48 protein-coding genes (2 of these 48 cut by a window edge) are annotated in these 57,671 nt (G+C 38.5%); 25 read left to right on the top strand and 23 right to left on the bottom strand.

Features of this window, described 5'->3' with window-relative positions; translation table 11 throughout:
- A protein-coding gene (locus MHB45_RS10205; protein WP_235443556.1) for an IS3 family transposase occupies positions 1–830 on the bottom strand; the annotation gives its coding sequence in 2 pieces (ribosomal slippage) (positions 1–458 and positions 458–830; 1,332 coding nt in all) (it extends 501 nt beyond the left edge of the window).
- An 878-nt stretch (positions 831–1,708) separates the two neighbouring features.
- Here MHB45_RS10205 and MHB45_RS10200 point away from each other — a divergent pair.
- The 7 genes from MHB45_RS10200 (at position 1,709) to MHB45_RS10170 (ending at position 10,315) form a co-directional block, all read left to right on the top strand.
- Entirely contained in the window at positions 1,709–3,730 is a 2,022-nt protein-coding gene (locus MHB45_RS10200; RefSeq protein WP_309247791.1) for a transporter substrate-binding domain-containing protein, read from the top strand.
- Positions 3,731–3,754: 24 nt separating this feature from the next.
- Positions 3,755–5,131 (top strand): sigma-54-dependent transcriptional regulator, encoded by a 1,377-nt coding sequence (locus MHB45_RS10195; protein WP_226990466.1) that lies wholly within the window; start codon positions 3,755–3,757, stop codon positions 5,129–5,131.
- A gap of 162 nt (positions 5,132–5,293) precedes the next feature.
- On the top strand, positions 5,294–6,301 hold the full coding sequence (locus MHB45_RS10190; RefSeq protein WP_048684415.1) for a TAXI family TRAP transporter solute-binding subunit: 1,008 nt from the start codon (positions 5,294–5,296) through the stop codon (positions 6,299–6,301).
- Positions 6,302–6,320: 19 nt separating this feature from the next.
- Positions 6,321–7,421 (top strand): ABC transporter substrate-binding protein, encoded by a 1,101-nt coding sequence (locus MHB45_RS10185; RefSeq protein ID WP_048684418.1) that lies wholly within the window; start codon positions 6,321–6,323, stop codon positions 7,419–7,421.
- A 19-nt stretch (positions 7,422–7,440) separates the two neighbouring features.
- Positions 7,441–8,601, top strand: a complete 1,161-nt coding sequence (locus tag MHB45_RS10180; protein ID WP_053087404.1) for an ABC transporter ATP-binding protein — start codon at positions 7,441–7,443, stop codon at positions 8,599–8,601.
- Positions 8,565–9,509, top strand: coding sequence for an ABC transporter permease (locus MHB45_RS10175; protein ID WP_048684420.1), 945 nt, complete (start codon positions 8,565–8,567; stop codon positions 9,507–9,509). Before MHB45_RS10180 ends, MHB45_RS10175 begins: the two co-directional genes overlap by 37 nt.
- A complete protein-coding gene (locus MHB45_RS10170; protein ID WP_142953144.1) occupies positions 9,509–10,315 on the top strand; it encodes an ABC transporter permease in 807 nt (268 codons plus the stop codon). The genes MHB45_RS10175 and MHB45_RS10170 overlap by 1 nt, the downstream gene beginning before the upstream one ends.
- 64 nt (positions 10,316–10,379) lie before the next feature.
- Here MHB45_RS10170 and MHB45_RS10165 read toward each other — a convergent pair whose 3' ends face one another.
- On the bottom strand, positions 10,380–11,021 hold the full coding sequence (locus MHB45_RS10165) for a hypothetical protein (RefSeq protein ID WP_048684426.1): 642 nt from the start codon (positions 11,019–11,021) through the stop codon (positions 10,380–10,382).
- A gap of 111 nt (positions 11,022–11,132) precedes the next feature.
- Here MHB45_RS10165 and MHB45_RS10160 point away from each other — a divergent pair, with 111 nt between their 5' ends.
- Together MHB45_RS10160 and MHB45_RS10155 are read left to right on the top strand one after the other, a co-directional pair.
- Positions 11,133–12,539 (top strand): FAD-binding oxidoreductase, encoded by a 1,407-nt coding sequence (locus tag MHB45_RS10160; protein WP_072272999.1) that lies wholly within the window; start codon positions 11,133–11,135, stop codon positions 12,537–12,539.
- Positions 12,536–13,867 carry a (Fe-S)-binding protein gene (locus tag MHB45_RS10155; RefSeq protein ID WP_072272998.1) on the top strand — a complete coding sequence of 444 codons (1,332 nt, stop codon included), beginning with the start codon at positions 12,536–12,538 and terminating at the stop codon, positions 13,865–13,867. The genes MHB45_RS10160 and MHB45_RS10155 overlap by 4 nt, the downstream gene beginning before the upstream one ends.
- Positions 13,868–14,091: 224 nt before the next feature.
- On the opposite strand, the gene MHB45_RS10150 is transcribed toward MHB45_RS10155, so the two are convergent.
- On the bottom strand, positions 14,092–14,721 hold the full coding sequence (locus tag MHB45_RS10150; protein ID WP_048684432.1) for a homoserine/threonine efflux transporter: 630 nt from the start codon (positions 14,719–14,721) through the stop codon (positions 14,092–14,094).
- A 139-nt stretch (positions 14,722–14,860) separates the two neighbouring features.
- Between MHB45_RS10150 and MHB45_RS10145 the strand changes: the two genes are divergently transcribed.
- The 12 genes from MHB45_RS10145 (at position 14,861) to MHB45_RS10090 (ending at position 28,019) form a co-directional block, all read left to right on the top strand.
- Entirely contained in the window at positions 14,861–15,688 is an 828-nt protein-coding gene (locus MHB45_RS10145; RefSeq protein WP_048684436.1) for a TrmB family transcriptional regulator, read from the top strand.
- Positions 15,689–15,966: 278 nt separating this feature from the next.
- Positions 15,967–16,422 (top strand): HEAT repeat domain-containing protein, encoded by a 456-nt coding sequence (locus MHB45_RS10140; RefSeq protein ID WP_063594967.1) that lies wholly within the window; start codon positions 15,967–15,969, stop codon positions 16,420–16,422.
- A 173-nt stretch (positions 16,423–16,595) separates the two neighbouring features.
- Entirely contained in the window at positions 16,596–17,414 is an 819-nt protein-coding gene (locus MHB45_RS10135; protein WP_072272997.1) for a methyltransferase domain-containing protein, read from the top strand.
- 668 nt (positions 17,415–18,082) lie between these two features.
- Positions 18,083–18,778 (top strand): GntR family transcriptional regulator, encoded by a 696-nt coding sequence (locus MHB45_RS10130; protein ID WP_081088603.1) that lies wholly within the window; start codon positions 18,083–18,085, stop codon positions 18,776–18,778.
- Positions 18,771–19,688: a DMT family transporter gene (locus MHB45_RS10125; protein WP_048684439.1), complete on the top strand. Its 918-nt coding sequence runs from the start codon at positions 18,771–18,773 to the stop codon at positions 19,686–19,688. Before MHB45_RS10130 ends, MHB45_RS10125 begins: the two co-directional genes overlap by 8 nt.
- 838 nt (positions 19,689–20,526) lie before the next feature.
- Positions 20,527–21,288, top strand: a complete 762-nt coding sequence (locus tag MHB45_RS10120; RefSeq protein ID WP_048684440.1) for a sugar phosphate nucleotidyltransferase — start codon at positions 20,527–20,529, stop codon at positions 21,286–21,288.
- A 38-nt stretch (positions 21,289–21,326) separates the two neighbouring features.
- Entirely contained in the window at positions 21,327–22,301 is a 975-nt protein-coding gene (locus MHB45_RS10115; protein WP_048684506.1) for a GDP-mannose 4,6-dehydratase, read from the top strand.
- A 38-nt stretch (positions 22,302–22,339) separates the two neighbouring features.
- Positions 22,340–23,434 carry a CDP-glucose 4,6-dehydratase gene (gene rfbG, locus MHB45_RS10110; RefSeq protein ID WP_072272996.1) on the top strand — a complete coding sequence of 365 codons (1,095 nt, stop codon included), beginning with the start codon at positions 22,340–22,342 and terminating at the stop codon, positions 23,432–23,434.
- Between the two features lie 78 nt (positions 23,435–23,512).
- Positions 23,513–24,424, top strand: coding sequence for a hypothetical protein (locus MHB45_RS10105; RefSeq protein WP_048684443.1), 912 nt, complete (start codon positions 23,513–23,515; stop codon positions 24,422–24,424).
- Positions 24,425–24,504: 80 nt separating this feature from the next.
- Positions 24,505–25,716, top strand: coding sequence for a glycosyltransferase (locus tag MHB45_RS10100; protein ID WP_072272995.1), 1,212 nt, complete (start codon positions 24,505–24,507; stop codon positions 25,714–25,716).
- Positions 25,717–25,730: 14 nt separating this feature from the next.
- Positions 25,731–26,681 (top strand): phosphotransferase, encoded by a 951-nt coding sequence (locus MHB45_RS10095; protein WP_072272994.1) that lies wholly within the window; start codon positions 25,731–25,733, stop codon positions 26,679–26,681.
- A gap of 108 nt (positions 26,682–26,789) precedes the next feature.
- Positions 26,790–28,019 (top strand): glycosyltransferase family 2 protein, encoded by a 1,230-nt coding sequence (locus tag MHB45_RS10090; protein WP_340907821.1) that lies wholly within the window; start codon positions 26,790–26,792, stop codon positions 28,017–28,019.
- A 900-nt stretch (positions 28,020–28,919) separates the two neighbouring features.
- On the opposite strand, the gene MHB45_RS10085 is transcribed toward MHB45_RS10090, so the two are convergent.
- Positions 28,920–29,291: a cyclic-phosphate processing receiver domain-containing protein gene (locus MHB45_RS10085; RefSeq protein ID WP_048684454.1), complete on the bottom strand. Its 372-nt coding sequence runs from the start codon at positions 29,289–29,291 to the stop codon at positions 28,920–28,922.
- A gap of 318 nt (positions 29,292–29,609) precedes the next feature.
- Here MHB45_RS10085 and MHB45_RS10080 point away from each other — a divergent pair, with 318 nt between their 5' ends.
- Positions 29,610–29,789: a hypothetical protein gene (locus MHB45_RS10080; RefSeq protein ID WP_048684456.1), complete on the top strand. Its 180-nt coding sequence runs from the start codon at positions 29,610–29,612 to the stop codon at positions 29,787–29,789.
- Positions 29,790–29,975: 186 nt separating this feature from the next.
- On the opposite strand, the gene MHB45_RS10075 is transcribed toward MHB45_RS10080, so the two are convergent.
- Entirely contained in the window at positions 29,976–30,761 is a 786-nt protein-coding gene (locus MHB45_RS10075) for a FadR/GntR family transcriptional regulator (protein ID WP_072272992.1), read from the bottom strand.
- Positions 30,762–31,290: 529 nt separating this feature from the next.
- Between MHB45_RS10075 and MHB45_RS10070 the strand changes: the two genes are divergently transcribed.
- Positions 31,291–32,679: an FAD-binding oxidoreductase gene (locus tag MHB45_RS10070; RefSeq protein WP_048684458.1), complete on the top strand. Its 1,389-nt coding sequence runs from the start codon at positions 31,291–31,293 to the stop codon at positions 32,677–32,679.
- 4 nt (positions 32,680–32,683) lie between these two features.
- A complete protein-coding gene (locus MHB45_RS10065; protein ID WP_340907817.1) occupies positions 32,684–33,658 on the top strand; it encodes a bile acid:sodium symporter family protein in 975 nt (324 codons plus the stop codon).
- Between the two features lie 94 nt (positions 33,659–33,752).
- On the opposite strand, the gene MHB45_RS10060 is transcribed toward MHB45_RS10065, so the two are convergent.
- Positions 33,753–34,784 carry an acyltransferase family protein gene (locus MHB45_RS10060; RefSeq protein WP_072272990.1) on the bottom strand — a complete coding sequence of 344 codons (1,032 nt, stop codon included), beginning with the start codon at positions 34,782–34,784 and terminating at the stop codon, positions 33,753–33,755.
- 751 nt (positions 34,785–35,535) lie between these two features.
- Here MHB45_RS10060 and MHB45_RS10055 point away from each other — a divergent pair.
- Complete coding sequence (locus tag MHB45_RS10055) at positions 35,536–36,177, top strand: glycosyl transferase (RefSeq protein WP_048684465.1); 642 nt, start codon at positions 35,536–35,538, stop codon at positions 36,175–36,177.
- A 1,351-nt stretch (positions 36,178–37,528) separates the two neighbouring features.
- Here MHB45_RS10055 and MHB45_RS10050 read toward each other — a convergent pair.
- From MHB45_RS10050 to MHB45_RS09970, 17 genes are all read right to left on the bottom strand, one after another.
- A complete protein-coding gene (locus MHB45_RS10050) occupies positions 37,529–37,876 on the bottom strand; it encodes a hypothetical protein (RefSeq protein ID WP_048684466.1) in 348 nt (115 codons plus the stop codon).
- Positions 37,877–38,748: 872 nt separating this feature from the next.
- On the bottom strand, positions 38,749–39,756 hold the full coding sequence (locus MHB45_RS10045; protein WP_072272989.1) for an NAD(P)H-dependent flavin oxidoreductase: 1,008 nt from the start codon (positions 39,754–39,756) through the stop codon (positions 38,749–38,751).
- A gap of 71 nt (positions 39,757–39,827) precedes the next feature.
- Positions 39,828–41,717 (bottom strand): sigma-54-dependent Fis family transcriptional regulator, encoded by a 1,890-nt coding sequence (locus MHB45_RS10040; RefSeq protein WP_072272988.1) that lies wholly within the window; start codon positions 41,715–41,717, stop codon positions 39,828–39,830.
- Positions 41,718–41,924: 207 nt separating this feature from the next.
- Complete coding sequence (locus MHB45_RS10035) at positions 41,925–42,701, bottom strand: acetoin reductase (protein ID WP_072272987.1); 777 nt, start codon at positions 42,699–42,701, stop codon at positions 41,925–41,927.
- A 19-nt stretch (positions 42,702–42,720) separates the two neighbouring features.
- Complete coding sequence (gene lpdA, locus MHB45_RS10030; protein ID WP_072272986.1) at positions 42,721–44,103, bottom strand: dihydrolipoyl dehydrogenase; 1,383 nt, start codon at positions 44,101–44,103, stop codon at positions 42,721–42,723.
- A 16-nt stretch (positions 44,104–44,119) separates the two neighbouring features.
- Positions 44,120–45,340, bottom strand: coding sequence for a dihydrolipoamide acetyltransferase family protein (locus MHB45_RS10025; protein WP_072272985.1), 1,221 nt, complete (start codon positions 45,338–45,340; stop codon positions 44,120–44,122).
- Between the two features lie 104 nt (positions 45,341–45,444).
- A complete protein-coding gene (locus MHB45_RS10020; RefSeq protein WP_048684476.1) occupies positions 45,445–46,479 on the bottom strand; it encodes an alpha-ketoacid dehydrogenase subunit beta in 1,035 nt (344 codons plus the stop codon).
- A gap of 21 nt (positions 46,480–46,500) precedes the next feature.
- The gene (locus tag MHB45_RS10015) at positions 46,501–47,493 is read right to left on the bottom strand and encodes a thiamine pyrophosphate-dependent dehydrogenase E1 component subunit alpha (RefSeq protein WP_048684478.1); all 993 of its coding nucleotides are present in this window, start codon (positions 47,491–47,493) and stop codon (positions 46,501–46,503) included.
- Positions 47,494–47,821: 328 nt separating this feature from the next.
- On the bottom strand, positions 47,822–48,364 hold the full coding sequence (locus MHB45_RS10010; RefSeq protein ID WP_048684481.1) for an NADPH-dependent FMN reductase: 543 nt from the start codon (positions 48,362–48,364) through the stop codon (positions 47,822–47,824).
- Positions 48,365–48,438: 74 nt separating this feature from the next.
- On the bottom strand, positions 48,439–48,762 hold the full coding sequence (locus MHB45_RS10005) for an antibiotic biosynthesis monooxygenase family protein (RefSeq protein WP_048684483.1): 324 nt from the start codon (positions 48,760–48,762) through the stop codon (positions 48,439–48,441).
- 111 nt (positions 48,763–48,873) lie between these two features.
- Entirely contained in the window at positions 48,874–49,467 is a 594-nt protein-coding gene (locus tag MHB45_RS10000) for a TetR/AcrR family transcriptional regulator (RefSeq protein WP_072272984.1), read from the bottom strand.
- A gap of 214 nt (positions 49,468–49,681) precedes the next feature.
- A complete protein-coding gene (locus MHB45_RS09995) occupies positions 49,682–51,670 on the bottom strand; it encodes an acetoacetate--CoA ligase (RefSeq protein ID WP_048684488.1) in 1,989 nt (662 codons plus the stop codon).
- Between the two features lie 109 nt (positions 51,671–51,779).
- Positions 51,780–53,042, bottom strand: coding sequence for a sensor histidine kinase (locus tag MHB45_RS09990; RefSeq protein WP_048882898.1), 1,263 nt, complete (start codon positions 53,040–53,042; stop codon positions 51,780–51,782).
- Positions 53,043–53,434: 392 nt separating this feature from the next.
- Complete coding sequence (locus tag MHB45_RS09985; protein WP_081088601.1) at positions 53,435–53,716, bottom strand: (2Fe-2S) ferredoxin domain-containing protein; 282 nt, start codon at positions 53,714–53,716, stop codon at positions 53,435–53,437.
- A 677-nt stretch (positions 53,717–54,393) separates the two neighbouring features.
- The gene (locus tag MHB45_RS09980; protein ID WP_072272983.1) at positions 54,394–55,536 is read right to left on the bottom strand and encodes an acyl-CoA dehydrogenase family protein; all 1,143 of its coding nucleotides are present in this window, start codon (positions 55,534–55,536) and stop codon (positions 54,394–54,396) included.
- Positions 55,537–55,652: 116 nt separating this feature from the next.
- Entirely contained in the window at positions 55,653–56,900 is a 1,248-nt protein-coding gene (locus MHB45_RS09975; protein ID WP_048684495.1) for a GTPase family protein, read from the bottom strand.
- Between the two features lie 111 nt (positions 56,901–57,011).
- Positions 57,012–57,671, bottom strand: partial view of a helix-turn-helix transcriptional regulator gene (locus tag MHB45_RS09970; RefSeq protein WP_054395858.1) — the 3' portion only. The gene runs 102 nt beyond the window's last position; only the last 660 of its 762 coding nucleotides appear in the window; the start codon falls outside the window, past its right edge — the gene reads right to left on this strand; the stop codon is at positions 57,012–57,014.

The raw sequence follows: 57,671 nt of genomic DNA, 5'->3' as shown, positions 1-57,671 counted from the left end.
TTGTTTAAATTGTCTGTTTAGAAGGTTAGGTACAACGCGATGTTCTTTTGTAGCTTTCATCATTCGTCTGTAAGGATTTGCTTTTCTAATAGGGCAAACAATGCCATACTTGTTCATGATTCGTCGAATACGTTTCAAATTGTAGACAATATTAAATCGGCCCGCCAAAGTCATTTTAATTTGACGTGTACCTTTCTTACGATTTTTAAAATGGAAAGCTTTTAAGATGATCTCCTTTACGGCCTCATCTGTTTTATCCCTAAGCTTTCTTCTTTCTTGTGATTCCAACGAGAAATAATTATAATAACCACTTCTTGAGACGCCAGCCAGAATACAAAGATAACTGACCATATTTTTCAATTGATACTTTTCAATCACTGACCGAATAAGTATATACTTTTGGCTAGGAGAAAGCTCTATTTCTTCATCCCCCTTTCTGCAATACGAATCTTTTTTAATAGTTCGTTTTCCGCCTTTAGTAAGGTAATTTGTGCTTCTAAACGAGCATTTTTCTCTTCTAAGGTAAGTTCCTTTTCTCTAAGACGTCCTGAGTTTTCAGTTCTAGTGTCAAGTAAACCGATTATCCCCTTATTCTTGTAAGCATTTTGCCATCTTTTGTTCGCGGAATAAATTCTGTCCATCCCCAAAACCTCTGGATCAAACCCACAATGTTCAAATATTTCTCTCGCAGCCTTTCCTTTCTCTCTTTCAGAAATAAAAATATGCTTAAATTCATCTGTATAAGTGATTCCTTTTGTACCAACTGCTTTAACATATTTATTAGTTGATAGCTGCTTGGTCTCTTTCTCTGTGAAAATCTTTTTACTCATTATTTTCCCGTCTCCATGTTATCTCTAGTTGTGTTTCTTAATTATACAAAAAAGTACCCTATTGGTAGACTTTTTTTGGTGTCTACTTAATAGGGTACACTTTACAATTTTATTACTGAGAAATCGGGCTTTTTTTCGAATATTTCGATTCAGGAAAATGCTAACGACCATTGCCCACTTGGCGTATCATCTTGGAACGTTACGGCAAATGATAAAAACCCTTGAAATATAAAAATAAGATAACATATTGAGGGTTAAAATGATTGGAAAGTTGGGCACTCCTTGCACCTGGGTCCCCTAGGGACGCTTTTCCCACAGGGTTCTCGAACAACCACTCCAATCAACTTTGTTTAAAATGATAGAACTCGTCTTGTCTGCAGTTTTTTTTGAGTCGGTGTAAAAAATAGATTTCAATTCCAGGCACTCGCTTTTCCCGCAGGAGTCTCTCGCCTTCCGTTCCAATCAAATTTGTTTTAAAAGATAGAACTCCTTTAGTGCTATAATCCTTATTGGATGGAAGAAATGTGCGACACTCCTTCCGAATAACTGGCTAACCGAGACCCCACAGACGCTTGCGTCGGGGAGGCTTGGCAGACAGTCGGCGGAAAGGGAGCGGATTTCTGAAATCAACTGGAACTTATTCAAAGAAAAAACTGCAGGCAAACGCGTTTTCTTCGTACTTATCTAAAAACAAGACAAGAGTAACCTTCATGTTTTTTACTGCAATCCTTATTGGATATGGCAGCTTATGCATTCAGAAACACACTCTTTTGTAGGTTATTGTTATATTGTGTCAGATTATACTAAGAATTCTTTACATATTAAAGGGTTCAAGTCTTAATTGGAGAAGTATATAATCATGATGTTTTTAACAAAGGATTACTGACTGCAAGGATTTTGACGTAGAAGGAGGGCTCTTAATTAAAAAGCAGCTGTTTAAACTAAGTATATTTTGCTTTATAATCTTTGTTCAAACATTATGGTCTCCCGCTGTTTTTGCTGAAGAAAAAACATTTATAATTGCTGGAGAAAGTGCCCTTCCTCCATTTTCATTTGAAAATGAAGCTGGTGAACTGACAGGCATCAATATTGATTTAATGGAGGAAATAGCGAAATATAATGACGTAGATTTCAAATATATTCCGATGAGGATGGAAGAAGCCGAAAAAGCCTTAAGTAACGGAACAATTGATGCAATTGTCGGAAGTACCTATAATACCGAAAAAGATAACCAATTTGATTTCACTCAATCCTATTTTACAATGTCCCAATCCATAATCATTCCTAGTAAAAGGAAACAGGATATTCATACGTTAACGGATCTACGTGATTTACATGTTGTCCTTGACCATAACACACCAGTTATCAGTACATTTCTCAATATGAGGAATACAAACTTAACGACCGTTTCAAATCAATACTCCGGAATTTTAACATTATTGAACAACCGAGCTGATGTGTTCATCGGAAACAAATGGACTGCTGATTTCTATTTAAAAAAATTCCGCCAAGAAAAGAATTACATCATTCTTGATGAAGTCATTGAGCCTGCGGATTATACGATTGCAGTGAAAAAGGGAAATCAATCGCTTCTTTTCATGATGGACAATGCACTCACAGAACTTAAGGCAAACCGAAATATCAATGGGATAATCGATAAATGGGTAATGCCACAATCCAATCAAAAAATTGCCAGACTCGAACAATTCATATTTTGGTTGATCATAATCTTAACTGCCGTGGCCCTTATCCTTCTAATCATTTACATATGGAATCAAAAGCTAAAAAAATCCGTACATAACCAGACTTTGAAATTACATTTATTAAATAAGGATTTAGAGAAACAACGGCAAAACATCGCTAATGCTGAAGCGTTCAAAGATCAAATCTTAAACAATATCCATAATGGCATCATAACATTCGATCTCGATTTCATGATTACTAGCTGCAATGCAAAGGCATCGGACATTCTAAACATTTCCAAGGAAATGATTCTGAATCTTACGAATCATTCGCAATTGATGAAGAATTTCGAAGCTTTACACCAAGAACAAAATGAGAATAATCGTACGGGTTCTTTTCGGATATTGGTATTAAATGAGGAGAATGAACAGAAGGTGATTTCTTATTCGATGCATAAGATGTTCAATTCTGAAGATATACAAACCGGATACTTACTTTCCATGAATGATGAGACGGAAAAGAAAACATTGGAGAAAAAATTGGTCACACAAGAAAAGCTGCACGCTCTTGGTCAACTAGTTGCAGGTGTCGCACATGAAATAAGGAATCCTTTAACATCGATTAAAACATTCATTGATTTACTTCCGAGTAAATATGATAATCCTCAATTCCGACAAGTTCTAATGGAACACTTGCCTACTGAAGTTAACCGCTTGAATGGGATTGTTACCGATTTAATTGAATATGCACGTCCGCGTCCGCCAAATATTACAAATTGCCACGCTCATGAGCTTATATCCTTACTTGCTTTTCATAAGGTGACAATGGAAAAAAAACAAATAAATTTCGAGCAGATGATTGAGGAGGACTTTATTTTTTATATAGATTTACAACAAATTCAACAAGTGCTTCTTAACTTGGTGTTGAATTCGATTCATGCCGTTGAAGAAACAAAGGAAAAGACCATTAAAATCACCATTGATAAAGTGAACGAAAAGACAGGGCGGATTACCATATCGGATACGGGAATAGGGATGAAGCAGGAAGAACTGAACCATATTTTTGAGCCTTTTTTCACGAATAAAGAAAAGGGCGTCGGTTTGGGACTTACGTTATCGTATAGGCTTATTAAAGAAAATAACGGAGATATCCATGTAAAAAGTTACCCTAATTCAGGAACGACATTCACCATTTTACTACCTATATATATTGAATAGAAGCCTGGAAAGAGGAGGAGTCATATGAAAATGCAAGTATTGGTGATTGATGATGAACCTGCTATTTGCACCGCTCTTAGCTTTGCATTGGAAGATTCTTATGTTGTCATGACAACTACAGACCCGGATGAGGGTCTACGGAAAATCGACAATCAGCACTTTGATATTGTGTTACTTGATTTGAGAATAGGAAATAAAAGTGGACTTGATGTCCTCCAGAAAATCAAACAAATATCACCTAACGTAACAGTCATCATGATGACTGCCTATTCATCCATTGAAACTTCCATTGAGGCCATAAAAAAAGGAGCCTACTACTATATTGAAAAGCCAATTAATATTGAAGAACTTTCTTTGCTGTTGATGAGGGCAGCCGAATTCAAACAGATGTCCAATCAATTGGAGACATTACATGAAGAATTAGAGATTCAAAAGAGATTTGGTAACTTCCTTGGTAACAGCAAGGCGATGCAGCGTATTTTCTCAATGATCGAAAGAGTGAAAGATATTGATTCCAGTGTTCTCATCACGGGTGAAAGTGGTACTGGAAAGGAGCTTGTAGCCCGAAATATCCATACTTTGGGAAGAAGGAAAAACAATCCAATGCAGATCGTCAACTGTGCAGCAATTCCTGAGATGCTGCTGGAATCTGAATTGTTCGGTTATGAGAAGGGAGCATTTTCAGGTGCAACTCAGAGGAAGGAAGGGAAATTCGTTGCTGCTAATGGAGGCATCCTTTTTCTGGATGAGATCAGTGAAATGCCCCTTCCACTTCAAGCCAAATTATTAAGGGTATTGCAGGAACGGGAAGTGACGCCTCTGGGATCCAATACAAAAATCTCATTGGACGTCCGTATTATAAGTGCAGCCAATAAAAACCTGGAACAAATGGTGATGGAAGGGGAATTTAGGGAGGATTTGTTTTTCAGGCTAAATGTCATTCCCATCTCGATGCCGCCACTAAGAGATAGAAAAGAAGATTTACCGATCCTTATGGATTATTTTATAAAAAAACACGCGAAGGATATGAATCGTGAAGAAAAGATGTTCTCGGCAACCGCACGTCGGATTTTACTGGATTATCATTACCCTGGGAATGTCCGGGAGCTTGGAAACATTATAGAATATGCTGTTGCCCTATCAAACTCAAAAAAAATGGAAGAAACCGACTTGCCGCAATATGTTCAAGAACAGAAGTTCATTCTCCAGCCGGATGGCACGGACGACGATTTTAACAGTTTCAGGATTCCCATTGGCATTTCCATGAAAGAGATAGAAGAAAAAGTCATAACGGCCACTCTTCAATATTGTAATAATCATCGGCAAAAAACAGCCCAAATCCTAAAAATTTCTGAAAGGAGCCTTCGTGATAAAATCAAGCTCATTTCAAAAGAAGAATAAAGGGTTCATCGTGTTAACCGGCAATTTTTTCTGGAAAACCGGAAAAAATTGCCGGTTTATCCTTGTATAACATGCTTGAAATCGGCAGGATTTGCGTTTTAAAGCAGAAAATCGACTTGGCATGGCATTTGCATCTAAATTCATTAAGAAAGGAGGATCACGATGAAAAATGGAGCACTCTTTATAAAAGTCGCTTTGTTATTTTGTTTCATGACAGGATGTTCTTTTATGAATGAGCAGCAGGAAATTTCTAAACCTGCTACTACCTTGATCCAGAGGCAACTAACTTCTGAAGGACAGGATTTAAATAATAGGATGTTAATCATCGGAACCGGAGATATGACAGGTGTTTACTTTTCATTAGGACAAAGATTATCAAATATGTATGAAAAATACAACGGAGCTGTGTCAGGTACCCAGGTCACCGATGCTTCCATCGAAAATACTGAATTGGTTAGCCGTCATCGGGCAGAAATTGGTTTTACCACAGTGGATGTACTGGATTTGCCTGAAACGGATAAATCCAAGTTAAGAGCTTTAACGGCACTATATTCCAATTATGTTCAAATTGTTTCTACTAAACAAAATGATATTGATTCCTTGGAAGATTTAGTTGGTAAACGCATTAGTGTAGGAACGGCTGGAAGCGGTACAAGGCTTATTGCAGAGCGGATACTGTTAGAATCCGATTTACCGACTGATCAATTGAATTTATCCTATCTTTCTTTTTCTCAATCTGCAGAAGCATTACGAAATGGTACCATTGATGCAGCTTTCTTTTCTTCGGGAATCCCTAATAATGAAATCGCTTTCATATCAAAGCAGACGGAACTAACTTTCATTCCAATACCGGGAGACATCATTGAACGCCTTCAAAAACAATATGGGGTTTATACCCATAATGAAATTCCCAGAGATACATACAGCGGGATGAAAAAAAATGTCCAAACGATTTCAATTAAAAATGTCCTGGTAACCTACAAGGAAATGTCTGATCCTCATGCTTACAATCTTGTAAAAACATTATATGAACATCTGCCTGAACTGCAGCATACACATCCAGCTGCTTCTGATATTTCAATAACGGAAGCAACTAAACAAGTTCCCTTGGATTTTCATCCAGGGGCCGTGAATTATTTCACCGAACAAGGAATTATTGGAAATCAATGAAAAACGGGAGGTAATGACTATGAAAAAGCTAATGAGTCTTTTATCAATAATAGTATTGATCGCTCTTGCGGGTTGTGGTAATCCCACTCCGCAAAAACCGGGGGAATCCGTTCAAACGGGTACAGGTGAAAAAGGAGAGAAAAAAATAACGATAGCCGGTAATGGTGGTGTCATCGAAAGTGCCATCCGAGATGTGATTGCCCCAAAATTCAAAGAAGAAACGGGAATCACGGTTAATTATATTTCCGGTTTATCAGGTGAAATCCTATCCAAAGTGGAATTACAGAAGAATGCTCCGCAAATAGATGTTGCCCTTTTTGTACCGGTTGACGTTATACGCGCTAAGGAGAAGGGACTGATCGAACCAATTGATGAGTCCAATGTTCCCAATATGAAATCGGTGGATTCACGGTTCATTCCGGTTGAAAATGCGGCCGCTCCAGCATTCGGTTTAGTCATTGCACCAGCTTATAATACGGAAACCTTTAAAAAGGAAGGCTTAAAATCAATTGAATCATGGAATGATCTTGTCTCACCTGATTACGAGGGTAAAACGGCATTTTCAGATATTACGAATGATTGGGGTTTCAATACCCTTAATGGTCTGGCGATTTCAAACGGCGGCAGTACGGAAAACATGGAACCAGGTCTCGAAAAGGCAAAAGATCTTGCAGCCTATTCCAATACATTTTATAAAAACTCAACGCAAATGATGCCAGCTATCCAACAAGGAGCTGCTGACGTAACGGTCATGGGAAGTTATTCCATAGGTGAATTAGCCGTTTCAGGTATTCCGATTAAGATGGCAGTACCTAAAGAAGGCGTGCCGCTTCAAGCTTTCAGCGCTGGTCTAGTGAAAAATACGCCAAATAGCAAAGAAGCCCTAGAATTCATCAACTATGTAATCAGTGAAGAAGCACAGGCATTAATTTCGGAAAAAGGATTTTATCCGACAGTGGAAGGCATGAAAATTCCAGAAAAATATGAAGAGTCAATCGGGCTTAAAGCAAGTGATAAAACATTCAAACCTGATTTCGCCAAGTTTGCTGAGATCCGTGCAGAGGTGTCAGACAGATGGGCGAAAGAGGTTACTCCTGAATTAGGGAAAAAACTCAAATAAAAAGGAGCGTGTTGATCACATGGAAGTATTAAAAAAAGATGTGGAAATTAATAGGCAACATCTGGAGGCAGTTCAGGGGGTTGGCTCAAAAAAAAATGATGTAGAGATAAAAGGCGCGTTTAAACAATTTGGAGCGAATATTGTCCTGAATGGCATTGATTTGGAGGTGAAACAAGGAGAGTTACTCACTCTTCTTGGTCCTTCCGGGTGCGGAAAGTCCACAACCTTAAACCTTATTGCCGGGTTCCTCGATCCGGATCGGGGCGAGGTCCATATTAAAGGCAATAATGTTACGAAGGTTCCGCCTTACAAGCGTGATTTAGGAATGGTTTTTCAAACTTATTCGCTTTTTCCCCATATGACAGTCTATGAAAATCTCAGTTTTGGCTTGAAACTGCGCAAAGTCGGGAAAGCTGAGCAAAAAAAGAAGATTAGTAAAGCGCTTGAATTAGTGAAAATGTCAGGATTGGAGAATCGTTATCCAAGGGAATTATCAGGAGGTCAGCGTCAGCGTGTAGCGATTTCAAGGGCACTTGTTGTTGAACCGGAGCTCCTTTTGCTTGACGAACCGCTTTCAAACCTTGATGCAAAGCTGCGTCATGAACTCAGGGCCGAGATTAAGCGTTTACAAAAGGAAATTGGCGTAACGACCATCTTTGTGACTCATGATCAAGAAGAAGCTCTTTCCATGTCTGATCGGGTCGTGGTCATGAATGCAGGGAAAATTGAACAAATCAGTACTCCGACTGAGATATACAATCATCCGAAGACAGAGTTCGTCTTTCAATTCATCGGGAAATCGAATTGTTTTGAAGGGAATGTGTCTGCTGTCGATAAGCGGAAAGTTGCAGTCAAGATCGGTTCTGATATCACTCATGTCGACACAAATAACGTCATGGGAAATGAAAGTGATCTGAAAACCGGGGATGAGGTAAAGCTTTATATTAGACCGGAAAAACTGCAAGTTGTTTCTCTTGATGAAAAATCTTCATCTCCATTGGATTTCCATCGTGCCAAGATCAGCCAAATGAACTATCTCGGTACCTCATGGGAAATCAATGTTCTGTTACAGGGGAAAAGTATTCAAGTATTGACTTCCGCTACCGATTCATCATGGCAAAATGGAAGTGAGGTGTTGATTGGATGGAGCCCATCAGAAGTTATGCTAGTCAAGAAATAGAACAGCAAACGAGTCCTATTGAGCCGCAAAAGAAGCCTAAAAGCAAGAAAAGGAAAGTCTGGGTGCCGGGATTACTACTTTTAACGCCGATTCTGCTTTTCATATTTGGTTTCTTTGTCATACCGATGTTATACATTTTATATTTAAGCTTCATATCCACAGATAATCTTGGAGGAGCGGAGGCAGTTTATAGCATAAAAAACTATACCCAATTATTTTCCGATAGCTATTACTTATCTTCATTATGGCTGACAGTGAAGATCAGTTTATATTCGGTCTTGGTTGCTTTATTTCTTGGATATCCAGTAGCTTTGACAATGGCCAAAAGTTCAGCGCGGATCAGAGGGTATATCACTCTCTTGATCGTGTCACCGCTCTTGGTAAGTATAGTTGTCCGTAATTTTGGCTGGTACCTTTTGCTCTTGCCTAATGGAACGATTAATCAAACCTTGATGGCCCTTGGCATAATAGATGCACCATTGAAACTATTGTTTTCGGAAATCGGAGTTGTGATTGGGCTTTCCAATGCATATCTTCCTTTCATGATCTTATCCATCGTTGCAAGTCTTTATAATATCGATCCTTCTCTTGATAAGGCAGGAGCCATACTTGGGGCAAGCCCATTCAGAAGGTTCTTTTCCATTACATTGCCGCTAAGCATCCCAGGTATCGTATCTGGCTGCATTCTCGTATTCAGTTTGTCAATGAGTGCTTATGTTACGCCTGCACTAATGGGGGGAGCCAACGTGCCCGTGATGCCTGTTGTCATCTATGATCAAATTAATAACCTGCTGCATTGGACATTCGGATCTGCTCTTTCTTATATTCTATTAGCAACCACTGTCATATCGGTAGCCGTCTTTACCAGAGCGTTTGAAAAAGGGAAATTCAAGGAGGTATTCCGATGATGAAAACGTTTGGCGGCCTTCGGATTGCAGTAGCCGTTTTGGCCATTATCTATATCTTGATCCCGCTCATTGTCGTTATTCCCGCTTCTTTTACAAGTGCCAATTATCCAAGTTTTCCGGCTGATGGCTTTTCACTGCAATGGTATGCCAAGATCTTGGAGCGCCCTGAATTTTTGGAAGCATTTTTGAACAGTGCGAAGTTCGCAGCATTAGCTGCCCTTTTCTCCGTCATATTCGGTACTTTGGGTGCCCTTGGCATCGCAAAGTATGATATTCCGGGAAAATCGTATATTACGGCCCTTTTAACTTCTCCATTAAGTGTGCCGCAATTAGTCTTAGGGATTGCACTCTTAATGTACTTTACACCAATGATGCTTGCCGGTACGTCCACAGGATTTTTAATTGCCCATATCGTGATATGCATACCATATGTCATGCGGCTCGTATTAACCGGTTTAAGTGGATTTGATTATAATCTGGAAAGGGCCGCGGCCATACTTGGAGCCAATCCACTAACGGTATTCATGAAAGTGACACTGCCGCTAATTGGATCCGCGGCCATCTCAGGGGGATTATTCGCATTTTTGACATCATTTGATAATGTAACGGTCTCTCTTTTTATGGTATCACCTGAAATGAGAACGCTGCCGATCGAGATTTTCTCGCAAATGCAGGATGCCTACAATCCAATCGTCGCATCCGTGTCAAGCGTGGTTATTTTCATATCAGTCCTTCTGATTGTCATACTTGAAAAAATTCAAGGTGTAGGAAAAGTTTTTGGCGGTTCGCATCATACAAACGGTTAAAAAAAGATATATATGATGTGACAAACGATCATGCTCGCAAAGTTATGATTTTTTCGAAGAAAACTCATGTGTACATTCCATTCAAATGGGCCAAACACCTTTTCGCAGCCAATAACGGCGCCGTTAGGACAGGGACAGAGGGATTAACCTGCTTTGCGATATGTTCCATACTATATTGTGAAAGCAAAATCACGTCTGCCTTTCCATCCAATTGTTCCACCATCTTTTTAACCCGATCGTCATGTTCCTTTCTTTTTCCTTGTGATAATAAATGGATGATTCCGGGATCGACCAATGACTCGATCATACAGTCCGGTTTCTTATTTAATAAGTAATTTTGAAGGGCGATCGGCGTTTCTTTTACGGTAGAAACCAGGCCAATGCGAGTATAGCGAAGAGCTTCATCAAGCATGGCCTCATCTGAACGAAATAACTTTACAGAGTATAAAGGTTGTAAAATTGCAGTGATGTCATTAAAGGCAGAACAAGTAAGTTGGATGCATGAAACATCAGAATCATAGGCGATATTCACTAATGCAGAAAAGCGGCGGATGATTTCAGGAGTTAACTTGCCGCTCTTTTCCATCAAGGAGAGAAGAGACGTGTCCATGAAATGAAGGAGTTCAATGTTCGGTGCAACGGTCTGAAAGGCAATTTCAATTGGTTTTAGTGCAGTTGTGGTTGCATGAATCAGTGCGATTTTCAAAAAAAAACCTCCTTTTCTTTCATCATTATATCTAGCAGAATCTTAAAATGCCATTATATTACATACGGATAAACCTTTTCCAAATTTCTATTAAGAAAGGAAGTGAGAAGCATGGAGAAAGAAGCCCTGGTCGATCTTCGACAGGTAATTCCAGGTGACAGAATGTTTCTTGATTTGGCAGAAAGGTATTGTTATAGCTACGACGCTTCTTTTGGGGAATATTTACCCGAAATCGTCATCCAGCCAAAAAACGCGGAGGAAATCAGTGAAGTGGTTAAATTGGCTAATACTCACAAAATACCTGTTTACCCTAGAGGATCTGGAACTTCGCTAAGCGGCGGCCCTTTACCTGTTAAAGGGGGGATGGTTCTTGATATGACCCTTTTGCGTGATAAAATGATCATTGATCGGGAAAATATGCTTGCCATAGTCTCTCCAGGTGTGATTACGGCTGATATTCATAAAAAGGCTGAAGAAGCCGGCTTATTCTATCCGCCGGATCCAAGCAGTTCCAATGTAGCCACTATAGGCGGGAATCTATTAGAAAACTCCAGCGGGCCAAAGGGATTGAAATACGGAACGACAAAAGAATACGTGATAGGTCTGGAGGTGGTCACCCCGACGGGAGAAATCATTCGGACCGGCGGAAAGACCGTAAAAAATGTAACTGGGTATGATTTGACCCGATTGATCGTGGGATCGGAAGGTACTCTGGGCATCGTAACTGAGGCAATCATCCGCTTAATACCAAAACCTCAATCTAAACAAACATTTGTCGCCCACTTCAATCATTTGATAGACTCTGGCCATGCCATTACCAGCATTTTATCATCAGGAATTCTACCTTCTGCCCTGGAATTGATGGATAATGCGTGCATCCGTGCAGTTGAAAGCTACCGTCCTTCCGGATTGCCTCTACAGGCAGAAGCCATTTTGATCATAGAAATAGATGGACACCCATTGGCGATTGAGGAAGAAATCAATAAATGCGCCGATATATGCAGGGCAGAGGGTGCTTCCTACGTCAAGATAGCGGAGACAGAGGAGGAACGACAAACGATTTGGAGTGCGCGTAAATTGGTTTCCCCGGCCATTACACAAATGGGTCCTACAAAAATTTCTGAAGACGCGACCGTTCCACGCAGTCAAATACCGGCAATGATGGAGAGATTAAACAATATCCGGGAGAAATACGGGTTGAATTTGGTTGTATTCGGTCATGCAGGGGATGGGAATTTACATCCGAACATCATTACCGATAAAAGAAATATTACGGAAATGAAAAAAGTGGAGCTTGCTGTCAGTGAAATTTTTGAAGCAGCAATCGAATTAGGCGGAACACTTTCCGGGGAACATGGAATCGGTACTTTAAAGTCACCATATATGGAAATGGAATTAGGAATAACCGGAGTGAATATGATGAAAAAAATTAAAGAAGCATGGGATCCCAATAATATCCTGAATCCAGGGAAGATTTTTCCTGATAAGGGACAGACAAGGGTCGTGTTGGTTACATGAATCTACCCGCCAAACAGAATGAGTCAAATGCTGCGGTCCAAAATTTATATTCAGATGCCTATGATTGGACAAACCAATGCGTAAAATGCGGATACTGTTTACCGGCATGCCCTACATATGAATCAATGGGTGTGGAATCCGCCTCTCCACGCGGTCGTATCAATCTAGTGAAAATGGCAGCCGAAGGAAAAATAGATTTCCAAAAAGATTTAGCTGAACCAATCGACTTATGCTTAGGCTGTCGTGCTTGTGAAACAGCATGTCCTGTTGGTGTGCCATACGGACATATACTGGAAGCGGCAAAAGAAGCCATTGAAAACTCCCCGTCAGCAAACCAAAAAAACAAAATGACAAGAATCAAAAAACTGGCATTGGTTCATCTTTTTCCATATCCAAAACGAATGAACAGAATTGGAAGTGCAGTGCAACTTTATCAAAAAACAGGCTTATCCAAGCTTATCCGTTCATCAAAAGTATTGCAGAAGGTTTCCCCTGCCCTTGCACATTTAGAACAGGCACTTCCAGACATCGAGACTTCCTCCAAACGTATCCGGCCAGGTACGCTTATGCCGGCAAAAGGGGAAACGAAATTAAAAGTGGCATTTTTTACTGGGTGCATCATGGATTCCATGATGTCACGAATAAACCGTCTTTCCATTGAGCTGCTTACCATAGCAGGGTGTGAGGTCATTATCCCAGAAAATCAGAATTGCTGCGGTGCTCTGCATTCCCATCAAGGTGAAACAAAACAAGCGAAAGCATTGGCAAAGAGGAATATCCAAGCCTTCATGCAAACAGATGCTGATGTAATCGTAAATAACGCAGGAGGCTGCGGTGCTTCGCTTCTTGAATATGGACATCTATTGGCAGAGGATCAAGAATGGGCTGCGGCGGCAAGGGCTTTCTCGGAAAAATCAAAAGATATCAGTCAAATTCTTCATCAATTGGGGCCGCTACCCTTCACTGAAGAATGGCAAGGCATCGTTTCCTATCAAGATTCATGTCATTTACGTAATGTTCAAAAGGTCCAAAAGGAACCTCGTTTATTATTGCAATCCATACCAGGAGTTTCCTATGTCGAAATGGAAGGGTTTGACCGCTGCTGTGCATCTGGAGGCATTTACAATCTTCTCCACTTTGATGAATCCATGAAAATTCTTGATGAGAAAATGAAGAATTTTAAAGAAACGAAAGCAACTACCATTGTTACGGTTAACCCAGGATGCCAAATGCAAATGAGCATTGGCATCCAAAGGGAGGGAGCGGCAAACCAAATGAAAAGTTTGCACCTTGTTGAAATACTCGCCAAAGCTTGCGGCTTGGATTGACAAAAAGAAATACTTCAAACTTCATAGGACATTACTCGTCAGTATTTCCTGCACTAATGGGAAAATACTGACGTTATTGTTTTAAATGATGAAGGCGGAAAAATCTTTGCAGTTTATAATGCAGTGCCATATGTGAAAAAATATCGGTGCCGGTTCGTAAATGAAAAAAAACCGTTCAATTACCTGAACGGATGGAATCAAATTAAATGTGTTAGTAAATGAATTTAAATTCCTGTTTTTATCCCAAAACCGATTAAAATTACGCCAGTTGATTTTTGGAATGCTTTCTGGAATTTGGAATTGTTCATCCACTTTTTTGCGTAATCAATTAGATAAACAAGAAATAGAAACCATAGTACAGCGAGCAAGGTTAAGATGAAGGCTAATATAATCAATTGCTGGTTTACATTTCCGTTCAAATTGATAAATTGCGGCATGATTGTTATATAAACTAAAACGGTCTTGGGATTAAGAATATTATTAAGTAATGCTTGCATGAAGGAATCTTTATTGTGCCGGTTTGAATACTTCGCAGGTGTATTTGCTTGTGCTTGAATTTCTTTTAAGGAAAAAACGCTTTTAGCAAAAAAACTTTTTATCCCTAAGTAAATTAAGTAGGCGGCTCCCAAATATTTGATTGTACTGAAAAGAATCACAGACTTTGCAATGACAACAGATAGTCCAAGAATGGCTATAAGCGTCCAAAAAGTAAGTCCCGTTGCCATCCCAAGAACGGTATAACGTCCCGCTTTCGGACCATGGCTAAGCGTGTTTTTCACTAAGAGCATTGTATCTGCCCCCGGTATAATGACCATCATTGCCACTATTGATATGTATGTAAGTAAGCTGTCCATACTAATTACCCCTCCCGCTTTTATAGTGGTTACTAAAGTAACTACTTAGTAAGTATATTAGATGAAAATGGAAAACGTCAACAGATTTTGCTAAAATATTAGTTACAAAGGTAGCAACTACGGTTGTGTTGGAGGGTTTATGAAAGAAAACATTTTAGAAACATTAAAAAATCTGAATTTCACCGAATATGAAGCGAAAGCATATCTTGCCTTATTGGAAGAATCGCCATTAACAGGCTATGCAGTAGCAAAAAACTCAGGTGTACCACGTTCAAGAATATATGAAATTCTGGATAGTCTCGCCATACGCGGAGATATTCTGGTCAGTCCTGGAAACACACCACAGTATACTCCTGTTCCTGCAAAGGAGCTAATAAAAAACCGTCGGATGAAAGCGGAAGAGAATTTTGAACGGGCAGAAAAATCATTAGCGGAGTTCGAACGGTCTGCAAATGATCGTGAAAATATCTGGAATATCATGGGGCGCAATGAAATACTCGATAAGGTAAAAGCTTGTATATTATCTGCTAAAAAAAGAATACTCTTAGAGATTTGGGAAGACGAATTCGATGAATTAGAACCTGAACTAAGACAGGCCGCAAATAGTGGGGTCAATGTAACAATTATTGCCTATGGGGAAATCGTCTGTGATTTTGCAAATGTTTACCTCCATTATATGGGTTATGAAATTACAGAAGAGTATGGTGGACGATGGCTTGTTATCAGTGGAGATGATTCAGAAGTTGTCGCAGGTATAGTCTCTCTTGGTAAAGATAGCCGTGCAGCATGGACCATGCATGTAGGTTTAGTGATGCCCATTACAGAAGTCATGATTCATGATTTGTATCTCATGGAAATCATGGAGAAACATAGGGAACTTTTAGAAGAAAGTTTTGGTGTAAACCTCGTCAATTTACGGAAAAAATTTTCTATTCATCCAGATAATAAAAAACATTACGTGGACTAGATTTGTACATGTTCAATAATAAAAGCATCCTCCATAGCGGCATGAATCCAGGCAGGATTTATGCCTTTTTAAAGTTGAAGTTGATAGGCGCAGGTAAATTGAAGACAAAAAAAGCATCGCGTCCCCGGAACCCGGGTGATTGACGATACGGCAGATAAATTTAACTATATTAAAATATGGAAAAGGGTATAATAAAGAATGGAATAAGCCATTTTGGTAATGGGATTATCATATCGGATTACATGTTTGATATCCGGATCACTAAGACAGAAGGAGAAATGATTCATTTGAATAACAAGGAAACAAAGGGTATCGAGTTACCTGCCAACTATGAGGAATTAAAAAAATCTGCCAATCGAAAATCTAATTGGAGAGAACGTTTAGATGCAATCGAAGAATTAGGTCAAGCAAAAAATAAACAAGTAATCGACATTCTCACACATATCATGAATAATGATTCTGTATATAAAGTTCAAGAGGCAGCCTACCGTCAATTGAAAAGTTTAGGCGAAGATGTGCAATTGCCAGCAAGGAAAAAGGGCGAGTTGATCAAAGGTTTGACCAAAATCTTAGTGAGGATCAAGAAGAGTTTACCTGAAAATCACACATATCACGAATTCAAAGATAAACTCCAGAAGATGAGAATGGATATATATGATACATATGAGGGTGAAAAAGGAGCAGACTTTGATAAATGGCTTGAAAATACTTGGTCAGCTTTATCAAAAAGATAAAAGTATATAGAAAAATACGCAATATGGATACAGGAGCAAAGTTTTAGCTCCTTTTTCTTATGTGTAAAACAAAGTTTTAGCTATGGTATGCTAATATATTTAAAAGAGGAAGTATTTGGCTGTTTGCTTTATTTTGAAAACCGATAACTACATACGAATTCAGGGGAGACAAGATGACAGATTATATTGAACTTTGGAAACAGGCAATGACAGATCATACAGGGAAGATACCTAACAGGCTAAAAGATGATGCTGCAGAAGAAGCTTTTTGGGCTTCCAAGGTTGCAGCGAAAAAACAACATAAAGCGGACCCTTATGCAAAAATTGTGCAGCAAGAGTTATTGGCATTATTAAAACAGGATGATCATGTTTTGGAAATCGGCCCTGGATGGGGCAATTATACATTTGATATTGCAAAAGAAGTCAGGAAGCTAACTTGTATAGATAGTTCCAAAAGCATTATCAGCTTTTTGGAATCCCAGGCAAACGAAAAAGGTTTCGAAAACATGGAGTTAATTCATGATAAGTGGGAAAGTGATAACAAAAAAGTCAAATATGATGTAGTATTTGGTTTTAATTGTTATTACCGAATGAGTGAAATCGGTCATACCTTATTAAAAATGAATAATTCTGCAGCACGTTTAGCAATAGTAGGTATGACAACCGGACCAGAAAAACCTCATTATATGGAATTGAAGCAACGAGGATATACGATTAATTTAAGAAGACGGGATTACATACACATCTTGAATGTTTTGTATCAACTTGGAATACTGGCGGACTGTAAGATCGTTAAATTGAAAAGTAAAAAAATCTATTCCACCTATGAAGAAGTGATCCGAGATAATACAACAAAAATTCTTGATGAACATTTTTCCTATGATGAAGTAAAAACGATCCTAAATAAATATGTGGTGGAAAAAGAAGGAGTTTTCGAATACGAATATCCGTTTCATGCAGCTTTGATGTATTGGAATCCAAGGTTAAATTAACAATTTAGTACCTTTTTCTCTGGCCCTTCAGGAAAAAGGTATTTTTTCTGTTGGATATTCGCAAAATAATAGTAAGGCTACAAAAAATGATGAAAAAACGGAGTGTGAATGATAAATGAAAGAAATATCCGAAAAGAGATTTTGTGAAACTTGTAAAAAAGAGACAGTTCATACAGTAACTGAAGATGCATTGGAAATAGAATATTCATGTAATGAATGCGGTAAGCACCAAGATATTTTCAAGACATTTTTTTAGAAACACAAATTTCACTTGAAAATAATCAGTAAAGTGAAGAAGTATCCAGTTCATTCACGAAAAATATTCAATATTTGTTAATTCCGAAAGCAATAAACTACACATGCCGTTAGTCTCAATCTAGTGTACTAAGAATTTTAAAATACATACAATGGTATACATAAAAATAGAACTTTATTTTTAATCAGTGAATCGTTGTAAATCTAAAGCACGAGGACTCATGGTAGAAGGATTACTTTCATCATCGTAAAGAAGTGTTTTTACTATGGAAGGATTCCCTTTTATTATGTGAAAAGATGCTTGATGTTTTATTAAAGGGCCCAGATTTAAATTTTCTATAATTTCTTCCAACGGTATGCGATATGTGATATATTGCATATTATATATATCTGTATTTTAAGGAGGAATACCGTTGAAGCATTCAAATTCTTCACAAAAAATTAAACGTACGTCTGTACGTGAAGAAGCATACATGATATTGCGGGATTGGATAGTCCAGGGAATCCTGACACCAGGCCAACAATTACGCGACAAAGAATTAGCCGAACAATTGGGAGTAAGCAGAACCCCTATTAGAGAAGCACTTTTAAGGCTTGAGGATGAGGGATTTGTCGAGACCAAGCCGAGCCGTTCAACTATTGTTTCCCCTATTCGATTCGAAGGGGTATTAAACATATATTCCATTGTTTGGACACTGGAAAAGCTGGCTATGGAACAGGCTTTTGATTTCATTGAAGAAAGACACTTAATGGAGATGGAAGCCATCAATCATGAAGTGAAAAATGCAATCGACGGGGGAAATCAAATAGTGGCCGTCCAGAAGGATAATGACTTTCATTCCATTTACATCAATCTTTCTACAAATGATGAGTTGAAGCGGATTCTATCGGGACTCAAACAAAAACTTACACGAATGGAACTGTTTTATTTCAATCAGGTAAGTGATGTTCACTTTTCCTTTGATGAGCATGATCAGATCATACAGGCAATTAGGGTTGGAAATCTCGCTATGGTGCTTAAGGTGATAGAAAAGAATTGGAAAGAAAGTTACTTTAGAATTCAAGCCCATACGGAACGTGTAAAAAGTGGGGAAGAAAAAAATGAATAATGATACTTTAGTTGCTATATCACCTTCAAGAAATAAAGGGATTGCACTGGTGCTGACTGGTGCTGCGTTATGGGGAGTGTCAGGAACGGCAGCTCAATATCTATTTCAGCAGCAAGGTTTCAGTCCTGAGTGGCTCACTGTTGTACGCTTGTTGCTCTCTGGAATCATCTTATTGGGGATCGCTTATAAGAATGAAAGACTGAAAGTTTTTGAGATTTGGAAAACTAAAAATGATGCGCTTCAAATTATCCTTTTTGCCATTCTCGGAATGCTCGCTGTTCAATACACATATTTTGCAGCTATTGAACATGGCAATGCAGCCACTGCCACTGTCCTTCAATACTTGGCCCCGGCACTTATCACTTGTTATTTAGCCATTCGTTCCAGACGTTTTCCAAGCATTACCGTGAGCGTAGCTGTGATCATAGCGATTTTAGGCACTTTTTTGCTTGTGACGGGAGGAAGCATACGTACACTCTCCATTTCCGGGTGGGCAGTATTTTGGGGGGTAACATCAGCCTTTGCCTTGGCATTCTATACATTGCAGCCTTATAAACTCCTTTCAAGATGGGGTTCAATGATTGTTGTGGGTTGGGGCATGTTGATTGGAGGCATATGCTTTAGCGTGATCCACCCCCCATGGGCATTTGAAGGCAAATGGACGTTATCTTCATTTTCAGCGGTTTTATTCATCATCATTTTCGGTACGATCATTGCTTTTTATTTTTATTTGGAAAGTACAAAATTCATCTCTGCTTCAGAGGTAAGTTTATTGGCTTCTGTTGAGCCATTATCCGCAACCTTAATATCTATTTTCTGGTTGAATGTAACATTCGGTTTTGCCGAGTGGCTCGGCACACTCTGCATTATAAGCACCATTACGATACTATCCATCGTAAAAAACAAGTGATGTCATTGTAAACCTGGGAAAATCTGCTGTAGTTGATTTTTACTTGCCGATGAAAATCAATAGTCTACCCTGTAAGGGGATAGCTCGAACATTAACGAAAGCTTAATTAGCATGAGTTATATCCATACACTTCTTTAAAAAAGCAATTACACTACATGTGAATTGCTTTTTTTGTATCTTACGGATTTTACACATACCTTGAGCCATTCAAAATTCGTTATTTAGCAACAATAAACGGATATAACGATTCACTTGTTGATCATATAAAGAGAGGAGAGGGGAAATGGAAATAGAGTAGCAACCGTTCTTTTTCCCTTTTCCAAATACATAAAAAGCTTCCTCTCGACATGGGCAAAAACGGCAATGGAATCGTAATGTATCTCTATTAGCAAGCATTGAGTTAACTCTCTCTTGAGACCCCTAAAAAAACAGCAACAACTCCGGAAATAAAGTTGCCGTCATAAATAGGTCTTATTTTAATAGGGAGGGCTTGGAAGTATCATTCCTTCTAAGACATGGATTTTCAAAAATGCTTTTCTACCTCTAGTAACTCTTATAGATTACGGCTGTTGTCGAGATGGTCTTACAATAAACTCATTAACGGTAACATCTTCAGTTTGATTTAAAGCAAACAGAATCGTTTCCGTAATACCGTCAGGACTAATCGCAAAAGCATCGTATAATTCTTCGAACGGGCCTTTCAAGTCTGTGTCAGTAATAGTTTGCGTCTACCGACCCAAATTAAAATATTATTGCTATAAATAGGGATAAGCCGTTAACAAGGATTACATGACCGAATAAGATGAAGGAAAATGTAATGACAACGGGGGGGAAATACATGAAAGTAGTAATCCTATGTGGAGGAAAGGGTACAAGGATGAGTGAGTTGACAAATGATGTACCCAAACCATTAGCCCAAGTAGGAGGCAAGCCTTTGCTGTGGCATATCATGAAACTATATAAAAATTATGGTTTTGATGATTTTATTTTATTGCTTGGATATAAAGGAGATCAGATAAAGGAATACTTTATGAATTATGATTGGAAAAATCATAATTTTACATTAGATACTTCTACCGGAAACATTCAATTGCTGCAACATCCAGAAAAATGGAAAATCACCTTTCTTGATACCGGCTTAGAGACCATGACGGGAGGCAGAATAAAAAGAGCAGAAGAATATATAGGAAACGATACCTTTATGCTTACCTATGCTGATGGATTGGCCAATATAAATTTATTGGAATTATTGAAATTCCATAAAGGCAATGGGGCAATTGCGACCGTAACAGGAGTAAATAAAATTAGTCAATATGGTATTTTAACTGTTAATAAAGGAATAGCAGAATCATTTGCTGAGAAATCACGGAGCGAAGGGGTTATTAACGGAGGGTTTTTTGTATTAGAACCTAAAGTATTCGAATACTTAACCGATCATCCCAATTGCATTTTTGAAGAACAACCCTTGAAAAATCTGACACTAGATCGTCAATTGGCAGTGTATCTTCATGAAGGATTCTGGATGGGAGCGGATACCTATAAAAACGTGTTAGAACTAAATGAAATGTGGAAGCAAGGTATGAATTTTTGGGCGAAGTAACGAATTAAGATGGAAGGCAAAGAATGTGAATGAATAGTATGAATCCATTTTGGAAGGATCGAAACGTTTTAGTTACAGGATGTACAGGCTTTCTGGGAAGGTATTTAGTAAATGAATTGACAAAATCAGGTGTAAATGTAACAGGACTTATTCGAGGGAAAGGTTTGAACTCCTCTTCTTTTCACGAGGACCTATGTTCAAACATCAACTATGTTCACGGAACATTAGCGGATCTCCCAATGATCCAAGAGGCACTGGAGAAATATGAAATAGATACTGTTTTTCATCTGGCTGCACAATCCATCGTGGGGACAGCGAACCAGAATCCAGTTCATACTTTTGAAACCAATATACGTGGTACATGGAACCTATTAGAAGCTTGCCGGCATCATCCGGTAAAAAGAATAATCATTACATCAAGTGAAAAATCATATGGTCATCATACACGAGTCCCACTTGATGAAACCTTCCCCCTACAAGGGAGACAACCATATGATGTTTCAAAAAGCTGTGCTGACCTAATAGCCCATACCTATTTTTATACTTACAAACTGCCTGTATGTATCACAAGATTCGGAAATGTATACGGGGGTGGAGATTTAAACTTTAATCGGATCATACCTCAAACCATCCGCTCTATTATTCATCATGAATCCCCCGTAATAAGGAGTGATGGCACTTTTGTTCGCGACTATTTCCATGTTGAAGATGCCGTATATGCCATGATGCTATTGGCAGAAAAAATGGAGGAATTGGAGATTTCGGGAGAAGCGTTTAACTTCAGTAATGAAAAACCGTTAAGTGTATTGGATGTCGTAACTAAAATATTGACTGTTATGAATAGTGATTTACATCCAATCATTCTAAAATTAGCAAACAACGAATCAAAACAGCAATTTCTGTCTGCCCAAAAAGCAGAAGAGCTATTAGGCTGGAAACCAATCTTTAATTTTGATGCAGGTTTAAAAAGAACAATAGAATGGTATAAGGAATATTTCCGATTAGGAGAGTAGAATTGAACATTTTGAGAATGAAAAGAAGGTGTTAGTTTATGAATAAAGATTTTTGGAATGGAAAAAAAGTACTTGTTACCGGTCATACCGGATTTAAAGGTTCCTGGTTATGTTTGTTGCTTTATTCATTAGGCGCTAAGGTAACAGGATATAGTATGAGGCCCCCAACTTCCCCCAGTTTATTCGAATTATGCCGTATCGACCAGCTGATACCTACCCGATATGCGGATATTAGGAACATTCACACATTACAATCCACTATTTTAGAACTAAAGCCTGAAATTGTCATTCATATGGCAGCACAGCCATTAGTTAGAACCTCCTACTTAAACCCAGTTGAAACCTATGAAATTAACGTAATGGGAACCGTTCACCTACTAGAAGCCGTGCGAAATGCCATCCACAAGGGCATTCCCATCAAAGCGGTGATTAACGTAACCACTGACAAATGCTATGGAAATAAGGAGTGGTTTTGGGGTTACCGGGAAAACGATGTGCTCGGCGGATATGATCCATATTCAAGCAGTAAAGCCTGCTCAGAATTAGTCACTGAAGCTTATCGAAAATCATTTTTTAATTTGGAGGATTATGAATCGCACGGAGTAGGGGTCGCAACTGCAAGAGCCGGTAACGTCATCGGCGGTGGTGATTGGGCGGTTGATCGCTTAATACCGGATTGCATTAAAACCTTGTTAAGGGGAGAAAAAATTAAAATTAGAAATCCTTATGCTATTCGGCCGTGGCAGCATGTCCTCGATCCGTTAAGTGGGTACCTATTATTGGTAGAGAAATTATATAGTGATGGAAAGCAATATTCGGAAGGCTGGAATTTTGGTCCAGACGATGATAGCGGAAAATCCGTTGAATGGGTTGTGAAGAGTCTTTGTTCCAAATGGGGAGAGGATGCCACATATGAAATTGAAAACGGACGTCATCTACATGAAGCCCATCAATTAAGACTCGATTGCTCAAAAGCGAAATTCAAATTGGGGTGGTATCCGAAATGGAATACCGAATGTGCAATTGACAAAGTCATTGAATGGACACAGGCCTATCAATCTAATTCTGACTTGATGGCTGTATGCATGAAGCAGATTGATGAGTATCGTAATATTGATATGAAATCTATTTAACTCATAACATTCAAAATTTTTCAACATGTAGTTATATAAAAACTAAATTATCTTTAAAAAAGAAAATGAGGTGCTTCAATGGAAAATGTTTATTGTTCCATTTTATCGAAAGGCAGGGTATACCAATTCCTTGCCTTGGTTTTTTCCTTGCAAAAGACGTCAAAGGAGGATTTTGATCTATTCGCACTTTGCATTCAAGATGAGACGTATAACTTATTGGAAAAATTAAATATTAAAAATCTTCACGTCGTTCATGAAAAAGAACTTGGAGAAGAAGTTCTAGCTTTAAAAACAGAAAGAAAGATCCATGAATACTGTTGGACGTTAAAACCTATTTTTTTAGAGCATCTTATGATGAAACATCATTCGGCAAGTCGATTAACCTATCTTGATTGTGATTTATATTTTTGGAATGACCCTTCCATTATATTCAAGAATCAACCAGATTGCTCGGTCCTATTGTCTCCGGAAGAAAAATACAACCCCTCCTGGAGTTCCAACTTTAAGCGTTATATGCAAAAAATAACGGGAGTTTATAACTCTGGATATATAAGCTTCAAAAAGGACGAATTTGGTCTATCTTGTTTGCAGTGGTGGAAAAAGAAATGCATTGAACGATGTGAAATTGTACCTAGTGAGGGGTTTTTTGGTGATCAGAAATATTTAGATCAAATGCCAAAGTTATTTTCCAATGTTTGTGATATCACAACCCCAGGAGTCAATATCGGTATATGGAATGACCTGAAATTTCAATTCCATGAAGATGATGGTGCAGTTTATGTAAATAAAGATAGGCTTATCTTTTATCACTTTTGCGGTTTGAGAATTGTGAATAAAAATAAAATCGAGTTAATATTTAACCAGAAATATGTTCCATTTATCTTTGAGTATTATCAACAGAAGCTCCAGGAGTCAATCGATTTGGCAGAAAAAATTGATCCCACTTTCAACGGATATGCATCTGAAGAAGATTTGAAACGGTATTGGTAGCTGAATGGGTACTCGCAATTTGTCAATAATGGCTTTGGATGTATAAATGATTCCCATAACGAAATGAAGAAGGTGAAATGATGAAAGCAAGTATTATTATCCCCTCCTATAATGCAAAGGAACGGTTATATTTAAACCTACTCTCTCTATCGTACCAAGACTACCCACATCAAGATTTTGAAGTGATTGTGATCGACAATGGATCAACAGATGACACGATTGATATGCTATCCAAATTCGAAGCAAAATTCCCTCTTATAACATTACGAGTGGATCAGAATAGGGGAATCGCCTATGGGAGGAACCTAGGCATATTAAAGGCTAACGGAGATATTCTGATTTTTCATGATAGTGATATGATCGCGTCAAAAGACTATGTAAGAAAGCATATCGAGGCACATCAAGAAAAAAACAAGGTGGTTTGTGGATTATGTTGGCTGAGAATATACAGTTTTTATTATGAAAATTTTAAATCCTTTCACCAACAGCTATTTAAAAGGTTAAACAACCCATATACTGGGGTTCAACAAGTAAACGATATTGTCTATCAACTAATATCTGAAAAACAGATCAAAGACGGCTCGTTTATGAACTATAGCTTCGAATTTGATAACGTTATTCTCTTTTCCTATTTAAAACAAACCCTTCAAACGTATAAGGAGAATTTAACGGGTTACCATTTTCCATGGAGGTATTTTCTAACAAATAACGCTTCAGTTGAACGAAAAAGGGTTTTGGAAATTGGTTTATTTGATGAAAAAAATGCAAATTGGGGATTCGAGGACTTTGACTTAGGCTATAGGCTCTACAAATCCGGTAGTGAATTTTCTGTCAGACACGATATTATAAGCGCACATCAAGAACATGAGCGAAATTATACGACCAAAGAAATTAAAGCAAGTACTGATTATTGGTTTGAAAAATATAATGAAATTGATTATATAGATATGCTTTTAAGCCTGCTATTTGACATCGCTTCTATTTTTCCACCCATGGAACCCATTATCGAATCAACGCATTTAAACAGTTTGATGGAAGAAATATACGAAATACGTAAACTCTCAAGGTACAGTGATCTATTAGATTCTTTTCGGGAAATGCTACAAATAGCCAAAAAGAAATATTTGAAACAAGAGGAGCAAATTCAATTAAATGATTTGGGTAAAAGTATAGATTTTAATATTGTTTTCCAAAAGGTAAACGAAATTCATGAAAAATTTGGCATGAGTCATTTTTATAACGCCTTTATTGCATTAAATAATTATAATTCAAATAGTTTTTCGACAAAGTGAAAGGGGTTTTCAACATGGACTTTCCATTAGGCGACCTCCAATCGATATGCAGGGAATTTAGAATTGGAGATCTGATAGCAGTTGAAGGCCGCCTTGGTGGGTTTGTAAATACGAATTTAAAGATCAAAACAGAAAAAGGCCTTTTTGTCATTCGAATCTATGGAGAAAAGTTTGAACCACAACGTATTCACTATGCACATGATATCATTTCGATTCTCCGTTCATCCAATGTACCAGCATTAATGCCTATACAAAATAAATTTGAAAACTATTATTCAACATACAATGATCATTTTATAGAAGTTACCCCGTTCGTACAGGCTAATCATTTCCAGTGGATTCCAAACCAAGCCTACTTCAGCGGCATCATGCTGCGAAAAATGCACCAAACACTAATGCATGTTAAAAAAGATCCTCCACCAAGACAATCTATATACGATTATTACAATTGGAGTGTGTTGGACGACATGTCTAAATTACAGCCACTTTACAACTGGACGAATCAGAACATATTGGATATCTATCAAATAAATGAATTGATCCTGAATAATTCCCGAAATTTAGAAAGTGTTTCCATAGATCTACCTACAACGATTTTACATGGCGATTGGCACCCCGGGAATCAGCTTTACAAAAAAAACGGTGAAGTGTGCTGTATATTGGACTTCGATTCGATTCAGCGAGGGGAATGTGTCTTTGATGTAGCCTACGCCCTTTATTTTTATTTATTAAAAGATAAAAGCGAAGCATTAGGGAAGCCTTTTTTGCAAGGTTATGGCGTATTATCTGAACAAGAACAAATGGTACTCCCTGTTATGATTGCTAAACTTGGATTGTTTTTTGGGAGTTTTATTAATAAAGGGGATTTAGAGTTTTCAAAGCAAAAGGAATTAGTGGAATGGGTACTCTCCCAAGAAGGTATCAAAACGCTGCAAGATATGCTCAGACCGGATATTGCACGCTAACACTGGAATTTTGCTTAACCTTAAACTAGCATCATCCCAATTGACATTATCCTTTTTGTTTTGTCATTTTGTTAGGATTTATAAGCTACATTAGCGAGGTGTACCTGTGTGAAAGCAAGTATTATTATTCCGTCTTACAATGCATGTGAACGTCTTTATTATAATCTGCTATCCCTAAATCTTCAGGACTATCCCCATGAGCAATTTGAAGTCATTGTCATCGATAATGGTTCTACTGACAGTACTGCCAAAATGCTATCGGAATTTTCAGCGAGTTTCCGACTTGAAACTGTTAGAGTAGCTGAAAATAAAGGTATTGCATATGGAAGAAACCAGGGTATTTCAAAAGCGACAGGAGATATACTCATTTTTCATGACAGTGATATGATTGCTGAGAAAAATTTTGTCAGAAAACATTTGGAAGCACATCATAATGAGAATACGGTAGTTTGCGGATTCATTTGGAAGGAGATTTTCACCTATTATTACAAAAATTTTGAGGATTTCAGAATCTCCGAATTTAATAAAGTAAAAGATCGATTTCACTACCAATCCATGGATTTCGATCAAGATATACTTCAATTGATTCCTCCAGAAAAGATCACCGATGGCAGTTTCATAAAATATAGCTTCGGAAAAGACACGCCCTTTATCGATTCTTTAGAAAAAGTCATTCAAGAATTTGGATCAGACCTAAAACGATACCATTTGCCTTGGAGGTTTTTTATCACCAATAATTCATCAGCACCTAGAAAAAAAGTAATAGAAGTCGGCATGTTTGATGAAAAGATTGTGAATTGGGGTTTTGAGGACTATGATCTTGGGATTCAGCTATATAAGTCTGGTTGTAAATTTAAACTCTCGAATATTGTAAACGTCCATCAGGCACATCCAAAAAATTACATGAAAGGGGAGGCCCTTAAAAGCTTTGAATATATATGTAATAAGTATAACGATATTAGACATATTGATATTGTTCTCGCTTGCATATGCACATTTTTGCGTGGTTCCCTATCCATTGACGAAAAAGAGTTGAACCATATCGTGGAAGATCTTTATATTCTTCAAGAAATAGGTAAATACAATAGACTGTTGAGTTATTATCTAGAACTCCTCCAAATGAAAAGGAAATCCTATTTTAAAATGGGAGATAATAAATTAAAAGAAGCGCCAAGTGCTGGCATGGAGGAAAGTGAATTAGAGGAGCAGATCAATGAATTGTTGGAAACATATGAAATACGACATTTCGCACATGCACTTTTAGACTTGCGAAGGGATTTAAAAAAGAATTTAACAGAAGGAGACAGAAGTTTTAGAGGGCACTATAAATCCGAATAAGGTAAAGGTTGACTAGTAAAAGTGATTATGTCATTTTCCATATCTGATCAAAGAGAGGGCACTGCGCTCTCTTTTTCGCATGATTGCCGGGTGTAAGATCACGGAGGGCACACGTAGATTACTGGTCCTTTGTTCGAACTTATATGATCTAAGTTAGACCTAAACCTGTTTCTTCGTTTTTGGTGGAAAAGAACGTTGTTCCTAGCAGATTTAATTTATCTTCAGATATTCCTACTCCTGTATCAACTCACTTTTATATGAATCTCTCCATTTTTATAATAATGTTCAATTCTAATTTTCCCCTTGCCTTGAAATTCATCCATTGCCTCAATTGCATTCTTCAACAGGTTAAAAAAGGGTTTTAGAAATAAATTACTCTCTAAATTTTTCTCTCTGTATCACTTAGAGCCCATTCTATTTCCACCTTATAAAGTTTTTCTTGGAATAAAAACAAAATAGAAGCTAACTCCTTACATAAATCACTGGGAACAAAGGGTTCCTCATGTAAATCAGGTTTAGAAACGGGTAATGGATTTTGCAGAGCTTCTAATGCTTTTTTCTAATTCAGCTTCTATCGTATCAAAATAAGGATGAGTTTAGCTCTTTATTAATAAAAAACTATAACTAAATAATTTGGATATTTTCTTATCCAACACAGGGGTTCGATTGATACATATTCAGGAGAAGCTAAGGTAAAATTTATTAGTCAAAGAAAAAATACAAAAGGGCACCTCTAAAGTTGCCCTTTCGAACTATTATTTTTCTTGCCTACTGTCTATTGGGAATTAAAGTAAAAACAAGGTAAATATATGATTCTGAATCCAGTTTTACCAATCCAATAAACTGGCTTAAAAATGAATAATCATGGATGAAATGTGACAGAGAGGTGGAGAGTTGAGTTTACCTTATTTCTTTATAATGTTGCAGAACCCTTGGAGGGAAGAATTTGAGGGGCAATGGTCGTAAGGATACGATAATGGCAGGGGGCATAGTTAAATTCCGTTGTGCTTGCTTTAAACAGTTGTACATCGCTTTACCGCCAACTGAATTGGCAGAGTGAATAGTAATGCGATTAGCAAATAGTTTTTCTTTCACCATCTTTTGAACAAGCATAAAACCATTCCTGGTTTTATTTAATAAATCATGGTCCAAAGAGAGATGTTCAATATCAAAGTTTTGCAATAGCTCTAAACATTCGTCAATAGTCTCGACTAACACATAGCCATCCGGTGCTTTCCGATAGTCATCCAAAAAAACGCTGATTTTCTCCATTTCCTTCACTCCTTTGCTTATGCAAGTGTGACTAAGAAAAGTCAATTAAACCCAAGAAAATATGGTTTTATCTATTAAGTCTAACACAACAAGGTAAGAAGGGGGCATATTCGACGTTTAATACTACTATACGACAACCTTTTTTAATAAATATTCTATATAATGATCGTCGTGCTACTTCAACTAACGGATCTATATTATAAGAAGAAACTGTAACTGAGCAGTCCCTTGTGAATATAGTACAAAACATCCATTTATAAGTTAGTGATTGTAATAATTTGGGTAAAAGGTAATATCTTGACTAAAAGGAGAAGTGATATGTTACATCCAGAAGAGATTTACCTTATATTAAGGGACAAAACGCTGCTGTTGGAGTTAAAGGAACAAATTAATGACTATCATATGTCCTACTTATCAATGATTAATGATCAGCTTTCATTGATTGATAATGTTCTAAAAGAATGTAACATTGATTCCTTCACTATGTCAAAAGGATAAAACCAACATTTACTTATATAGGGATCAATTTTTTAACTATAATTAACCAGCTTAGCGCCCTCAGAGAAAGGCGCTTTTTTAATGGGCAAAACAGTGTCAATTAATAGGTCTTGTTTAAAAAATCAATTAGCTAATATTTCTGAGGTATAACTCCATGTTCTGGTTAGTTATATTGCAAGCGGAACTTTATTTTTCACCTACAGCATTGTGAGGCTGGTCTTTTTCATTTGGATAAGCAGCAATTTTTACTTCTCCAATGCTTTCAAGTGTAGCCGCAGCCATCTGCTCTCTAATGCGAATGATATGGGCATTCATTAGTTGCTTGGCTTTGTCCGCGTCCTTTAATGCGATGGAATAGTAGATTTCTTTATGTTCTTGAAGCGTTTCTTGAAAATGACCTGGTTTTGCGAAACGATGCCGTCTGGTGGCACGAATCGTATTTTTCATTTGGTCACTTAGAGTATGAACCAATCCAGCATATATGGAATTATTTGTGGCTTGTGCAATACTATGGTGAAAAAGCAGATCTGCTCGCAAGCCTAATTCTTCATCATGTTCCGAACGTGCCATTTCTTCCAGAGCTTTAAGGATATTTTGTAAATCAAGAGAGTTTGCTCTCTGCGCAGCAAGAAAAGCACACTCCGTTTCAATTACTCGACGGACTTCAAGCATTTCATAGACCATGTTGTCCTCAGCCTTGATGATTGAGGTGGATAGCTGTTCAATCAGTGATTTAACATCAGATTGTCTGATAAATGTTCCATCACCTGGTCTAATCTCAATGACTCCGTTAATCTCCAATACTCGAAGGGCTTCCCTGATTGATGTTCGACTCACTTTAAAACGGTTGGATAATTCGCGTTCAGGCGGTAATTTATCTCCAGGTTTCAATTCACCGCTAATAAAAGATTCCTTAATCTGATTGAAGATGATTTCGTACACTTTGGGAGATTTAACTGGTAGTGAATCCATTACTTTCTTCACATCCTTCCATGACAACCCTTACAACATGCTGGTACGACTATTAGTGAAATCATTCTAACAAGCATTCATTTATGAAGCAAGGGGATAATCCGCAATATTAAAATTAAAATAAATAACTGTAGAAAAAATCTGATATTTTAATTGGTTAGACCAATATTGTAAAAATATAATGGTCTAGATTCAGTCAAATTATGTTCACATGGCTATTAAAGGTCATTTGGTTTTTGTTATAAGGATGGAAAATTAACTATAAATATTGAGAATAAAGCATTTTTTTATGGAGAAAAGTATAAAACGGATAATTGTTGAAAAAGTCAAAAAATTTAGTATAATGAAAATTGGTTAGACCAATTATCCGATAAATGGAAGCGTAATCATATAAAGCTATTAAGGAGGGGGATACCATCTCTTGATACTACAGTTGAAGAAAAGAAGAAGAAACTAAATCTTGGTATAGGTACGACCAAAGTTTTTGATATGGCAGAAACGGATGATAAACCAGAAAGAAGGAGAATAGATGGAAGCGGCTAGTGTAAATTTAATCAACGATTTAAAGCAAATCCTTTCGGAAAGTCAAGTAACGGAAAACCAGACAGTAAGAGAATTGCATGCCAGAGATGAATCCTATCATGCTGTAAGTCTTCCTGATATCGTTGTATTTCCGGAAACAGCACAGCAAGTCAGTGAAGTTGTGAAATTGGCAAATAAGTACAAAATCCCGATGGTTCCTTTTGGGTTGGGATCAAGCCTCGAGGGACATGTCATACCGTATAACCATGGCATAACTATTGATTTTTCACTAATGAATAAAATCCTGGAAGTGCGTGAAAACGATTTTCTCGTAAAAGTTCAGCCTGGCGTAACGCGTTCGCAACTAAACAAAGAATTGAAAAAATACGGTTTGTTTTTTTCCGTTGACCCGGGAGCTGATGCTACTCTTGGCGGAATGGCAGCAACAAATGCCAGTGGAACGACATCAGTTAAATATGGTGTGATGCGTGATCAAGTCCGTGATCTTGAAGTGGTACTTGCAGATGGTTCGATTATACATACTGGCAATTTGGCCGCTAAATCGTCATCAGGCTACCATCTAAACGGCCTTTTTGTTGGTTCAGAGGGAACGCTTGGCTGCTTTACGGAATTGACGTTAAGAGTTTACGGAATTCCTGAGCACGTCATGGCGGCAAGAGCATCATTTCCGACATTGAACCATGCGGTGGAAGCTGTTGTAAGCATTTTGCAGTCAGGTGTTCCAATAGCAAGGGTGGAACTTGTCGATGAACCATCAATGAAACAGGTTAACCTTTATAGTGATACAAGCTATAACGAAGCAGCTACACTATTTTTGGAGTTTCATGGTAATGAAGCCGGGTTGAAACATGACGTAGAGTTCACTAAAGAAATAGTAGCTGAACATAATTGTTACGATATTGAATTTGAAACAGATAATGCTGCCAGGAACCGCCTATGGGAAGCTCGCCATAATCTTGCCTATGCTTATATTCATGGCAATCCTGGGAAAAAACTGATGGTGACTGATGTCTGCCTTCCGATTTCAGAGCTGTCCGGTGCCATTCACCATGCAAGGGAAGCAGTTGATTTACTGGGCCTTACCGGTGGGATCGTCGGTCATGTAGGCGATGGAAATTATCACGTACTCTTAATGATCGATAACAATAATCAAGAAGAGATTAAAAGAGCTGAACAGCTAAATGAACAAATTGTCCTGTATGCCCTTGAACGTAAGGGAACATGTACTGGCGAACATGGTGTTGGGGTCGGTAAACAAAAATATCAGGAAAAAGAACATGGGAACTCACTGTTTGTGATGGAAAAAATCAAATTAGCCCTTGATCCCGATAATTTATTAAATCCAAATAAAATATTAATGCTAGAAAGAGTGTGATGGAATGAAAGTATTAGAAGCATTAAGCGCAGTAGCCGGAAAATATTTTGCTGTTTGGGTTATCTTAATATCCGTCATTGCCTTTATTTTTCCTGAGCCATTTTTGGGATTGGGCGGATATATTACAATATTGCTTGGCGTTGTCATGTTTGGAATGGGGCTCACTTTGAAGGCAGTTGATTTTAAAATCATCATTACTAAACCACTGCCCGTGATAATTGGAGTTTGCGCCCAGTTTATACTTATGCCATCTGTAGCATTCCTTATTGCCAAACTCATGAATTTGCCAGCCGAATTAGCTGCAGGTCTGGTATTGCTTGGCTGTGTACCAGGAGGAACAGCCTCTAACGTGATGGTATATCTTGCAAAAGGGAATGTACCTTTATCGATAGCTATGACTTCGGTATCAACTTTACTGGCCCCAATCATGACACCACTTCTTCTGCTTTTGCTGGCAGGACAATGGATGCCGGTTGATTTTTTTGATATGTTTAAGTCCATTGTACAAGTCATCCTTCTTCCGATTGTTTTAGGATTGGCCATTAAGCGGTTTTTCCCAGTAGCAGTTGAAAAAAGCTTGACCGTTTTACCACTTATTTCGGTAGCAGCCATTATAACTATTGTAAGCGCAGTAGTCTCAGGCAACGCAGCTAGCATTGCTGCTTCCGGGTTCCTTATTTTTACTGCCGTGATGCTTCATAACGGATTTGGGCTACTTTTTGGTTACTTAGCAGCAAAAGTGCTTGGACTTGATGAAGTGAATAGAAGAGCGATTTCGATTGAAGTGGGCATGCAGAACTCCGGGTTAGGTGTTGCGCTTGCCACTGCACATTTCGGCCCGCTGGCAGCCCTTCCAAGCGTCCTGGCTGCTGCATGGCACAACATATCCGGACCAATTCTCGCGACTTACTGGTCAAAAAAACATGCTGGCGACAGTATAGAGAAAGCGCCAGTTCATCCGGCGGAGACCAAGCTTTAATTATATGTAATAGAAAAAGAGATCCCATGCTCCCAGCAGGGATTTTTTTGCTGTCTATAAAATCCCTGCACTAAGTAAGGGTTTTGATTTTCGACTAATTGCTTGTTGCCATTTTGCTTAAACGCCTTTTGAAATATTGAAGTAGGTCATAAGAAATGTAAGACATCGTAATTATAAGGAGAGTCTCAAATAGTTTTAAGAATAAATTGTCAGATATATGATCCAGTCTTAGTGCCGATATAATTAAATCAAAAATATCGATGAAGACTACATGAACAATGTATATACCTAGAGCTCTTCCTCCTACTTTAGTAATGAACAAATCCTTCCCCAATGTTTTATTATTTAATGCAAATAAAAAAAGAAATGCAGTTAAACAGATAGTAGAAATAAAATATTCCCCATGACTTCCCGATAATATCTTTTCTAATAAGTATCCCTCTACCACTTGGATAATAAAGAAGATTAAAATTAATGATAAATTGGTTTTGGCTGTTATTGCTCCTGACTTTTTAAAGAATTTATCATCCGCAAAGAAGAATCCCAAAGTTGTATAAAAAAGACCAATGAATAAAGCATCCCGTGTACTCAGATGAAGATCATAGAACACCGAATACGATTGTCCGAAAAGACCTAACAAGTTGAATATTAAGCTAATGGTTAAAAGAAGCCTTGCTTTTTTTAACTTTAAAAAACCGAATAGAATGATAACACTCCAAATTAATGCGGTTAAAAACCACAATTGGTATCCGCTAGTCCCAGTTCCGTAATATATAAGGTCAAGAAAAGAAAAATGATTAATGTATTGCGCAAATTCCTTTGGTACATCGGCAGCATCTTTATAAAGAATTAGAACATCATACATCATATAAAAGAAGAGCCAGCACAAATACAGTTTCAAGATTTTTATAATATACTTTTTAAAATAATCAAAGGAATCCCTTTTATGGATCATCTTTTGACCGAACAAATAACCAGATGCAGTAAAGAAGAATGGCACCGCAAACCTTGAGAAGTTATCGAGAATAAATAGACCAATTTGGCTATCCCTCGGGAACACATGAATGACTACAACAGATAATATGGCAATAAATTTAATAAAGTCAATCGCGTTATTTCTTTCCATTTGTTCACCCTTTTCATAACACTTTTACTATCATTGGTTGTTCCCTATATTATGTACACCAAAGAAAAATTTATTTTTCTCTTTCTCTTTCTGATTCCAATTACAAGATACTGTAAAACTTAATTAATGAACGGCTAATCGTTCAGGAGGGTGGACTGTTTGTAGTAGTAGCTTCACTATACAGATAGTAATCAAATGAATGCCTATGTTCTTGTTAATCTGGCCCTTACAGAAGAAACCCCTGTAATCAAAGCCTTTTGACTAAGGGAAATGTGGGGACTTTCTGATTGCAACTTGCAAATTGCAACTTACAAATTGCAAATTGGTATTTAATTATCATTGCTTGAAGCACTACACACATGCTGGACCATAAGCCCTGCTGATATAAAAAACATTTAATTTTTGCCTCTAAAAGAAGGATGAAGGGGGAGGAGGCGTTCTTATTTTCTACTTTCTCTATTAACTTGCTCCCATATTAAATTCACTAATTCTTTGCGTCTCATTCCTGAATTTTCAAGTAATTTAAACATTAATTCATCATATTTCAAGCACCAATGCGACGTAGTTGTGTCTGTATATTAATATCATGATTGATGACCTGATTTTATACAAAACAGCTTACATTGGACGATGTGAGTCCATCTAATTCCAATTTAATATAAACATGGTAAGTACGAGCAATTTATGCATATAAAAATCGCATATATCAATAATAAAAAGGAACTTTTTAACTTTGGGAGGAGATGGTTTTATGAAAAAATTATTGTTGATGGGATTTATTTTATTATTTCCTCTAAACATGGTGGCCGGAACAACTAGCGCTTACGCTAAGCCACAAGTACAACGTATTAGCCAATCTGAGGTAAACTTCGAAAATGAATTCAGGAGACTTTGGATTGATCATGTATTGTGGACAAGTAATTATATAACAAGTGCAACCACCGCTGGAGCGGAGGATCAAACACAGGTACTGGCTAGACTTCTAAAGAATCAGGAGGATATTGGTAATGCTGTAAAGCCACTATACGGAGAGGAAGCTGGTAACAAACTTACGGATCTGCTTAAGGAGCATATTGTTATAGCGGGAAAGATTGTAGATGCGGCTAAAAGTGGAAATGATGCTTTGGTGAAACAGCTAAACAAGGAATGGTATAGAAATGCTGATGAAATTGCAGCTTTCCTTAGCGGTGCCAACCCCCATTTAAAAAATGAAGATCTAAAAAATTTCCTGTATATGCACCTGAAATTAGTGACAAATGATTTATCTGCAAGCTTAGCAAAAGAATGGAACGCTAGAATCATTGCAATTGACGAAGGGGTCACACATATAATCTTAATGGCAGATACTATCTCTGCGGGAGTTATAAAGCAGTTTCCGGATAAATTTAAATAATAATCTTAAGAATCCTCCAGCATTCTGTTGGAGGATTCTTTCATGTTGAGAGAGGAATTGATTATGTTTATATAACTGGTTCAATCAAATGCGCGCTGGTTGCGTAACTGCATTATTACACTGAACTGCACCGTTACTTTAAGAACATTCCTTCACAACCTCTTTTATAAAAGAGATTTCTTTAGCATCATGCCAGTGCATTATGAACGCTTTAATGACAACTGAAGAAAGGTAAATTTCACTTTTCGAATTATTAAGGGTATGGGGATATTTCTCATTAGTTAATAATCAGTGGAGTAGAAGCTAAAACAAATAATAAAGTAGATTAATCCAAAGACAGCAGGTTTGTGTTTGTGTCACTAAATTAATAAACACAAAATCTACTGTCTTTTTAATTTTTTGACATTATGACTCCACTAGTGTATAACCAAAACCAACACGTTCAGTAAATCGGAAAAAGCCCACAGCATTTAGGTGTAACATATAGGTATCCATCATTAGTAGTCACAAAAATCGCCAACTAGCTGCCAAAGTCATTAAATAGGAGCAAGAAGAGCCCTATACCGAACATAAAAAAACCTATATAAAACTGAGGAGAATGTGCTGTGAAATACCATGAAAATTAAATTCTGCAGTTATGGGAAAAAGGCAATATTTAGATTTATGAATGGGGTATTTTGTGAATATTTGTGAATTATTTCGGGAATAAGGAAATGAATCAAATAATAAACGGTTCAACAAGGATATTTATCAATTAGATAATAATTTTAAGAAGAAAGTCTTGACAGGAATTTAGAATTAATCATAAAAGGAAAATAAAGAAGCTAAAACATTCGTAAAAATATTTTCCGTAATGGATGACTATAATCAAGGATTGTCGTTGTTAAAAATGTTTAATAGTTGAGGGGCGGTAGACATGAAAGGAAAGGAACATTTTTATTAAATATTTTTTCTAGTTTACATAATATATATTATAGGAAGTTGTATTTTTAATGTTTATTTTGTCTCATATCTTAAGAATACTTAACTTAGTGAGACAAGATGCAGATTTTTTATATTTAATCATTGCCATTATTTATCTATAATTTTTTTATTAATCAGTCATTGTTAACTTATACTTTAAAACGTAAATAAATATTGTTCCAATTAAAATGATTGATCTTCAATTAAAAATTCGGTTTAAATTCGCAATAAGATTTGGATTTAAGCTAATTTCACATCAGTTACGGTCATTAAAATTTTCTTGATTTATATATTGAATTTTAATTTATCTGCTAATTGTTAACATATTTCGTTTTCAGTCATTTTTATGCTATAGATCGGATTATTCAATTAGTATTTATCATTTTAGTCATTTCACTCTAAGGATCTCTAATTGCTTGGTTGTGGTAATTAAATCTATTGTATTATTTCCCTTCATGTATAAAACTGAAGCGCCCTCACTTTTCCCCTTTTTCCATCCATTCGCTTTAAGGGCCATTGCATATCCATATGGAATGCCGTCTTCTTCAGAAGCCCTTGACCATTCATATCTATTCCCTTGTTCATTTAACTGAACCAATTCAGCATTTTTAGGTACAGGGAATTCATTTAAATCTTCTGTAGCTGTGTATAAAGATATAGAAATTGAGTAATAAATGATTGCCCCTCCTATTAAAAAAGCAGCTAGGGTAAGTGCACAACTAATCTTTTTCTTCATATTGCTCCCTCCTTTCCTTTCCTAAAGACCTATTCAAAGAATCGTCATCTAATATTTCTGCTGTAATCTAAATATCCCTGCTTTATTTACATAATTTATCATTTTTATTATTCTTATATATAAATTAAATGGCTAAATGAGAAAAATCACGGGTTAACACTCAATAAAAATTATATAAATATAATTTACCTTAATGACAATTCAATAGGTTTTTTATCATGAAAGTTCCGCTTTCCACCTGAAATTGATGATAGATCCTCCATTTAGCCACACATAATCTCCTATAAGCTTTCTTAATTAACCCCATAGCAGCCTATAGCATGAATAACCTTTAAAAAATGTTTTAAACTTAATGATGCTCAATCCGCCATCGAGTTTTGCTGTACAATAACAAGCATTGACCGCTTTCATATGTGCAGCAAACGTTATAAGGCAAATCAAATTTGTTTAGAGCCACACCTACTTTCAGCAATCATTTCTTGTTTCTCATGAGAGAAATAATATCGTAAAAGTCGATTTTTACATTTTATATAAAAAGGTTTAAAAGTTTCAGGAATTAAATATGCCAGAAGAAATTAGAATGGTTTTAAGATCTCAAGCTTTAATAAAAATGTTATGTAAACACTCACGAAATGTTAATTACCTTTTTCTTTGGTTTTTTACTTGTGAAAGTCTTTATTAAGAAGCTGCTGAAAGTTAGTTAGCAAGTAATTGATGGGCTATGTAGCTTTATTCTATTGAATTGACCTTTCTCGTTAGCGTTATAAATCATTCTTCTGATATAAATAACGGTCATGCATTTTTGAAAAAGTCTATTCTTGACCACGTATGGAACTTTATGTTTAATAGATAAAAAAAGGAACACGAAATCACTATTGATCGCATGTTCCAGTTAGGTTATTTATGTTCGAATGGATTCGATACGGCTTTGGACGAATTCGAACGAGTTTTTTTGCTTCTTGGACGATTTGTTTGATCAGTTCATTGACGGTCAATATTTCTTTTATGAGTCCTACGGATTGACCGCATGACCAGATGCCTCCGTCTAAATTTCCTTCAAAGTAAACTTTCTTGCTTCTTTGTCCCGTAATTAGCGGAATCAATTCCTCTATAGTGGCACCTTCATTTTCAAGTTTGTCCACTTCTTTACTGACGGCATTTAATGCTACACGCGAAGGACTGCCTATATTCCGTTGGATGACGACCGTATCCGTTTCATTGGCCGATACCATCCACTGCTTCACGTTTTCATGAATCGGTGCTTCTTGCGTTGCCATAAAGCGAGTCCCCATGACGATACCTTCAGCACCGAGTGATAAGGCGCTGATAAGGCCCCTCCCATCCGAAAATCCCCCTCCAGCTATTACTGGTATATTTACAGAGTCAACGGCTCTAGGGAGCATGACAAGCGTTCCTACATCCCCCATGCCTGGATGTCCTCCTGTTTCATTCCCGACAATAATAATGGCATCGACTCCTAATTTCTCTGCAGACACAGCGTTTTTGACGTTCGCTACCTTATGTAACACGGTAAAGCCGTGCTCTTTAAGTCTGGGCATTAAACTTTCTGGGCTTCGGCCACTCGTTTCAACAATTTTCACATCTTCCTCAATTAAAATATCGATGAACTCATCATTCGGGGTTGCCGTTTGACTTGGAAACAGGTTCAGGTTGACAGCAAAGGGTTTCTTGGTCAAAGTTTTAACTTTGCGTATTTCATCACGGAGACCCTCTGGTGTCACCTGTGTTTTCGAAGTGATGATACCAAGTCCCCCCGCTTCTGAAACAGCGGCTGCGAGCGGGGCTCGGCCAACTTGAAACATCCCGCCGCAAATAATCGGATATTCAATCCCCAATAATTCTGTCATTCTCGTTTTCATTTGCCATACCCCTTTCATTTTTCAAGGATTTCTATAAGTCTGCTTTTCTTACATAATGTACACACGCATGTCTATATACCATACTTATGGAGCCGCTTGTAAAATGTACTTCTTGGTATATCCATCAGCTTTGCTGCAGCAGTGACATTTCCTCTTGATTTTTGTAATGCCTCTATCATTAGATCCCGTTGAATTTTTTCACGGATCGTCAGTTCATTTCCCTTGATTCCTTTTTTACCACCAGGTTCCTCCCATGCAGGGAAATCATCATGCTGTGTAACCGGCTGTGAATGCATGGAATTCAACACTTTAACATAATCCAGAGGTCCTTCTGCTAGTAAGATGGTCAATCGCTGAAGTACATTCTGCAATTCTCTAATATTGCCTGGCCAATTGTACTCCTTTAAACGATTCAATAATTCTTCCGTTAATGGAATATTCCAATTATTCTTCGAACACAAGTAGTTGACTAGATAAGGAATATCTTCAATCCTTTCCCTTAAGGGAGGTACATGAATGGGGTAAACGTTCAGCCGATAGTATAAATCCTTCCGAAAGGACCCTTCATTGACAAGCTCTTCAAGATTACGGTGTGTTGCAGTGATAATGCGAATATCCAATGATATGCTTTTTGTGCCGCCGATCGGAACGATTTTTCTTTCCTGAAGAACACGCAGTAAGGCAACCTGCATCGCTGAAGGGATTTCACCGATTTCATCGAGAAAAATGGTTCCTCCATTTGCCTGCTCGAACTTCCCTTTGTGACCTTGCCGTTTAGCACCTGTAAAAGCGCCCTCAACATACCCGAATAGTTCACTTTCCATTAAATCCTTAGGTATGGCTCCGCAATTTATCGTGACGAACGGTCCTTTTTTGCGGATGCCATTATCATGAATAGCCTTGGCAATAAGCTCTTTCCCGACACCTGTTTCACCGGATATATACACATTTGCTTCTGTCGGTGCAACAAGCTTCACTTTACTTAATGTGTTATGAAAGGATTCACTAATCCCTCTTTCCCCTTCGAAGGCAAATCTTTCTAAAGGCATTGAAGCAGGAAAAAGCCTATTGGCTTCACGACCATGATTCTCCGATAAGAATAAACACTTACCGGAAATCCTATTATCCTCTTTGGATAGAAGCGGATTTTCCTTTACGATTCGATATCCATGATTTAACAGATCGGCCAACGCCATACCAATGGATTGAGGAATTTTTTTGCGAACCTGTTTACTGGCGGAGATTATCATTTGTTTATGATTACATACGATAAAAGGCAAATCTGGATAGGTTTCTGCAAGTTCTATCGAGTGCTGGGTCAGTGCCAGCTCCTTTTTATAGGAACGCATTCCCATTTCCTGTTCGATCGTATATGCCAAATTGGCTACCATCCCCAGCATGGAGGGATGGAAATATTCTACTGGACATGATATATCCAAAACTCCCAATATCTTACCGTCTTCATTTAATATGGGCATCGCAGAGCAACTCCATTTGTGCGAGGCAATCGAATAGTGCTCGGTACCTTGGATCATTACGGCTTCACCCGTTTTCAAAGCTGTTCCAATTGCGTTCGTTCCGACCTCACCCTCCGTCCAGCATACGCCCTCCACAAAATTTATTTTTCCTGCCTCATCGAGGATTTTCTCGTTTCCGGAAAGTGAAAGGACATACCCATCCGGATCGACCAATAAAGCCATCATTCCAGATTCTTTTATCGATTGATTCATCCTGGATAATTGGGGTGATGCCACTTCTAATAGGAAGGAGTTTTTTTCTCTTTGAATGTCCAATAATTCATCCGTCAAAATATGTTTGCCTTTATTAAGGTATGGGTTGACTTGATCTTTTTTGCAGCGATACCAGGATTCCATTATTCGCTTGTTCAGACGATTTGAATCGAGAACCCCTTCACTGACAAAGCGTTCCCATATACGTAGATAACAACTGGTGGATAGCATATAATCCTCCTCTAATCATTTGGTTTGAACCTTCATTTGACCAGTCAATCTAGAGGAAAAATACCATGGAGTAATAAAATAGGATGTTATTCGAGGTCTTTTTAATTATAGTAGATTATGTATTCGCTTACAATATATAGATTGAGTTTACAAAAAAAGCATCATGTGATCATTCACATGATGCTTCTCCATTTAAAACAATAAAGTTTATGAAAAAATAACTCCTCCATCAATCATGATGGATTGACCTGTCATATAATCCGAATCCGGTGAAGCGAGGTAAGAGACGAATTTCGCTACGTCTTCTGGGGTTTCGGAGCGTCCTAAGGTTATGGAATCTGTAAACTTTTTAAATGTTTCCCCTTTAGCAAGATTCATATATTGACCCATTTTTTCATCGATTAAATCCCACATTTGCGTCCCGACAATTCCTGGACAGTAGGCATTCACCGTAATGCCAAACTGGGCTAATTCCTGTGCTGCTGCTTGTGTAATTCCTCTTACGGCAAATTTCGTGGCCGAGTATGTACCTAGTAAGCTAAATCCTTTATAACTGGCGATGCTGGCAGCACTTATGATTTTCCCGCCTTCTTGCTTTTTCATTTGTTCTGCCGCGGCTTGCAGGCAAAAGAGGACACCATTTACATTTATATTGAAAATCTGTTCAAGATCTTCTTGAGTTACTTCCAATAGAGGCTTTATTTGTGCAATTCCTGCATTTGAAACCATAACATCCAGTTGTCCAAAACGTTCCACAACTTGATTCACCATTTCGAATACTTCCCGTCTATTGCTTACATCCGCTTTAACGGCAAAACTTTCACGTCCAAATTCCCTTATCTCATTCACGACCGATTCAGCCGTATCCAGATTGACGTCGTTAATGACCACATTCAATCCATCTTGAGCTAATCTTAAAGCAATGGCACGTCCGATACCACGACCTGCACCAGTGACTATCGCCGTCCGTTGACCGCTAGCCATACAAATTCCCCCTTCAGTTTTAGCAATGCACAGCTTGACCAACAACATTTAAAAGAGCTTCATGTATGGCTTCCGACAAGGTTGGATGCGCCGCCACTAAATCTTCCATCATATCTGCCGTTATTTCTGCATGCAGCATGATCGTTCCTTGTCCAATCAATTCTGTTGCATGCTGACCAACAATGGAAAAACCTAAAATTTCATTATATTGTGGATTCACTAGGATTTTGACCTTTCCTACCGGTTTATTGGAAAGGACAGCTTTCCCATTTGCCGAAAAAGCGAATTCACCTACTTTTATTTCACCATATTTTTGACGCGCTTCTTTTTCGGTCAAGCCTACACTCGCAATCTCGGGGGAGGTATAAATGCAGCGAGGGATTGCCCGGTAATTCACTTGTGCAAATTGACCGCAGGCATTCAGGGCCGCCACACGCCCTTCATGAAAAGCTACATGGGCAAGTTGGATGCCCCCTACCACATCACCGCAGGCATAAATCGATGGATTGCTTGTTTGCATTCGATCATCCACCGAGATGCCAAGTCGGGAAAAATCAATATCGTTTTCCTCTAAGCCTATTCCGTTCACTCTTGGTCTTCTCCCTATAGATACGAGTACGTAATCAGCTTGCATTTCTTCCAATTTGCCATCGCTATTCTCTAAATATACTGTTTTACTGGTTGCATTGATGTTTTTGACAGCTGTGGAGGTATGGACCGTAACGCCTTGGTTTTTCAATTCTTCATGCAGTATGCTCGTGATATCCTCATCTTCCCCTGGAAGCAGCTTTTCCCCCATTTCGATAACGGTAACCTCGGCGCCCATCCTGCTATAAATGCTGGCAAATTCACATCCGATGACGCCCCCTCCGACAATTAGCAGGGAATCGGGAATGGCAGGAAGTGACATGGCATGACCACTGTGAATGATCCATTCACCATCAAACGGCGCAAAAGGTAGTGGAATCGGTTCAGAACCCGTTGAAATGATGATCTTACTTGCATCAATCACTTCATTTTCATTTCCGTTCTCGATCCGCAGTCGATTGCTTGAAAGGATAGAAGCTCTGCCCTGTATAACTTTTATTTTATTCTTACCCATTAAATATCGAATGCCGTTCACTAGTTTAAAGATGACCTCTCTTTTTCGTTCCTGTACGGTATCCCAATCGACTTCAATCGAATGGGGGGAAAGGCGAATTCCCATTTGCCCGGCATTTTTCACCAAGTCATACGTATCGGCACTTTTCAATAATGATTTCGTTGGCATGCAGCCTTCGTTTAAACAGGTTCCGCCGAATGGCCCATCGACTACCAATATGACCTCCTTATCCTGCTGGGCAGCAGTGATTGCCGCTACATACCCTGCAGGACCACCGCCTATAATAACTATACGATTCAAGGCTTTCCCTCCTTTTCTATAAAATAACGGTGATCGGCTCTTCTAAATACCGTTTTAGTGTTTGTAAAAAGGCAGCAGCGGGTGCTCCGTCCAGTACACGGTGATCAAAAGTTAAACTGAGTGGCAAGATCGTTCTCCTCTCCAATTCTTCACCAATATAAAGCGGGGTATCGTAAGCAGAGCCAATTCCAAGTATCCCCGTTTCCGGAGTATTGAGAATGGGTGTAAAATGCTCAACGCCAAATGCCCCGAGGTTACTGATTGTAAAAGTGGACCCTTGCATGTCTTCAATTGGCAATTGACCGTCACGTGCGCACCGGGCCAACTCCTTACCCTTATTCGATAACTGTCTTAGGGTACAATTTTCGGCATTTCTTATGACGGGAACCACTAGTCCATTCTCCAATGCCACCGCTAATCCAAGATGGATATGCTCATACAAAATGATGTTATCTTCAATATAGGCACTATTCATTTTAGGGTGCTCTTTAAGTGAAAGCACGACAGCCTTGGCAACAAAGTCCGTTATAGTCAATTTAGTTGAGTCGTGTTTTTGCAGTGTTTCTGTAGCCTGTTTTTGCAAAATGACTAGATCAGTGACATCAACTTTCATCGTTAGCGTTAATTGGGCACTGCTTTGCAAGCTCTCTTTCATACGTTTGGCAATGATGTTCCTCATTCCCATAACAGGAATCTGCTGCTGACTCTCTATAGCAGGTTTGGGCGGAACTATTCTTTTTTCTGTATTTACCGGGATGGAATCCCTTTCCTCAATTACTTTCTGGACATCTTCTTTAGTGATTCTTCCTCCTGGCCCGGTGCCTTCTATCTTTTCAATGTCAAGATTCGCTGCCTGTGCCATTTTTCGTGCAACCGGAGTGATCATCAATCGATCTCCCATTGGCAAAGTGGGGGACTCTTTTGTTTTCGGCTTTTCTTGTTCATCAATTTTCAACTGGGTCTCTACAGCAACAGGTTCATCGATCTTTATTTTTTCATTCGGATCTCCGATATGACAGATAACGGTTCCTGGAGGTACTCCTTGTCCTTCTTGAACAGCTATATTCAGAATCGTACCTTCCGCTGGAGATTCAATATCCATTTCTATTTTCTCTGAATTGATGCTGGCTATTGCTTCACCTTTTTCGACTGGATCCCCAACAGCCTTACTCCATAACGAAACAGTGCCTTCTTTCATTGCCATGCCCAATTTCGGCATTACCACTTCGACAGCCATATCTAATTTCTCCCTTCATAATGGTTTGTTTGTCCATCATTGGTTTTGTTGCTCCAACTTTTGCAGTTCAATGCAAAAAAGCTGGAGCATGCATCTGGATTTATTTACACTCCTAGAATGGAAGGTTCCCCTAATAATTCTGAAACGACTTGTATCACTTTTTCTGATGTAGGAAGGTACAAATCTTCAAGCGGTGGAGAAAAAGGGACAGGTGTATGTGGTGCCGTAATCCTCTTAATTGGCGCATCGAGCGTATCAAACCCCTTATCCGCCACCAGTGCGGCAATATCCGTTGCAACGCTGCATCTTGGGTTCGCTTCATCGATCACGATCAAACGATTTGTTTTTGCCACAGAGGAGAGAATCGATTCTTCATCCAGTGGTGACAAGCTCCGCGGATCGACAATCTCAACTTCAATGCCTTTAGCTGTGAGTTTTTCAGCAGCCTCCATCGCGGTGTGAACTTGTTTACCGATGGCAACGATTGTCAAATCCGAGCCTTTCCTTTTCATTTCAGCTTTACCGATTGGAATTGTATAGTAGCCTTCCGGAACCTCCCCTACCATGTTGTATAGCGTTTTATCTTCAAAAAAGATGACGGGGTCATTATCTTCAATGGCTGAAAGTAAGAGCCCTTTTGCGTCATAGGGGGATGAGGGAACGACGACCTTCAATCCAGGAATGCTGGTGAACAAGGCATAAAGGCTTTGTGAATGCTGAGCTGCAGCCCTGAACCCTGCACCATGCATCGTACGGATCGTCACGGGAACCTGTGCTTTACCGCCAAACATATAGCGGAACTTCGCACCTTGATTCAATACTTCATCCAAACAGCTGCCAATGAAATCGTTGAACATTAACTCGGCAATCGGTCGCAAGCCTGTCGAAGCGGCTGCCATGGCCGCTCCCATATATCCTGCTTCCGCAATGGGTGTATCAAGGATTCTATCCCGGCCAAATTCTTGAACCAATCCTTTCGTGACACCTAAAACCCCCCCCCATGCTTCGTCATCCTGCAAATGATCGACCTCTGCACCGCCGGCTACATCTTCTCCCATAAGGATGACATTTTCATCTTTTCTCATTGCCATGGCCATTGCTTCATTTATTGCCTGTGACATACTGATTTTTCTACTCATCTCAATTCCTCCTTTTATAGTTTAATAAGATACATAAACATCGTTTAATAAATCGGATGCCTCTGGATATGGGCTATCTTCACTGAACTTGACTGCTTGTTTAATAGATTCCGCAACGGCATTCTCAAGAGAAATCAGTTCTTTTTCCGCCAGCAGATTCTGATTCAGCAAGTAATTCCTAAATAGGGCAATCGCATCTTTCTCTTGTTTATGCTCCTTTTTGTCTTGTTCCTTTTTATACTTCTGTGCATCTCCCTCGAAGTGGCCATAATTACGATAAGTAACGCATTCGATCAATGATGGGCCTTCTCCCCTGCGAGCCCTCTGAACGGCTTCTTCAGCAGCCTTATACACAGCCAATACATCTTTCCCATCCACCCGGACACCCGGGATATTGTAGCTTATCGCACGATCGGCTATCGTTTTACAGCTAGAAGCATAGTCGAAAGGCGTGGCTTCCCCATACCCATTATTTTCAGCGATGAATATTACGGGCAGCTTCCAGATTGCCGCCAGATTTATCCCTTCATGGAATGTCCCATGATTATTGGCACCGTCACCAAAAAAACATACACTAACGTGATCGGTCTTTTTATATTTGGCAGTTAATGCTGCACCGCATGCGAGCGGAAAGCCTCCACCGACTATCCCGTTTGCACCTAACATCCCTTTATCCAAATCGGCAATATGCATGGAACCGCCTTTTCCTTTGCAAAGCCCGGTCACTTTTCCATAGATTTCAGCCATCATCCCGTTTAGGTCGCATTCTTTTGCAATACAGTGGCCATGGCCTCTGTGGGTGCTTGTAATGCTGTCCTTTTCGGATAGATGGGCACATACACCAACAGCAACCGCTTCTTCCCCTGCATATAAATGGACAAACCCAGGTAAAATCCCTTTTGCAAAAGATTCATGAACTTGGTCTTCGAATTTTCTGATCTCCAGCATTTTCTTGTACATCCAATAAGCTTTGTCCTGTGATAACTTTATTTCATTCGATTGAACCGTTTCCATTTTTCAGCCCCCAATCAGTAATAGCGAGTCAATCTTATATAGTGCAATTGCCGTGCCAAAATGGGAGGCGATAAAATTAGGACTTTAGCTATTTTCAGCAGAAACAAAACGAGACAAAATGAGATTGCTGTCTCGTTTTGTCTCGTTTTGTTTAAAATATACGATCCGAATTCACTTATCACTGAAGTGAAAAGATGGTTTGAATGTAGAGGCAGCCTGTTTAAGGAGTAAGCTCTTTATGCACCATTTATTTAGGTTTCAGTACTTACTAACATGAATTTTTGTTAAATAGTTAGAGAGGAAGGACCTAGCTAGTAAACTATCAAGCTTAACGTAAATTTTTTAGCGCACCGCTCCATGCAATTGTTTGATCTAGCATTGCATGGACATTACCAAGGTGTAAATCAGCTGGTTTAAACGTTTTGAAGTTTTCAAAGTCTGTAAATAGCGATAATGTTGGATTTACACGAACGTCCGCAACTAGTAATTCCCCTAATATGCCACGCAAATGTTCGGCTGCACGGGCTCCGCCGGTTGAACCATAGCTTACGATGCCCGCAGCTTTGTTGTTCCATTCATCACGTGCGGAATCAAGTGCGTTTTTTAATGCCCCTGTAATGCTGTGATTATATTCTTGTACGATAAACACAAAACCATCCAAGCTAGAGAGTTTTTCTGACCAAGCTAATAATCCTGGTTCTTTACCAGTGCCTTCTCCAAAAAACGGCAATTTGAAATCTGCGATATCGACGATTTCATAAGTTGCATCTTCTCGTTTATCAGCTATTTCTTTAACCCAATTTCCCACTTGTGGACTTACGCGTCCTATTCGTGTGCTTCCTAAGATAATTCCAATCTTTAATTTTTCCAACGTTTTCGCCTCCTCGTAAAAACTGACTGGCCAATTAATTGTTTTAAGAATATAACCTTTATAAGTTGATGGATTTACATATTTTCAATCTCTTCCACTAACGTGTAGTACCCACCTTCTGTATCTTCAATCAGATGGTTTATTTTGTTAAGATGTTCTCTGAATTCACTTTTTTCTAACCAATTTTTATGAAAATCAATACTCTCAAAGGTCGTTACCATAATTGCCTTATCATTATCTACAGAACGATGCCAACGGCTGCTGATCCAACCGGGAACACCTTGTGATCCCTTCTTGAAATTGAGCAGTTCTTCAGCTTGGATAGCAACCAATTCATCTAGTTTGCCTGGTTTAGCTGTAAATACATTAATCCATACTATTGTATTACTTGATTTCATATTCATAATCTCCTGTCATTTAATCTATTTTTTTAGTTCATTAAAAATTGGCATTTCCTTTACAATCACAATGGTACGTCAGTACTAACTGTCATTATAATTATTCAAAAACTAGGGAGTCAAAGCCCTAGTAAATGTTTGCACACTCTCCATGATAAATACCTCCAGGGACACGGTTGGATAGTTCTCATCGGCATCAAGATTGTTCATAAAGGCACCAAAATTCATCATCATGAACGACAATGCCTGAAGCTCTGGGTCTGTGGGAATAAGCTTTCCTTTTTCATGCATCGTGTTAAAATAGTTTGTCAAAATTCCCAGTAACAGTCGGGGATGCTTTTGTGTTTTTTCTCGAAAACCAGGTAAATTGCCTTCCTCCTTGATACTTATCATAATCATTTTCCGGTTACGATTCATGATTTCATGATATGTTCGACTGATCAGTTGTAAATCTGAATGCAAATCCCACACGATTTGCTCTTCATTAAAAAGTTTGGTCATCTCTTCAGCATAATGATATCGGTCAAATGCCGTTTCTAAAAGATTTTGCTTGCTTCCAAACCGACGGAATAGTGTTTTTTCACTAAAACCTGCGGAACCAGCAATTTCCTGAGTAGAAACACCATTGTACCCTTTCTCTGCAATTAGATCGATTGCCGCCAACAGCAGCTTATCATCGGTACTAAGCTTATTACTGCTATTCATGCTCTCACTTCCTCCGAATGGACTGTCAGTACTTACTGACTTTCCATTTTATTCTATTCATCTGTTTTTAAATTGTCAAGAAAATATTTCCAACAGTAATATATTTTTTACGATGGCAGGCCACTCCAGAAGAGTGAACCTTATTGGGGAATTAACACCAAGGCCATTCAGGAAAAACAAATAAAAGACGGAGCTTTTCTGCTCCGCCTGAATTCTAGAATATTTTTTTCTCATTCAACTCGAGTGCCAATTCTTTAAAATACTGTAGCGATTCTGGATTTCCCATGGAGTCTGCATTCACTACTTTATCAAACTCGAAACCTAATAATACTTTACGTATCGGGACTTCCATCTTCTTTCCGTTCAACGTTTTAGGAATTTGTCCAACGACATGGATTTGGTCAGGGATAAAGCGAGGGGATACATGCCCTCTGATTTGTTCCTTGATTTTTGCCGTCAATGCTGGATCCAGACTTTCCCCGGGCTTTAGGACTACGAACAACAGCAGTGAGGAACCGCGGCCAAGCACTTCCCTATCAATGACTAGGCTTTCCATCACCTCGTCTATCGCTTCGACGACCCGGTAGATATCGCTAGTTCCCATCCGTACACCAGAACGATTGATGGTCGAGTCGGAACGTCCATAAATGATACAGCTGCCCTTGTCGTCGATCTTTATCCAATCACCATGTTTCCATATACCAGGATACGTATCGAAATAACTCTCGTAGTATCTTGTCCCATCTTGATCATTCCAGAAATATAGCGGCATGGACGGCATCGGTTTGGTAATGACCAATTCCCCGACTTCATTAATCAATGTTTGACCATGCTCATCAAAGGCTTCCGCACAAACACCCAATGCCCTTCCTTGTATCTCTCCGATTCTCACGGGCAATATTGGAACTCCGCCTACAAATCCGGCACATACATCGGTCCCGCCACTGGATGAACTGAGCCAGATATCCTTTTTGACATTTTCATACACCCATATATAACCGTCTCCAGATAATGGAGCTCCAGTGGAAAAAAGAGCCTTCAATTTCGATAAATCATATTTTCCCAGAGGCTTGTTTCCTAACTTCATGGAATTCGTAAGGAATGGTGCACTTGTTCCAAAGAAGGTCATGCCTGTATCTTCCGCCAATTCCCAAAGAACCTCCATATTCGGAAAAGAAGGACTGCCGTCATAAAGGACGATGGTACCTTCATTTAGCAAACCACCCATAAGGAGATTCCACATCATCCAGCCTGTCGTCGTAAACCAGAATACGGTATCCTCGGAAGTCAAGCCTTGATGGATTCTTGTTGATTTAAAATGCTCCAATAATATACCGCCATGCCCTTGTACAATCGGTTTTGGCATCCCGGTTGTACCTGATGAATAGAGAATCCAAAGCGGATGATCGAAAGGAACACTTTCAAAAGATAATTCTGCCTTTTCTTTTAAAAGGTCATCCCACGGAATCGTATCTGTCAGACTCACTTCCAAAATCTTCTTTTCTATGTAAGGAACCAGCACGGTATGCTTAACAGAGACCAATTCCTGTTTAAGCTGTGAGACGACTGGTGTTTTATCATGTACATTTCCATTGTATTGATACCCATCAACCGCCAGTAATACAACCGGTTCAATCTGTTTGAAACGATCTATGACACTTCTTGCCCCAAAGTCAGGTGAACAACTGGACCAGATGGCACCAATGCTCACAGTTGCCAAGAAAGCTATCACCGCTTCGGGTATGTTTGGCATATAGGCAACAACACGGTCACCGGATTTCACACCAAGTTTCCTTAATGAATGGGCGACAGAGGCCACTTTTTCTTTCAACTCTTTCCAGCTAACCTCTTGCTGCCTAATATGTTCGGAACGAAAAAATATCGCCGTTTTCTCTTCTTGATCATTCAATAATGCATTTTCAGCATAATTAAGCCTTGCCCCCTCGAACCATTTCGCACCTGGCATAGATTGCTCCGCTAAAACCCTGTCATATTTCCTGCCGGCTTTTACATCACAATAATCCCAAATTGAAGCCCAAAATTGCTCCAGTTCATCTACCGACCATTTCCATAATTCATGATAATCATGAAATGTTAAACCTTTCTTTTCTTTTAACCATTTCACATATTGCGTCAATACCGTTTGCTCGATTTGTTCCTTTGTCGGTTCCCAAATGATTTGTCCATCTGTAAGCGATTTCATTCAATCATCTCCCTTAGGTATCAAATGCGTCATTGAATTATTTCATAATAATTGGTAATTTACTTAAATTGTAATCTATGAGTTTTAAAACTGTCAATTTACACTAAACTCAATTAGGCTCGTATTTATGTATGGGCAGGTTAATGGAGAAACATGTCCCTTTCCCTTGTACACTTGACACATGTACCGTACCATCCATGCTTTTGATAACGCTATATGAAACCATCATGCCCAATCCCGTCCCTTTATTTTTTGTCGTGAAGTAAGGCTCACCTAAACGATATATTTGTTCCTGTGTCATTCCAATTCCCTGATCTTGGATCTTAATTTGGATGGTGGAGGCAGCATGAATCAAATGTACGTATATTTTGCCATCATGGTCCATCGATTCTATGCCATTCTTTAAGATATTGAACAAACTCTGCTGGAATTTCTTCCTTTCCCCCATGATATAATAAGCTCCATCTTCGAATAAGGATAACTTCAATTCTGTTCCATTATTGTCAGCCAGGGGTTTTATGCTGTTCACGACATGCTGAATTTCCTCCGATACCTTTAATCGCTCCGTGTTTTCAGGGCTTATGGCAGCAAACGTCAAATAATCATTAATGACATCCGTGGCCCGATCTAATTCCTTCAATGCAATATTTGCATATCTGATCTTTGTATGGGAAGAAACGTCTTCGCTTAACATTTGTATATAGCCCCTGGTAACTGTAAGGGGATTTCTGACTTCATGAGATATGCTTGCAGCCAGATGGCTAACGATTTGCAATTTTTCCGCTTTCACTAATTTTTCGAGAACCTGAAAATTAGTGAGGATGACCTCCCATAGTAAGATTACAACAACGATTCCAATGACTTGGATCGTGAAGTATTGTTTCCATAGACTTATGCCGATAGTAAGTTCAAATACTACTGTTGAAATAAACTGCGTGAGAATATGTACAATGAAGATTAATGATATACCGATGAGAATTTTTTTACTGACAGAGAGTTTCAAATAGTATTTAGATATAAAAAACAAGGAAACACCCACAAGTGGAAAAGTGATGCATGATATGTAAAATCCATTATCACCCCCTGATAAATAACGGATAATAAGAGTGATGACTATCAATATGATTCCTAACCGATAGCCTCCATATAAACCGCCTAACAGAAAAGGGATCCATCTAAGGTCCCAAACAAAATCCTCTTCTATTACAACGGGAAATAGCATGCATAGAACAAGTGAAAGAATAGGGAAAATCGATAGGAAGGATCCTTTTAATGCATCTAAACGGTATACGTACTTCACTAGATAGCTCATTTGCAATAAAAAGATCGGAAAAAGGATAAGTAAAAAGTTAATCAGTAAATCTTTGGTCATAAGATTCATTTCTACACCGAACTTTCGATATTTTTCGAATATTTAGACAGGTATATCAATCATAACAAGATAGATAATGATAAGCTAGTGAAATTATTATGAGGAAAATAAAAGTTACCTCTTCCTCCATCCAGGAAAGAAATTGAGGTAATGTTATATAAAAAATACCCGTTCTTAAAGATCGGGTAGGTACTTTTTTCCATATTGGTAAAACTGTTGAATTTTCCAAGAGAACAATTTTCAATTACCATTATTTTCAATTAGTATTAATGGGGAGAATTATCGACTGATTTGTTAAAAATGATCAGTCCACTGAATATCGAAATTTTTTTCTTCCAGAAAAGCGTCCTATACAGAAACCCTTTTTAGATATAGAAGTGAGATGTTACAGTTCATTCACTCTGCTGGTTCTTGAATGTTTTCCCATCATGGTAATAAAGTTCAGAACCTAGATGAACATTGTCATTTTCTTTCAATTGACGAATAAGTTCTTTACTTTTTGTTTTATTCATTTCTTTATACCAGGTTCCTTGTGGATATAGAACAGCAATCGGACCATGCTTGCATTGGCCGTTGCATAATGTTTTTGTTGTGTGAATCTCCTTTTGTAGTTCTAAGTTTTTCAATTCCCCTCTAATCGTCTCTGTTACTTCTTCTGCCCATTTTTCGTACATGTTTTCCCGTTGCAAATTAATAGATGTTTGCTAACCCCATCTAAGTTCATATAAATTCCCCTTTTTCCTTATTATTTGGCCTCTATAACGAATGGATAGCACTAGACTTTACCATAAAATTTAAATTCTCCTCAAATTTTTATCAACCTCAAACTCTATCGGACTAACCTGATAGCAAGGTTTCCGGGTTTACTATCAACAAACACATTATAAGAGTATTCAGGCAGTCGAATTTCAGAGTATAAACGCCATTTCCTTTTTCCTCAGGATTGTATGGAAACAATTAACGACCAGGGTAATGATAAACCATACAAATTATAAACCATACCCCGGTAAAGTATATGTTACTCTAAAAGAAATCGTACTACAATTCGCACGTTCTTTTTTTAATGTTATGGTACATGTCTGGATTAAATTCCACTTCAAAGGTTCTTTTCTCTACACTACCTTCAATCGCTTTATTGCACTGCCCATAAAACATAAAAAAGCCAAGCACCGATTCAGAGATTTTCTAATACTATTTTTCTCCACACTCTAGAAGTCTTACATGTGTACGAAAAAAGACTACACCTAAAAACTGTACTTAAAACGAAAACACAAAATAATGTTAGAAAAAGAATAATAAAAAACACTGAAACGATCATTTCAGTGCCATCAAAAAAATATTTGAATAAGAATTAATAAAGAGCTGATTTTGCGAGCATGGTGATTGTCGCATCATCCATCGGAGGATTATGAAGTCCTGCGCGTACATCCCTATAGTAGCGTTGCAGGGGATTGTTTCGTTGTAAACTTTTGGCTCCGACGACTCTCATCGCTTTATCGACGATGGAAATCGATTTGTTGACGACCGATAACTTAACTGCCCCCAATTGCTTCGATAATTCATCATGATTTTCAGGCTGCCGCACCCATTTTTCTGCGACAGAGTAGAGGAAATGGTGTGCTTCACCCAATTCCAGTTCCATCTCCCCAATTGTGCGTTGAACATTCGGAAGGTCCCTGATTGGTCCTGGTAAGCTATTCGGAGAATAGGTTTTCGCAAATTCGACTGCGTAATTTCTGGCAGCCACTGCGATTCCCAAGTAGCAAGCCGGTATATGTAATAGCCACGCTTCAGGTTTTCTTTTTTCACCAGGATTGCTTTTCATGACATAATACTTTTCAGGCAGGCTGACATCTTTTAACACCAGATCATGACTTCCTGTCCCCTGCATGGAAATCATATCCCAAGTTTCTTCTATACTTACACCCTTTACATCACGATGAACTAAAAATGTGCCAAGTCGCTCATCCTCGGGTACCCATGCCGTTACTAGAAAAATATCAAGGACGGGAGAGAGTGTAGTAAAAGTCTTTCTGCCATTCAAATTCCATTGATTACCCTTTTTGATCGCGATGGTTTCCGGTCGGCCTCCGCGCGTCGGGCTCCCCGTTCCAGCCTCAGATGCTGCCGTATTGATTAGTGCACCTTTCGAAACTTCATCATACAATTCTTTCATGACTCCTTTTTCCCATGGTCTCTTCTCCGATAAGGAAAGTACCGTTCCGACATGCCAGCCTATTCCTAAGGCTGTTGGGCCGCAATATTGAGCTATTTTTTCTTGGCATAGGAGAAAATCATATAAGGAACCGCCATATCCGCCATGCTCTTTAGCTAAAGTTAATTGGGGGTATCCGAATTCCTTTAACTCCTGAATGTTTTCATAAGGAAATCCCTTTGAATCATCAAGTGCCTCAGATCGGCCGGTAAAGGACTGAATCGCTTCCTCTAATTTTTGTATATATTCTTTTTGCTTCTGTGATTGAAAAAACGACATGAAGATCATTCCTCCTCTAGTAAACAAAAATCTTGAACCATCCAGCAGCAGAAACAGAACGGCTAACTCCACTTTATCATATCACCTTAGTGTAGTTTATGGTTCGAATCTGCACATTAAGAGTCAATGTCTTCATTTTTATATTCTTTGTTCGCGTTCTTGTAAGCCTCCTTCGCCTGATCAATATTTTTGTTTTCGAGAAAGTAAGCTATCGCGGCTTGCCCGATTCCATAAGTGACGGCACCCGCTACCGCACCGGAAACGACTAGACCAGCTCCTGGGATGAAACGGACTGCAGCCCTGACACCTTCCCTGACAAGGAGTCCGATGCCAACATTGATTCCTAACGCTGCAATGAATTCACTTGCCGTTTTCGTATTGATTTCTTTATCCGCGATAAAACCAATCACCACAATCATCAAACCCTGAATGCCGGTCAAAATGGGAAAATCGGCAAAAGGTATTGGCTCTGCACCGATTAGACCTGCGATTGCCGTAAACGTTCCCACTATCGTCCGCGCGAATTTCTTCTTAACGAATTGGCTCTGCATCGCTTTGGCAGTCTTCAGCTTCGCCTCACTGGGTAAGGCCTCAATTAAGTAATCAGAAAGCAAATCTATGTTCCAACGCATATCATATTCAATATTTCCGCTTTCATCAAAATCAATATACGAACAAGTAGGAATAATGTTCAAAAGTGGTATTTCACTATCTTTAAATCGTTTTGACATCAAAACGATGGCTTCATCAATATTCTTTTTTTTCTTAGGATTGGCATCAAAAGGTACTTGTTTATAATGTGGCGGATCTAATTCATCCACTTGTGTGACCACACAGATGACAGGAACATCATAATGGTGATTCTCTTTAACGATCTTGCGCAGCTTATTCAATTCTTGTAAATCTTCTTCAATTCGTGAATCCGCTTCTTTTGCTTTAATCAAGAAAAGAAACACATCAGGCTGTTCTTCAGTCACCGCTTTTATCAATTCATCCAATGGTGTATCTTCTTCGAACTCTTCCGTAGGAGCTTCACTCTCACCCAGCCCGCGTGAATCCAGTAAACGAATTTTGGGTTCGGCATCACTCGGGTACCATAACCATTTCCCCTTACCCGTTCCAGATTTAACGGAACTGACATATTGCCGTTCCTGACCAAACATCGCATTGATCAGTGAGGATTTTCCAGACCCTCTTCTTCCGACAAGAGCAATTCGCGGTTCCCTTGCATCAACAGTCATCGTTTTCAGCTTTAAGAGCTGGTCGAGCATTTTGGTTTTTTTCGATTGTGAAATTGGGAGCTTATCTACCTGGCCTTTAATGAAACTGAATATGCTTCCCATTTCATCTTGTTTTTCCGCCATCACTCATTCCCCCTTTTTAAGAAGTGTCTTAAGTAACATTTACCCTTGAGCAATTCAATTTAAGCATGTAACTTCATTCTCCTTGCAAATTAAGGGGTTCCATTTCTCTAATCAATAACTCTTTTCTTTTAAGAACATAACGACACTGGCCATGTATTTTTGAATTTCCTGGACTTGAAAGGCCGCAGAATCCGCAATCTGTTTGTAATGATGCTGTCCTTCATCGGTTATTCGTAAATACCGTTTAGTTCGTTTTTCACTTTCCCACCTGCCGACAAGTAGGCCGTTCTCTTCCATTTCATGAGATAAATCGTATAAATAGCCGTTAGAAGCGATCCAACCGAACTGATTTTTAAGCAGATCGCCAATTTCCCCCATATAAATGGGTTTCTTAGTGAAAGCGGCTTTTAAAGTTACATAACGGACAAGATCCTTCACCGATATTATTTTCGAGAAATAAGACCTGTATTCTTCTGGAAGCTCATTTACAACCGGTGGGTTTTCACCAGATCCCCTTAAATCGAACATGAAGCGATCAATGACCTTTTTCACTTCGGAAAACCGTTCCAGGAAATTTTCTTGATACCATATGTAAAGCTCTTTGCCTTTTTCCGTTATTTGATAATAATTTCTTCCCTTATTCGTATATAATGATAAATGATTGGATTCGACTAGCGTATTCGATATTTTACATAAATAGTCATAGCTATGCACTTTTCCAGTGAACGTATTTTTCAGGTCCTGATGAATCGCCCTTGGATAATTCGCTTT

The sequence above is a fragment of the Peribacillus sp. FSL K6-5616 genome, from assembly GCF_038008245.1.
Lineage (GTDB): Bacteria > Bacillota > Bacilli > Bacillales > DSM-1321 > Peribacillus > Peribacillus frigoritolerans.
The sequence above is the reverse complement of the archived record's forward strand: the minus strand, read 5'-3'. Positions and strand labels throughout refer to the sequence as shown.

Excerpts from the sequence above, each read along its gene's own strand:
- MHB45_RS10195 (WP_226990466.1), top strand. The coding sequence starts at position 3,755 with ATGAAAATGCAAGTATTGGTGATTGATGATGAACCTGCTATTTGCACC.
- MHB45_RS10190 (WP_048684415.1), top strand. The coding sequence starts at position 5,294 with ATGAAAAATGGAGCACTCTTTATAAAAGTCGCTTTGTTATTTTGTTTC.
- MHB45_RS10185 (WP_048684418.1), top strand. The coding sequence starts at position 6,321 with ATGAAAAAGCTAATGAGTCTTTTATCAATAATAGTATTGATCGCTCTT.
- MHB45_RS10180 (WP_053087404.1), top strand. The coding sequence starts at position 7,441 with ATGGAAGTATTAAAAAAAGATGTGGAAATTAATAGGCAACATCTGGAG.
- MHB45_RS10175 (WP_048684420.1), top strand. The coding sequence starts at position 8,565 with ATGGAGCCCATCAGAAGTTATGCTAGTCAAGAAATAGAACAGCAAACG.
- MHB45_RS10170 (WP_142953144.1), top strand. The coding sequence starts at position 9,509 with ATGAAAACGTTTGGCGGCCTTCGGATTGCAGTAGCCGTTTTGGCCATT.
- MHB45_RS10160 (WP_072272999.1), top strand. The coding sequence starts at position 11,133 with ATGGAGAAAGAAGCCCTGGTCGATCTTCGACAGGTAATTCCAGGTGAC.
- MHB45_RS10155 (WP_072272998.1), top strand. The coding sequence starts at position 12,536 with ATGAATCTACCCGCCAAACAGAATGAGTCAAATGCTGCGGTCCAAAAT.
- MHB45_RS10150 (WP_048684432.1), bottom strand. The coding sequence starts at position 14,721 with ATGGACAGCTTACTTACATACATATCAATAGTGGCAATGATGGTCATT.
- MHB45_RS10145 (WP_048684436.1), top strand. The coding sequence starts at position 14,861 with ATGAAAGAAAACATTTTAGAAACATTAAAAAATCTGAATTTCACCGAA.
- MHB45_RS10140 (WP_063594967.1), top strand. The coding sequence starts at position 15,967 with ATGATTCATTTGAATAACAAGGAAACAAAGGGTATCGAGTTACCTGCC.
- MHB45_RS10135 (WP_072272997.1), top strand. The coding sequence starts at position 16,596 with ATGACAGATTATATTGAACTTTGGAAACAGGCAATGACAGATCATACA.
- MHB45_RS10125 (WP_048684439.1), top strand. The coding sequence starts at position 18,771 with ATGAATAATGATACTTTAGTTGCTATATCACCTTCAAGAAATAAAGGG.
- MHB45_RS10120 (WP_048684440.1), top strand. The coding sequence starts at position 20,527 with ATGAAAGTAGTAATCCTATGTGGAGGAAAGGGTACAAGGATGAGTGAG.
- MHB45_RS10115 (WP_048684506.1), top strand. The coding sequence starts at position 21,327 with ATGAATCCATTTTGGAAGGATCGAAACGTTTTAGTTACAGGATGTACA.
- rfbG (WP_072272996.1), top strand. The coding sequence starts at position 22,340 with ATGAATAAAGATTTTTGGAATGGAAAAAAAGTACTTGTTACCGGTCAT.
- MHB45_RS10105 (WP_048684443.1), top strand. The coding sequence starts at position 23,513 with ATGGAAAATGTTTATTGTTCCATTTTATCGAAAGGCAGGGTATACCAA.
- MHB45_RS10100 (WP_072272995.1), top strand. The coding sequence starts at position 24,505 with ATGAAAGCAAGTATTATTATCCCCTCCTATAATGCAAAGGAACGGTTA.
- MHB45_RS10095 (WP_072272994.1), top strand. The coding sequence starts at position 25,731 with ATGGACTTTCCATTAGGCGACCTCCAATCGATATGCAGGGAATTTAGA.
- MHB45_RS10085 (WP_048684454.1), bottom strand. The coding sequence starts at position 29,291 with ATGGAGAAAATCAGCGTTTTTTTGGATGACTATCGGAAAGCACCGGAT.
- MHB45_RS10080 (WP_048684456.1), top strand. The coding sequence starts at position 29,610 with ATGTTACATCCAGAAGAGATTTACCTTATATTAAGGGACAAAACGCTG.
- MHB45_RS10075 (WP_072272992.1), bottom strand. The coding sequence starts at position 30,761 with ATGGATTCACTACCAGTTAAATCTCCCAAAGTGTACGAAATCATCTTC.
- MHB45_RS10070 (WP_048684458.1), top strand. The coding sequence starts at position 31,291 with ATGGAAGCGGCTAGTGTAAATTTAATCAACGATTTAAAGCAAATCCTT.
- MHB45_RS10065 (WP_340907817.1), top strand. The coding sequence starts at position 32,684 with ATGAAAGTATTAGAAGCATTAAGCGCAGTAGCCGGAAAATATTTTGCT.
- MHB45_RS10060 (WP_072272990.1), bottom strand. The coding sequence starts at position 34,784 with ATGGAAAGAAATAACGCGATTGACTTTATTAAATTTATTGCCATATTA.
- MHB45_RS10055 (WP_048684465.1), top strand. The coding sequence starts at position 35,536 with ATGAAAAAATTATTGTTGATGGGATTTATTTTATTATTTCCTCTAAAC.
- MHB45_RS10050 (WP_048684466.1), bottom strand. The coding sequence starts at position 37,876 with ATGAAGAAAAAGATTAGTTGTGCACTTACCCTAGCTGCTTTTTTAATA.
- MHB45_RS10045 (WP_072272989.1), bottom strand. The coding sequence starts at position 39,756 with ATGAAAACGAGAATGACAGAATTATTGGGGATTGAATATCCGATTATT.
- MHB45_RS10040 (WP_072272988.1), bottom strand. The coding sequence starts at position 41,717 with ATGCTATCCACCAGTTGTTATCTACGTATATGGGAACGCTTTGTCAGT.
- MHB45_RS10035 (WP_072272987.1), bottom strand. The coding sequence starts at position 42,701 with ATGGCTAGCGGTCAACGGACGGCGATAGTCACTGGTGCAGGTCGTGGT.
- MHB45_RS10025 (WP_072272985.1), bottom strand. The coding sequence starts at position 45,340 with ATGGCTGTCGAAGTGGTAATGCCGAAATTGGGCATGGCAATGAAAGAA.
- MHB45_RS10020 (WP_048684476.1), bottom strand. The coding sequence starts at position 46,479 with ATGAGTAGAAAAATCAGTATGTCACAGGCAATAAATGAAGCAATGGCC.
- MHB45_RS10015 (WP_048684478.1), bottom strand. The coding sequence starts at position 47,493 with ATGGAAACGGTTCAATCGAATGAAATAAAGTTATCACAGGACAAAGCT.
- MHB45_RS10005 (WP_048684483.1), bottom strand. The coding sequence starts at position 48,762 with ATGAAATCAAGTAATACAATAGTATGGATTAATGTATTTACAGCTAAA.
- MHB45_RS10000 (WP_072272984.1), bottom strand. The coding sequence starts at position 49,467 with ATGAATAGCAGTAATAAGCTTAGTACCGATGATAAGCTGCTGTTGGCG.
- MHB45_RS09995 (WP_048684488.1), bottom strand. The coding sequence starts at position 51,670 with ATGAAATCGCTTACAGATGGACAAATCATTTGGGAACCGACAAAGGAA.
- MHB45_RS09990 (WP_048882898.1), bottom strand. The coding sequence starts at position 53,042 with ATGACCAAAGATTTACTGATTAACTTTTTACTTATCCTTTTTCCGATC.
- MHB45_RS09985 (WP_081088601.1), bottom strand. The coding sequence starts at position 53,716 with ATGTACGAAAAATGGGCAGAAGAAGTAACAGAGACGATTAGAGGGGAA.
- MHB45_RS09980 (WP_072272983.1), bottom strand. The coding sequence starts at position 55,536 with ATGTCGTTTTTTCAATCACAGAAGCAAAAAGAATATATACAAAAATTA.
- MHB45_RS09975 (WP_048684495.1), bottom strand. The coding sequence starts at position 56,900 with ATGGCGGAAAAACAAGATGAAATGGGAAGCATATTCAGTTTCATTAAA.